Below are 56626 nucleotides of genomic sequence, written 5' to 3'. Positions count from 1 at the left end.
AGCAGTACTCCGGGCGGCTGGCCACCCAGGCCGTGCACGCCATGGAGGAGCGGCTGCCGTTCTTCGGTGAGCTCGAGGCCTCGCAGCGCGCCAGCGTCCAGCTGGTGGTGCAGGCCGCGGTGGTGAACTTCGTCGAGTGGATGCGCGATCCGGCCAGCCAGGTCGGCTACACCGCGCAGGCCTTCGAGCTGGTCCCGCAGGACCTCACCCGCCGCATCGCGCTGGCCCAGACCGTCGACATGGTTCGGGTCACCATGGAATTCTTCGAAGAGGTGGTGCCGCTGCTGGCCCGCTCCGACGAGCAGCTCACCGCCCTGACCATCGGCATCCTGCGCTACAGCCGGGACCTCGCGTTCGCGGCCGCGGCCTCCTATGCCGACGCCGCGGAGGCGCGCGGCTCGTGGGACAGCCGGATGGAGGCCAGCGTGGTCGACGCCATCGTGCGCGGGGACGCCGGGCCGGAACTGTTATCCCGGTCGGCGGCACTGAACTGGGATACCAACGCCCCCGCGACGGTGGTCGTCGGCACCCCGCCGCCGGGGCGGGAGGACCTGGCCAGCGAGGACATCCGCGAGATCGCGGCCCGCTTCGATCGCGGAGCGCTGGCCGACGTGCACGGCACCTGGCTGATCGCGATCATCTCGGGGCCGTTGTCCCCGACCGACAAGTTCTTCAACCAGCTGCTGACGGCGTTCTCGAGCGGACCCGTGGTCATCGGCCCGACGGCGGCGATGCTGACGGCCGCCCATTACAGCGCCACCGAGGCGATCTCGGGGATGAACGCCGTCGCCGGCTGGAGCGGGGCGCCGCGGCCGGTGCTGGCCCGCGAACTGCTGCCCGAGCGGGCGCTACTCGGTGACGCCTCGGCGATCGCCGCGCTGCACACCGAGATCATGCGGCCACTGGCCGACGCCGGCCCGGCCCTCACCGACACGCTCGACGCCTACCTCGACAGCGGCGGTGCGATTGAAGCTTGCGCGCGGAAACTGTTCGTTCATCCAAATACTGTCCGGTACCGCCTAAAGCGGGTGGCCGATTTCACCGGCCGGGATCCCACGCTGCCGCGCGATGCGTACGTGCTGCGGGTCGCCGCCACGGTCGCGCGGCTCGGCTACCCGCCGTCGCCTCAGACCATGGCAAACAGATCTGTAGCCCAGCTCACACCGGCGCTGGTGGGCATCAACGGCATGAAGTGAGCCAGGCCACAGATCGCGGGATGGTCTCATTGGAGTCGCATCACATGCACTTTTGTGGACAACCTACAAAAACCTAAGACAAGGTTCATAATCTCTTACACCGCGCAAAACCCGTTTCACAGTGTTCCCTTAAGAACGTGATTGCTTTGCTCGCCCCCGGACAGGGATCACAGACCCCCGGCATGCTCGCGCCATGGCTCGAGTTGCCCGGTTCTGCCGATCAGATTGCGACCTGGTCGCAGATCAGTGGTCTGGATCTGGCCCGGCTCGGCACCACGGCGTCGGCTGAGGAGATCACCGACACCGCGGTCACCCAGCCGTTGGTCGTGGCGGCGACCCTGCTGGCCAACGCCGAACTGGTGAAGCGCGGGACGCTGACCGGCGGGCAGGAGCGCAGCGACTCGGGGAATGGCAGCGGCGGGCAGACCGTCGTGGCCGGTCACTCGGTCGGTGAGATCGCCGCGTACGCGATCGCGGGCGTCATCTCCCCCGACGACGCCGTCAAGCTGGCGGCCGTCCGCGGCGCCGAGATGGCCAAGGCCTGTGCGGTGGAGCCCACCGGCATGTCGGCCGTCCTGGGCGGCGACGAGGCCGAGGTGCTGGCCCGCCTGGAGGCGCTGGACCTCATCCCGGCCAACCGCAATGCCGCCGGGCAGATCGTGGCCGCCGGTGCCGTCGCGGCGCTGGAGAAGCTGGCCGAGGATCCCCCCGCCAAGGCCCGGGTGCGCCAGCTGGCCACCGCAGGCGCCTTCCACACCCACTTCATGGCCTCCGCGCTGGACGGTTACGCCGCCGCGGCCGCCGACGTGGTCACCTCCGAGCCCACCACCACGCTGCTGTCCAACGCCGACGGCCAGCCGGTCGCATCGGCGGCCGACGCCATGGACAAGCTCGTCGCACAGCTGACCCGCCCCGTGCGCTGGGACCTGTGCACCGAAACACTGCGCCAGCTCGCAGTGCAGGCGATCGTCGAGTTCCCGCCCGCGGGCGCCTTGACCGGTATCGCCAAACGAGAACTTCGGGGAGTTGCGACGCGCGCCGTCAAGACACCCGCAGACCTGGACGAATTGACCGAGCTCTAGACGCGGGCCGGATCCAGGACAACCACATCAACACCCACTGATTTACCAAGTAGAACAACCGATTACGAAGGGAGCCACACTGTGGCCGCCAGCCAGGAAGAAATCATTGCCGGTCTCGCCGAGATCATCGAAGAGGTCACCGGTATCGAGCCGTCCGAGGTGACCCCCGAGAAGTCCTTCGTCGACGACCTGGACATCGACTCGCTGTCGATGGTCGAAATCGCCGTTCAGACCGAGGACAAGTACGGCGTGAAGATCCCCGACGAGGATCTGGCCGGCCTTCGCACCGTCGGTGACGTCGTGAACTACATCCAGAAGCTCGAGGAAGAGAACCCCGAGGCTGCCGCTGCTCTGCGCGAGAAGTTCGCACAGTGACCAAGCCTTCCACTGCTAACGGCGGTTTCCCCAATGTTGTGGTGACCGCCGTTACGGCGACAACCTCAGTCGCGGGCGACATTGAGAGCACGTGGAAGGGTCTGTTGGCCGGCGAGAGCGGCATCCGCGTTCTCGAGGACGACTTCGTCACCAAATGGGATCTGCCGGTCAAGATCGGTGGGCACCTCAAGGATCCGGTCGACGACCACATGGGTCGGCTCGACTTCCGCCGCATGTCCTACGTGCAGCGGATGTCGAAGTTCCTCAGCGCTCAGCTGTGGGAGACCGCCGGCAAGCCGGAGGTCGATCCCGACCGCTTCGCCGTCGTCGTCGGTACGGGCCTGGGTGGTGGCGAGAAGATCGTCGAAACCTACGACGCGATGAACGAGGGCGGGCCCCGCAAGGTGTCCCCGCTCGCCGTTCAGATGATCATGCCCAACGGTGCGGCGGCGGTCGTCGGCCTCGAGCTCGGGGCCCGCGCCGGCGTCATCACGCCGGTGTCGGCCTGCTCGTCGGGGTCGGAGGCCATCGCTCACGCATGGCGTCAAATCGTCATGGGTGACGCCGATTTCGCGGTCTGCGGTGGCGTCGAAGGCGGCATCGAGGCGTTGCCCATCGCAACGTTCTCGATGATGCGCGCGATGTCGACCCGCAACGACGAGCCCGAGCGGGCATCCCGTCCGTTCGACAAGGATCGCGACGGATTCGTCTTCGGCGAAGCCGGTGCGCTCATGATCATCGAGACCGAGGAGCATGCCCTAGCCCGCGGCGCGAAGCCGCTGGCCCGGCTGTTGGGTGCGGGCATCACGTCGGACGCCTACCACATGGTGGCGCCGGCTCCGGACGGCCTGCGGGCCGGCCGGGCGATGACCCGGGCGATGGAGTTGGCGGGCTTGTCCCCCAAGGACATCGACCACGTCAACGCGCACGCCACGTCAACGTCGATCGGTGACATCGCCGAGGCCAACGCCATCCGGGTCGCCGGTGTGGACCACGCCGCGGTGTACGCACCGAAGTCGGCCCTCGGCCACTCGATCGGTGCGGTTGGTGCCCTGGAGTCGATCCTCACGGTGCTGGCTCTGCGCGACGGTGTCATCCCGCCGACGCTGAACTACGAAACACCGGATCCGGAAATCAACCTGGACGTGGTTGCGGGTGAACCCCGTTACGGCGACTACCAGTACGCGATCAACAACTCGTTCGGATTCGGAGGACACAACGTGGCGCTCGCCTTCGGGCGCTACTGATCCTGGGGGAAAGGACGAACGACAGAGAATGGCAGGGTTGACACAACTGTCAACGGGGAAGAGTTTCCCCAATGTGGTCGTCACTGGCGTGGCCATGACGACCGCCCTGGCATCTGACGCCGACAGCACCTGGAAGGCGCTGCTGGACGGGCAAAGTGGGATCCGGCTTCTCGAGGACGAGTTCGTCGAGAAGTACGACTTGCCCGTCCGGATCGGCGGACACCTCGTCGAAGAGTTCGACGGTGAGCTGACGCGGGTGGAACTACGTCGGTTGTCGTACCTGCAGAAGATGTCCACCGTCCTGGGTCGGCGGGTGTGGCAGAACGCCGGATCACCGGAGGTCGACACCCGTCGGCTGATGGTCTCGATCGGAACCGGTATGGGATCGACCGAGGAGCTGGTGTTCGCTTACGACGGCATGCGCGCGAAGGGTCTGCGCGCAGTGTCGCCGTTGGCGGTTCAGATGTACATGCCCAACGCCGCAGCCGCGGCGGTGGGCCTGGAGCTCGGAGCCAAAGCCGGTGTCATCACTCCGGTTTCAGCGTGTGCTTCGGGTTCGGAGGGGATCGCCCAGGCGTGGCGGCAGATCGTTCTCGGCGAAGCCGATATCGCGGTCTGCGGCGGCGTCGAGACCAAGATCGAGGCGGTGCCGATTGCCGGATTCGCGCAGATGCGCATCGTCTTGTCGACCACGAACGACGATCCCGCCGGTGCCTGCCGGCCGTTCGACCGGGATCGCAACGGTTTCGTGTTCGGCGAGGGTGGCGCGCTGATGGTGATCGAGACCGAGGAACATGCCAAGGCCCGCGGCGCCAACATCCTGGCCCGCATCATGGGGGCGGGGATCACCTCGGACGGCTACCACATCGTGGCTCCCGACCCCACCGGCGATCAGGCAGGACAGGCGATCACCCGGGCCATCCAGGTCGCGGGGCTGCAACCCACCGACATCGATCACATCAACGCACACGCGACGGGCACTCAGGTTGGTGACGTGGCGGAAGGTAAGGCGATCAACAACGCGATGGGCAAGCACCGCCCTGCGGTCTACGCACCCAAGTCGGCGCTGGGCCACTCGGTCGGTGCCGTCGGAGCGGTGGAGTCGATCCTGACCATCATGGCGCTGCGGGACGGCGTCGTCCCGCCCACGCTCAACCTGCGCAACCTCGATCCGGAGATCGATCTGGATGTGGTGGCCGGAGAACCCCGGCCAGGCAACTACCAATACGCGGTAAACAACTCATTCGGATTCGGTGGCCACAACGTCGCGATCGCTTTCGGAAAGTACTGAAAACCGAAGGCGCTGGCGGCAACCGGCGCGCACAAAGGAGATTTGGATGACGATCATGGCACCTGAGACGGTCGGCGAATCGCTCGACCCGCGCGATCCGCTGCTGCGCCTGCGCACCTTCTTCGACGACGACACCGTCGAGCTGCTGCACGAGCGTGACCGCTCAGGTGTGCTGGCCGCATCCGGCACCGTCAACGGTGTGCGGACCATCGCGTTCTGCACCGACGGCACGGTCATGGGCGGCGCCATGGGCGTGGAGGGCTGCCAGCACATCGTCAACGCCTACGACAGGGCCATCGAGGAGCAGAGCCCCATTGTGGGCATCTGGCACTCCGGTGGGGCCCGGCTGGCCGAGGGCGTACGCGCGCTGCACGCGGTGGGCCTGGTGTTCGAGGCGATGATCCGCGCCTCGGGCTACATCCCGCAGATCTCGGTCGTCGTCGGCTTCGCCGCCGGCGGCGCCGCCTACGGACCCGCGCTGACCGACGTCGTCATCATGGCCAGCGAGGGCCGGGTGTTCGTCACCGGACCGGACGTGGTGCGCAGCGTCACCGGCGAAGACGTGGACATGGCCTCGCTCGGCGGCCCGGACACCCACCACAAGAAGTCCGGTGTGTGCCACATCGTCGCCGACAGCGAGCTCGACGCCTATGCTCGTGGTCGCCGGCTGGTCGGATTGTTCAGCCAGCAGGGGCATTTCGACCGCAGCAAGGCCGAGGCCGGCGACGTCGACCTGCACGCGCTGCTGCCGGAGTCGCCCCGCCGCGCCTACGACGTGCATCCGTTGGTGGAGGCGCTGCTAGACTCCGACGACGAGGGCAACTCGTCGTTCGAGGAGTTCCAGGGCAAGTGGGCTCCCTCCATCGTGGTCGGCATCGGCCGTCTTGCCGGTCGCACCGTCGGCGTGCTGGCCAACAACCCGCTGCGCCTGGGCGGCTGCCTGAACTCCGAAAGTGCCGAGAAGGCAGCACGTCTGGTGCGGTTGTGCGACGCGTTCGGCATCCCGCTGGTCGTCATCGTCGACGTGCCGGGCTACCTGCCCGGTGTCGACCAGGAGTGGGGCGGTGTCGTGCGACGCGGCGCCAAGCTGCTGCACGCCTTCGGTGAGGCCAGCGTCCCCCGCGTGACGCTGGTGACCCGAAAGATCTACGGCGGGGCCTACATCGCGATGAACTCGCGGTCGCTCGGCGCCACCAAGGTCTTCGCCTGGCCGGACGCCGAGGTCGCCGTTATGGGCGCCAAGGCCGCCGTCGGGATCCTGCACAAGAAGAAGCTGGCCGCCGCGGAAGACCACGAGCGCGATGCGCTGCACGAGGAGCTGGCCGCCGAGCACGAGCGGATCGCCGGTGGCGTGGATTCGGCCATCGAGATCGGCGTGGTTGACGAGAAGATCGACCCCTCACACACCCGCAGCAAGGTCACTCAGGCGCTGGCCGAGGCCCCCGGCCGCCGCGGTCGCCACAAGAACATCCCGCTGTAGCCCTCAGCTGGTTGCGGCCAGGAATTCCTGCGCCGCGGGCAGCGCCCGCTCCCGGTCGGCGGCGACCAGTCCGATCCGGGTGCGCCGATCGAGGATGTCGTCGGCGCTCAGCGCGCCTTCGTGGGTCACGGCGAACTCGAACTCGGCCCGGGTCACGTCGATGCCATCGGTGACGAGCTCGGTCGGTCTGTCACACCGCGCCGAGGCGATGACGTTGGGCGACTCCGCCCCGTAGCGGGCGACCAGCGAGCCGGGGATCTCACTCGAGGTGCGCAGGGCGGCAACGGGATTGGCAGGTGCCCCGACCAACGGCAGATTACGGGTGCGGCACCGGCCCGCGACGATCGACCTGGCCGTCAGCGCGCGGTCCAATGTGTCTTCGGCCATGTGCCGGTACTCGGTCAGCTTGCCGCCCACCACACTGAACAGCCCGGACCCCGATTCGAGGACGGCGTGGTCACGGGACAGATCGGATGTCCGGCCTTCGCCGGTGTCGATGAGTGGCCGCAGACCCGCGTAGGCACCGATGATGTCGGCGGCGCCCAGCGCGGTGCCCAGGGCGGTGTTGACGGTGTCCAACAGGAAGGTGACCTCGGCGTCGGTCGGCTGCGGCTCGTCGGGAATCGGCCCTGGCGCGTCCTCGTCGGTCAGGCCCAGGTAGACCCGGCCGAGTTGTTCGGGCATGGCGAACACGAAGCGGTTGATCTCGCCGGGGATTGGAATGGTCAGGGCTGCAACGGGATTGCCGAACGAGGCGGCGTCGAACACCAGATGCGTGCCACGGCTGGGGCGCAGTTTGATCGACGAGTCCACCTCGCCGGCCCACACCCCGGTGGCGTTGATGACCGTGCGGGCCGTCAGGCTCAGGGTCTCCCCCGTGATCTCGTCGACCAGACGCACCGAGTCGCCGGTGGCGGATTCCGCCGACACCCGGGTGAGGATCCGTGCGCCGTGCTGGGCGGCGGTACGGGCGACGGCGGTGACCAGTCGGGCGTCGTCGATGAGCTGGCCGTCGTAGGCCAGCAGCGCGCCGTCGAGCCCGTCGCGGCGTACCGTCGGCGCCATCGCCACGGCCTGCTGGACGCCGATCCGGCGCGAGCGCGGCAGCGTCGAGGACTTCGTACCGGCGAGCACACGCAGTGCGTCCCCGGCGACGAATCCCGTTCGCACCAGCGCCCGTTGGGCGTGGCTCATGGACGGCAGCAACGGTACGAGCTGGGGCATGGCGTGGACCAGATGGGGCGCGTTGCGGGTCATCAGGATTCCGCGTTCGACGGCGCTGCGCCGTGCGATGCCGACGTTTCCGGTGGCCAGGTAGCGCAGCCCGCCGTGCACCAGCTTGGAGCTCCACCGGCTGGTCCCGAAGGCCAGGTCGTGCTTTTCCACCAGGACGACCGAGAGGCCACGGCTGGCGGCATCCAACGCGATGCCGGTACCGGTGATGCCGCCGCCGATGACGACCACGTCGACGAGTCCGGTGTCACCGAGCGCAGCAAGATCGGCGCTGCGGCGAGCGGCGTTGAGGGCGGTGAGATCACTCATGCGAGATATCCGTTCAGGACGCGGGCGAGCTCGACGGCCAGGGCCGGCGCGTCGAGGATGGTCTCGACGATCGCGCCCGACTGAATGGACGACTGGGCGATCAGCAGGACCATCGCCGACATCTGGCGGACATCGCCGGCCCGGACGCTGCCGTCGGCCTGGCCGGCTCGCAGTTCGTCTTCTACGAGGTCGATGAGGATCTGCTGGCTGGTGCCGAGCCGGCCTGCGATGTAGACCATCGCCAGGTCGGGCGCCGAGCGCAGTACCGAGACGATCAGCTCGTCGTCGCGCAGCCGCTGGGCCACCTCGACGATGCGGGCCACGAGGCCTTCGCGACCCGGCCGGCGCGCGGGAACCGACTTCCAGGTGCCGGTGATCCGGTCGGTGAGAAGTGACGCCACGATGGCGCGGGTATCGGGCCAGCGCCGGTAGATCGTCGGGCGGCTCACGCCGGCCCGGCGGGCGATCTCGGCCAGGGTGACCCGTTCCACGCCGTAATCCCGCAGGCAGCTGGCCGCCGCGGTAAGGATTCGGTCGTCGATGTCCACCGACTCTGCGTTACTGATTGACAGCATGTGTAATACTGTAACGCATGCGCAACGATGCCGCCCACACCACCCTCATTCCGCCGATGGCGTGGAACGCCTGGGGCGACCCCCAGGCAGCCAAGCCGCTGTCCGACGGGATTCGCAGCCTGCTCGAACAGGCCCTCGGCGTAACGACCACCACCATCGCCGCACCCGGCATCGACGAGGTGCAGATCCGGCAGTCGTCGCTGCCTGACACCGACCGCGACGGACTCGCCGCGATCGTCGGTGCCGACTACATCCGGACGGGCCGCGAGCGCCTGCTGTACGCGGGCGGCAAGTCGACCCTGGACCTGTTGCGCCGCAAGCAAATTCATCAGGACGCGCCGGATGCCGTGCTGCTGCCTGCCGGCGAGGACGAGATCGCGGCGGTGCTGGCCTACTGCACCGAGCACGGCATCGCGGTGGTGCCGTTCGGTGGTGGCACCAGCGTGGTCGGTGGTCTGGATCCGATTCGCGGGCAGTTCGGTTCGGTCGTGTCGCTGGATCTGCGCCGCCTCGACGAGCTGCACTCGCTCGACGAGACCTCACAAGAGGCCGAACTCGGCGCCGGCGTCACCGGGCCGGACGCGGAGCGACTGCTGGGCGAGCGGGGCTTCTCACTCGGACATTTCCCGCAGAGCTTCCGCTTCGCGACGATCGGCGGGTACGCGGCCACCCGCTCCTCGGGACAGGACTCGGCTGGGTACGGCCGGTTCAACGACATGATCCGCGGCCTTCGTGTGGTGACCCCCGTCGGCGTGCTGGACTTGGGCCGGGCACCGGAGACGGCGGCCGGGCCGGACCTGCGCGAGCTGTTCTCCGGATCGGAGGGTGTCTTCGGCGTCATCACCCGGGTGCGGCTGCGCGTGCACCCTATTCCGGAGGCCGTGCGCTACGAGGCATGGTCATTCCCCGACTTCACCACCGGCGCGGCGGCGCTGCGCGCCGTCACCCAGATCGGCACCGGCCCGACCGTGCTGCGGTTGTCCGACGAGGCCGAGACGGGCGTCAACCTGGCCACCACCGGCAACATCGGTGAGCAGACCATCACCGGTGGATGCCTGGGCATCACGGTGTTCGAGGGCAGCGCCGCGCATGCCGAGAGCCGGCACGCCGAGACCCGGGCCGTGCTGGAGGCCAACGGCGGGACATCGCTGGGCGAAGGCCCGGCCCGCGCCTGGGAGCACGGCCGCTTCGACGCGCCTTATCTGCGCGACTCGCTGCTGGCCGCAGGCGCACTCTGCGAGACCCTTGAAACGGCGACCACCTGGGCCAACGTGCCCAACCTGAAGGCGGCCGTGACCGAGGCACTGACCAATTCGCTCGCCGAAAGCGGGACACCGGCGCTGGTGATGTGCCACATTTCGCATGTGTACCCCACCGGAGCGTCGCTGTACTTCACGGTCGTGGCCGGGCAGCGCGGGGATGTCGCCGAGCAGTGGCGGACCGCGAAAGTCGCTGCCTGCGAAGCGATCACCCGTGTCGGTGCGACGATCACCCATCACCATGCCGTGGGGGCCGACCATCGGCCGTGGATGACCGCCGAGGTTGGCGAGCTCGGCGTGAAGGTGCTGCGCGCGGTGAAGCAGGCGGTGGATCCGGCCGGAATCCTCAACCCGGGCAAGCTCATTCCATGACCGGTACCGTCACGCTGCTGACGAACCCGATGTCGGGGCACGGCAATGCGCCGCACGCCTCGGAACGGGCGGTGGCCCGGTTCCAGGAGCTCGGGATCGACGTGGTGGCGATCGTCGGCCGCGATGCCGCGCATGCCCGGCAACTGGTCGACGAGGCGTTGAGCAGGGGCACGGATGCACTGGTCGTCGTCGGCGGCGACGGGGTGATCCGGCTGGCGCTGCAGGCGCTGGCGCGCACCGACGTTCCGCTGGGAATCGTGCCCGCGGGCACCGGCAACGACCATGCCCGGGAGTACCGGTTGCCGACCGCAGATCCCGAACGCGCCGTCGACATCATCGCGGCAGGGCACACCGAGACAGTCGACCTTGGTCTCATCAAGGGCACCGACGGCAGCAGCACGTGGTTCGGCACTGTTGCCGCAACAGGTTTCGACTCGCTCGTCAGCGATCGGGTGAACCGGATGAGTTGGCCGCACGGGCGGATGCGCTACAACGTCGCGATGGTGGCCGAGTTGTCGAAGCTGCGACTGTTGCCGTTCCGGATAGTCCTCGACGGGCAGCGCGAGATCAACACGAGGCTGACGCTGGCGGCGTTCGGAAACACCCGGAGTTACGGCGGCGGAATGCAGATCTGCCCGGGCGCCAACCACTCTGACGGGATGCTCGACATCACGATGGTGCATTCGGCGTCACGTACCAGGCTCATCCGGTTGTTCCCGACGGTGTTCAAGGGTACGCACGTCAACCTCGACGAGGTCACCGTCGACCGGGCCAGGACCATCACCGTCGAATCCCCCGGCATCAACGCCTACGCCGACGGCGACTACGTCTGCCCGCTTCCCGCCGAGATCTCCGCGGTGCCCGGCGCGTTGAAGATCTTCGTTCCGGCCTAGCGTTCCAGTGCCGTTGCGCAGGCCTGCAGAATTGCGCCGAAGTTCCACGGGAGCAGCCGAGAAGTCAGCGCCTCCATGACCTTTCCACCGGCACGCACCGGATGCGCATAGCGCGACTCCCACCGGACGCGGGTTCCGCCGGGCGCCGGTGTGAATGTCAGGGTGCCGCCCTCGTGGTCGAAGGCCGGGACCGAGCTGATGATCAGGTACGAGTAGCTGTGCGGCGGGTCGTAGGCGGTGATCTCCTCGCGGAACCACATACCGGTAGCGACCGCCTTCCGCACCGCGCCCACACCCGGCTCAGAGACGCCTTTGACCCAGCCGGCCTGCAACAGCAGGGGTGCGGTCGTGAGGTTCGCCGGGTCGGCCAGCCACTCGAAGACCGCTTCGGGCGGCGCGGCGATGGTGCGTTCGACGTCAATCTGGACCATAGGCCCAGGCTAGGCGCGACCCGCCGATTCTTGTCGGGGCCGCCGGTATACTCGAACTTATGTTCGATAGTGGTCTTCGATCCGCCAGCGACGCAGCCGTCGTCTCCGCGATCCAGGACCTCGCCCGCCAGGAGTCGCAGACCGCGGCCCGGCGCATCGCGGCGATCAGCGAACTGGTGCGCCGCCGATGCGGTGACGACGAGCGGGCCTACTGGGCCTGCGATCCGTGGGATGCGGCCGCTGCCGAGATCGGCGCGGCCCTGGGCATCAGCCGGGGCCGGGCGTCCGGGGAGATGCACCTGGGCCTCTCGCTGCGCTACCGCCTGCCACAGGTTGCCCAGTTGTTCATGGACGGCCTGATCAGCCACCGGGTGTGCTCGGTGATCGCCGATCGCACCGACCTCATCCAAGACCCAACCGCGCTGGAGCGCATCGACGCTGCCCTCGCCGAGCACGCCCGGTCCTGGGGCGTGCTATCGGTCTACAAGCTGGAGACGGCGATCGACGCATGGGTCGATCAGATCGACCCCGGCGCCCTTCACCAGACCCGGTCTCGCGCTCGGGAACGTGACGTCCAGTTCGGCGCCCAACACGACACCCCGGGCTCGACGTCACTGCGCGGCCGTCTGTACGCCACCGGATGCCGCCCTGCTCGACCGTCGCCTCATGCAGATGGCGCGCGGCGTGTGCGACGACGACCCGCGGACCACCGGGCAACGGCGGGCCGACGCACTCGGCGCGCTGGCCTCCGGTGCGGATCACCTCGCCTGCCAATGCGGATCGCCGGCTTGCCCGGCCGCCGACGATGACGGCCGCACCGCCGCTGTCGTCATCCATGTCGTGACCGACGCCGACGTCGACACGATCGAACCGGACCCGAACATGTCGGGCGACGGTGTCGACACCGTCGACTCCCCTGCCGATCCACCGGACCGGAAGCCGACGGCGACGCTGACCGGTCGCGGCGGGATAGTTCCGACTCCGTTGCTGGCCGAACTGGTCCGCGGGGGCGCCACAGTGCGCCACATCCGCCAGCCGTCCGACCAACCCGAGCCCGGGTACCGGCCGTCGGCGGCGCTGGCGGAGTTCGTCCGATTCCGTGATCTCACATGCCGTTTCCCGAACTGCGACGTGCCCGCCGAATTCTGCGACATCGACCACACCATCCCCTGGCCGATCGGCCCGACTCATCCGTCGAACCTGAAATGCACATGCCGAAAAGAGCACCTGCTCAAGACATTCTGGAACGGATGGTCAGACGTCCAGTTCCCCGACGGAACGGTCGAGTGGACCTCGCCGACGGGCCAGACCTATGTGACCCATCCGGGCAGCCGCATGTTGTTCCCCCGATGGGACGTGACGACCAGTCCACTGCCACCGCCGCAAGCGGTGGACCCGGCGCACGCGCGCACACTGATGATGCCGACGCGACGGCGAACCCGTGCCCAGAATCGGGCCCGCTACATCAAACGGGAACGCGCACTCAACGACGCTCGTGTCGCTGAACGCAGCAAGCCGCCGCCGTTCTGATCGCGGCTCAGCCGACTCCCCGGCTCAGCCAGCTCACTTCACCGCTGTCGCCGCCGTCGCGGTAGGGCTCGAGCGCGTCGTCCCATGCGGTGCCCAACACCGAATCCAGCTCCGAGGCCAACGTGTCGGCGCCGGCGGCCATGAGTGCACGCAGGCGCATCTCACCGACCATCGTGTCCCCGTTGGCGCTCATCGATCCGCTCCACAGGCCCAGCTGCGGCGTGTGGCAGTACCGCTGGCCGTCCACGCCGGCGCTGGGATCCTCGGTCACCTCGAAGCGCAGCACCGACCAGGAGCGCAGCGCATTGGCCAACCGCGCACCCGTGCCCACCGGACCAACCCAGTTGGTCACGGCGCGCAACTGGCCAGGCATGGCCGGCTGCGGGGTCCACTTCAAATTCGCCCTGGCATTCAGGGTCGACGACAAAGCCCACTCGACATGTGGGCACACCGCCGCGGGCGAGGCGTGCACATACACCACGCCAGTCGTCGCGTCGGCGAACTGGTTCGACGCACGCATACCTTGCTCCTTCGGCTCCACGAGGGACGTCTTCCCCAACGACCTGGTGTTTCCGAAGATGCAGTTGTTTCGTGCGTGTTTATTGTGCCTTGTGAGGCCCCTGTTGCGCTAGTCGGCGCTGTACTCTCTCAGAACTTCATCAGACAAAGCCGGCCACAACGGTTTGGCCCACTCGTCGAAGTCGCGCGCGGTCAGAACCACCAGCGCCAGGCTGCGGTCCGGATCCACCCAGATGAACGTGCCCGTCTGGCCGAAATGCCCGAACGTGCGCGGCGAGTTCGCCGACCCTGTCCAGTGCGGCGATTTGCCGTCCCGGATCTCGAAGCCGAGCCCCCAGTCGTTGGGCCGCTGCACGCCGAACCCCGGCAGCACACCCGTGAGCCCCGGGAACTGCACACTGGTCGCGGCTGCGTGCATCTCGGCCGAGACGGTACGCGGCACCAGCAGGTCAGCGGCGAATACCGCCAGGTCAGCCACCGTCGACACCCCGCCGTAGCCGGCTGCGACCGCACCCTCGGCCAACCGTGACGAACCCATCCCCAACGGCGCGAAGATCGCCTCGTCCAGATAGCGCCCGAACTCGATCCCGGAGTTCTGCTCGATCGCTTCGGCCAGCACGGTGAAGCCGTAGTTCGAGTACACCCGCCGTTTGCCCGGCTCGGTCATGACCTCCGCGGAATGCATCGACAACCCCGAGGCGTGGGCCAGCAGATGGCGGACAGTGCTGCCCGGCGGTCCCGCCGGGCTGTCGAGCTCGACGACCCCCTCTTCGACGGCGACCTGGGCAGCCCGGGCGACGAGGGGTTTGGTCACCGACGCCAGTCGGTATTCGGCGGCCAGATCGCCATAGGTCGCGAGCACGCCCGCCGGTCCCACCACCGCCGCCGACGCTGCAGGTACCGGCCAGTCAGCGATCAGGTCGAGGGGCTCAGCCACAGCGGTGAGCCTAGTGCCCGGGGCCTGCGGTATCGCTCAGCGATACTCGCATAAGGCATTCCGGCACCCCCACGCTAAGGTTTGACTCATGAGTCAAACAGTGCGCGGTGTGATTTCTCGCAAGAAGGGCGAACCCGTCGAGCTCGTCGACATCGTCATCCCCGATCCCGGTCCGGGCGAGGTCGTGGTCAACGTGACGGCGTGCGGTGTCTGCCACACGGACCTGACCTACCGCGAGGGCGGCATCAACGACGAGTATCCCTTCCTGCTCGGCCACGAGGCCGCCGGCACCGTCGAATCCGTCGGCGACGGCGTCACCAACGTCGCGCCCGGCGACTTCGTCATCCTCAACTGGCGCGCAGTCTGCGGCCAGTGCCGCGCCTGCAAGCGCGGCCGCCCCTGGTACTGCTTCGACACGTTCAACGCCACCCAGAAGATGACTCTGACCGACGGCACCGAACTCACCCCGGCGCTGGGAATCGGCGCCTTCGCCGACAAGACCCTGGTCCACGAAGGCCAGTGCACCAAGGTCGACCCCGAAGCCGACCCGGCGGTGGCCGGGCTGCTCGGCTGCGGCGTGATGGCCGGCCTCGGCGCAGCGGTCAACACCGGCCACGTCGGCCGTGACGACACCGTCGCCGTGATCGGCTGCGGCGGCGTCGGAGATGCCGCGATCGCCGGTGCGGCCCTGGTGGGCGCCCGCACGATCATCGCTGTCGACACCGACAACACCAAGCTGGCCTGGGCCCGCGAGTTCGGCGCCACCCACACCGTCAACGCAAAAGAGTTCGATGTGGTCGAGACCATCCAGGACCTCACCGACGGGTTCGGCGCCGACGTGGTGATCGACGCCGTCGGCCGCCCGGAGACCTGGAAGCAGGCGTTCTACGCCCGCGACCTCGCCGGAACCGTTGTGCTGGTTGGTGTTCCGACTCCGGACATGAAACTGGAAATGCCGCTGGTGGACTTCTTCTCCCGCGGCGGCGCACTGAAGTCGTCCTGGTACGGCGACTGCCTGCCCGAACGCGACTTCCCCACCCTGATCAGCCTCTACCGCCAGGGCCGGCTGCCGTTAGAGAAGTTCGTCTCCGAGCGCATCGGCCTCGATGGCATCGAGGACGCCTTCCACAAGATGCACGCCGGTGAAGTGTTGCGCTCGGTGGTCGTCCTGTGAGCGGCATCGAGCGCGTCGTCACCCACGGCACCTTTGAACTCGACGGCGGCAGTTGGGAAGTCGACAACAACATCTGGATCGTCGGTGACGACAAAGAGGTCATCGTCATCGACGCCGCCCACGACGCGAAGGCCATCGAAGACGCCGTCGGCAACCGGCACGTCGTCGCGGTGGTGTGCACGCACGGCCACAACGACCACATCACCGTCGCCCCGCAGCTCAGCAAGGACCTCGACGCCCCGGTGCTGCTGAACCCCGCCGACGACATGCTGTGGCGAATGACGCACGGCGACAAGCAGTTCGGCACCATCGAGGACGGCCAGATTCTCAAGGCCGACGGTATCGAGCTACACGCCATCGCCACCCCGGGCCACTCCCCCGGTTCCACCTGCCTGTATGCCCCGGCGCTGGGGGCGGTGTTCTCCGGCGACACCCTGTTCCAGGGCGGCCCGGGCGCGACGGGCCGGTCGTTCTCCGACTTCCCGACGATCCTCGGGTCGATCAAGGACAAGCTGGGCAAGCTGCCCGCCGACACCGTCGTCTACACCGGTCACGGTGACACCACCCGGATCGGCGACGAGCTGGTGAACTACGACGACTGGGTGGCCAAAGGCAGCTAGGGCGCAGTAGCCGCGCTGCGGGGATCGATCAGGATCTTCGCGTGGGTCTCCGGGTCGCCCAGCGCCTCGAAGGCTGCGGCGACACCGCCGAGTCCCACCTTGCCGGTCACCAGTGGAGTGGCGTTCAGTTTGCCATCGGCCAGCATGTGCAGGGTGTCGCGGAATTCCAGTGGCGTGTAACCGAATACGAACCGCAGGTCGATCTCTTTGCCGATGGCCATCGCGGGTCGGATCTTGTCGTCGCTCATGCACACGCCGACGACGACCACCCGGGCGTTGAGCGGGGCGGCACCGATGACACCGTCGATCATCCCCGGCACGCCGACGCATTCGAAGATCACCTGCCGCTTGGGGCCGGCCGCGCCGAGCGCGTCGGCGACGCGGTACAGATGCTGCCAGCCGGGCAGCTTGCGCAGCTTCTCCATCGACCCGACGGCAAGGTCGGCCAGACCGGAGAAGTCGGTGACCACACCCTTGCCCTCGGCCCTGTCGTAGGGCGAGTCGACCTTCGGGTCCACCACGATGTCGGCGCCGCAGCGGTTGGCCAGGGCACGCCGGCCCGCCGAGAAGTCGCTGGCGACGACGGTCTCGACGCCGACGGCCTTGAGCTGGCAGATCACCGCCAGCCCCACCGGCCCGCAGCCGATGACGATCGCGGTGTCGCTCTTCTTGATCTCGCTGCGCCGCACCGCGTGCAGGGCCACCGCCATCGGCTCGGTCAGCGCCGCGATGTCCATCGACAGCCCGTTGGGCACCGGAAACGTCATCGCCGCCTCGACCAGCACCTGTTCGGCGTACCCGCCCGGCGCCAGCGGGGACAGCCCGGTCAGGTGCACGCCGCCGTGGCCCCGCACCATCGGGAACGACACCACCCGGGTGCCTTCCTTGAGCGACTTCGGGGTCTTGGCGCCACGCTCGGCCACTTCCCCGGAGAACTCGTGGCCCATCACCGTGGGCGTGGTGCTGCGGATGCAGTCGTGGTAGCCGACCTCGTCGAGCACATCGGCCAGCTCGTCGCCGTGGTCCTTGGCGTGCAGGTCGGACCCGCAGATGCCGCAGCTGTGCACGTCGAGCACCAGCTGCCCCTCGGCGGGCCGCGGCGCGGCCATCTCGACTACCGACAGGGTCCCGTGCACACAGCTGACAGCCTTCACGTGGCCGAGTGTAGACGCCTACCCCTTGAGTATTCGGCGCTTCTCCGCCTCGAATTCAGCGTCGGTCAGCGCACCCGAATCGCGCAACGCAGCAATGGTTTTCAGCTGCTCGAGCCGGACACCCTGATCGGTCGGGGTAAACGGGTCGGCGGCCGCAAGCGTGGCGGGCACCTCCTGGAGCCCCACACCGGGTGGTCGGCTGCCGCTGTGTATGCGCTTGAACACCCGCGACAGGATCACGTCGAGCAACCCCACCCCGAAGATCGCGGCGAAGACCCAGTGCAGATAGCCGTAGTCACTCGCGTGCCCGAACGCCAGCCGCGGGTCGATATAGCCGTTGACGTTGCCGCCGGTGGTGATCCGGTAGACGCCCGCGGTGGGGACCTTTGCGGTCCAGATCCGCAAATGAGTGTCGCTGTTGACGGTCGTTGTCACACCGCGACTTTCGGTGAGCACCGGATCGGCGGCACCCTCGGGCGGGATGATGCTCAGGCGCAGCGCCGGCACCGGGAAACTTCCCGAGGCCGACCCGGTCACCGAGGTGTGGAAGCTGATCTGCACCTCACCGGCAGGCAGCTCGATCTGGGCCGAGCCCGGGATCGGCACCTCGCCGTAGGCGTCGAACTCGTCGAGGACGAACGCGTTGAGTGCCATCACGATGGCGAACCCGATCCCGCCGACGAGCATGGTGACGATTCCGAAGACGGCCATGATGCGGGAGACCGACCAGGTGCCCTTCATGGGCGGAAGTGTGTCACGCCGGGCTCTGCGCCGCCGCACCAATCAGCCAGGTTCTCAACCCGGCGTGCAGGCCCTCGGCGAAGCGGCACCCCGGATCGGGAAGGCCGAGCTCCTGGACCGCCTGACGCACGGACTCGGTGGGCACCGAGAACGGATACGTGCCCGCTACCAGCGACAGAATGCCCTCACCGATGAAGCCCAGGAAATCCTCGGCCAGCCACGGCAGCTGCCTGCCGACGACACCGGAAAGCTCGGCGATCGTCTGCACAGCCCGAACCTTGAAGTCCCTGGCGAACTCGACGGAGATGTTGCGCTCCAGAACCCCGGCCATCGCGCCCAGCAGCTCGCACAGCATGGCCCGCTCCACCAGCGAGTCGGCGATGACGTCTGCCACGCGAATCTCGCTGGCGTAAGCGGGCTTCCGAGTGCGCGGCCGACCCAGGCGCGCCTCGAGATCCACCAGCCAGGACCGGCACTCCTCGTCGAGCACCTCCAGGAAGATGGCTTCGCGGCTCTCGAAGTAGCGCAGCACGTTCGACTTGGCTAGGCCGACCCGCTCGCTGATATCGCGCAGGGTGACCTCGTCGATCCCACCGCCGGCCAGCGCCTCGCGCGCCGCGGCCAGGATGGCCGAGCGCCGGGCGGCCATCTGCTCGGGCCTGCGGGCCCGCTGGAAGGTCGGCGTCACGGCCATAATTTAGCAGACCTCCGTTCTATTGTTATCAGACCGGTGTTCTGTTAATGTCGCCGGCATGGCTGACCTCTCCCTCACCGTTCCCGATCTGTCCGGAAAACTCGCCGTCGTCACCGGCTCCAACAGCGGCCTGGGCCTCGGCGTGGCCAAGCGCTTCGCCGCCGCCGGCGCGGACGTGATCATGGCGATCCGCAACCGCGCCAAGGGCGAAGCGGCGGCCGCCGAGATCCGCGCCGCCGTCCCCGCCGCGAAGCTGACCCTGAAGAGCATCGACCTGTCCTCGCTGGCCAGCGTCGCCGCCCTCGGCGAGGAGCTCAACGCCGAAGGCCGCCCGATCGACATCCTCGTCAACAACGCCGGCGTCATGCAGCCGCCGGAGCGTGACACCACCTCCGACGGCTTCGAGCTCCAGTTCGGGGCCAACCATCTGGGCCATTTCGCCCTCACCGCCCACGTCCTGCCGCTGCTGCGGGCTGCCCAGAATCCGCGCGTCGTGTCGCTGAGCAGCCTGGCCGCCCGGCTCGGCGGCATCAACTTCGACGATCCCAATTTCGAGCGCAGCTACTCGGCCAACGCGGCCTACTCCCAGTCCAAGAGTGCGACGCTGATGTTCGCCATCGAGCTCGACCGGCTCAGCCGCCAGCACGGCTGGGGGTTGATGTCCAACGCCGCCCATCCCGGCCTGTGCAAGACCAATCTGCAGATCAGCGGGCCGTCACACGGGCGCGACAAGCCGACCGCGATCGCGCGGTTCTACCAGTTCAGCTGGCGCTACATGCCGTTCATGTGGCAGGAGGTCGACGAGGGCATCATCCCTACCCTGTACGCCGCGGTCGACCCGAACGCCCAGGGCGGCAAGTTCTACGGGCCCACCGGGTTCATGGAGATGGTCGGCGGCGGGGTCAAGGAGGGCAAGATCCTGCCCCGCGCCACCGACGCCGAGGGCTGCCGGCGGCTCTGGCAGATCTCCGAGAAGCTCACCGGGGTGAGTTATCCGAACAATTGACCGTCGGACGACTACCGTCACCTGCTGAGAAGCAAGTACGGGAGGTCGCCATGTCACCTGACGAAACCAAACCCTCGGGCGGCGCGGTGCAGCGTTTCGCGCTGCGTTACTGGCTGGCCATCCTGTTGGTGGCGCTCGCGGCGGTCTTCATCGGCCAGAACCGCGATCGCCAGCAGGTACACGTTCTGTGGATCACCGTGGAGTCACCGATGTGGCTGCTGCTGACCGCGATGCTCGTCGTGGGCATCGTGGTCGGGCTGCTGTTGCACCGCCGTCGCCGAGCCTGACGTGCCCGAGTCCAGCATCGTGGTGCGTCCACAGCCGATGGACAGCGCCACCTACACCGCATCCTCACGGCTGCAGGCCGCCGGATTACGCTCTGCCATCGAGCTTTTCGAGGAGGTGGCCCGGACGGTCCCGCTGCCCAGAGCGCCACAGCCGATCGCGATCGCCGACTACGGCGCGGCCAACGGGTTCAACTCGCTGCTGCCCATCTGCGCGGCGATCGGGATCGTGCGCCGGCGCACCCGCCCCGACCATGCCATCCTGGTGGCCCACACCGACGTCCCCGACAACGACTTCACCGCCTTGTTCGCCACGTTGGCCGACGACCAGGACAGCTACCTGAAGAAGGATTCCGCGACCTTCGCCTCCGCCGTCGGACGATCGTTCTACACCCAGATCCTGCCCTCGGACAGCATCGCGTTGGGCTGGAGTTCGTGGGCCGTGCACTGGCTGAGCCGGATGCCCACGCCGATCCCCGACCACGTGCAGATCTCCTACAGCCATGACGAGCAGGCTCGCCGGGCCTACGCCCGCCAGGCTGCCGAGGACTGGCACGAGTTCGTGGCGTTCCGCGGCCGCGAACTGGCCCCCGGCGGACGCCTGGTGGTGTTGACCGTAGGCCTCGAGCCCGACGGCGGCTCGGGGTTCCGGGCGGCATTCGACGCGATCGTGACGGTGCTGCACGAATTGGTGGATGAGGGCCTGGTCACCGTTGCCGAGGCCGCGCGGATGTCGATCCCGTCGATGGGCCGCGACGAGAAGGACTTTCGCGCGCCGTTCGCTCCATCGGGGCGTTTCGAGGGCCTCTCGATCGAGCACCTGGAGCTGTTCAACGCCGAGGACCGGTTCTGGGCGCAGTACCGGACCGACAAGGACGCAACGGCATTCGGCGCGAATTGGGCTGGGTTCCTTCGTGCCTCGATCTTCCCCACCCTGGCCGCGGCGCTGGACGGCGGCGTCACCGATTCGCGGACAACCGAATTCGTCGAGCGTCTGGAAGCCGGGGTCGCGGCTCACCTGGCCGCCAAGCCCGAACAGATGTCGATCCCGCTGGCCAATCTCGTCCTGGCCAAACGGGGGACCTAGCCCGACGTCTTGGGCTGCGGGAAGAACTGCGGCAGACCGGGAATCGTCGGGATCGGCGGGATGGTCGGGATCAGCGGCGGCGGCTGAGTCTGTGCCGGCGGTGCGGTGACGGTCGCCGTCTCGGTGACCGGCGGCGGCGTCGACACCGTGGTGGTGACCACGGTCGTGGTCGACGTCTCGGTCACCGGCGGCGGTGGCGGCGCCTCGGTGGTGACCGGGGGCGCCTGAACCACCTGGGTCACCGGAGCCGGCACCTGTACGACGGTCCGCGGCGCGGGCTGCTCGACGGGTGCCTGCAGCGGCACCGGTGCCGCAGACGTCGGGGGCGGCGCCACGGCCTGGACGGTGGGAATGGCCTCAGGTGTGGTGGTGACACTCGGCGTCGGCTGCGCCGGTGCGGCAGCGCTGCTGTCGTTGCGCAGCGCCACCCCTGCGGCCGTCCCGGCCATCACGATCACCAGCAGGGCAGCTGCCACCACCGGCAATGGCCGCCGGTACCACGGCTGCGGGACCTCGACCGCGTCGGCGGGATCGTGGTCGAAATCGATCTGCGGACGGACGACGGGAGCCGGCTCGGCCGTCGGCAACTCGAGGTCGGGCACATCAGGGGCCTGCGACCAGGCCAGCCCCGCCCCAGTCCGCGGGGCCAGGTCGACGGCCGGCGCCACCGGTAGCACCGGCGCGGCGGCCAACGCGGTGGGACTGTCGTCGGCCGGACCGCGGGCGGCCCGCAGCGCCGCGCCGATCGCCGGGATGAGCGCCGGGCGGGGCGCGGTGACGACGGGTACCCGCAGGTGCTCGGACAACGTCGTGGTGATCACCGGGGTGGCCGCGCAGCCGCCGACCGACGCGACGGCCACCAGATCGGCAGGCCGCAACCCGGCGCGGTCGAGCAGATCACGCACCGCGGACACCACGTCGGCCAGCGGGCGGCGCACCACGTCGTCGAGTTCGGTGCGGGTCAGCCGCACGTCGCCGGTGAATCCCGGCAGGTCGGCGGGCACCGCCGTCACCGAAAGCGTCGAGAGGCGTTCTTTTGCGGCCCGGCAGTCGGCGCGCAGGCGGGTCAGCGACCCGATGGCCGACGTGCCGGTGACGTCGAGCGTCCCGCCGGCGGACAGTTCGGCGACCACATGGGCCAGCACACCCTGGTCGATCAGGTCACCGGAGAAGTCCAGATGCCGAAGTGGCGCCTCAATCGGGCGGTAGCCGGCAGCGGCGTCGAGCAGGCTGATCGAGCTTCCGCTGCCGCCGAAGTCGCACAACGCGACGATGCCGCGCGTCGGCAGCCCGGGATCGGCCTGTAGCGCGGTCGCGGCCGCCGCCGCATCGGGCATCAGCAGGGGTTGGCCGGCTGACCATTCCGGAAGGCGGCCGAGCGCGCGGCGCAGGGCCTCGACGGCTCGGGGGCGCCAATGCGCGGGGTAGGTGACGGCGGCGGCCCCCGGCAGTGGCCGACCGGCGGTCGCCTCGTAGGCCAGTGCCCGCAGAGCGTCCGCCAGCAACGCTTCTGCCGCGTGCACCGACCCGTCGGGCGCGACGATCCCCACCGGGTCGCCGACGCGGTCGACGAAGTCGGTGACCGTCAGACCGGGAAGTGTGAGAACCGGTTTGCGCGTGACACTTCGGTCCGACGTCACCGCAACCAGGGTGGTTGCACCGACCGACAGGCCGATGGCCGGTTTCGTATGGTCAGTCATCACCAAAACTGTCGGTGTGACCGCCCCGGACGTTACTCAGCGAATGGTGCCGCGGCCCGGGATCAGGGGCAGATCCAGGGGTGTGACCCATCCCGGGGACAGATCGTTCACCGCCGGGACGGCGTTGAGCGCCCGCAGCCCGGTGGCCAGGCAGCCCGCCGTGGCGGCGTCGCGCCCGGATCCGTCGGTGAAGCGGAACGCGGTCTCCTGGAAGATGCTCGGCGTGCCCTCGATATCGACGCGGTAGACGTCGTCCTGCTCGCCGGAGGGCCAGTCGGGTGCCGCGTCGTGCCCGATCCGATTGACGTGCTCGAGCTGGATGCGGGTCTCGCCCTTGTATACGCCGTTGATGGTGAACCGCACGGCCGCCACGTGCCCTGCCTCGATGACGCCCTTGACCGTCTTGCGCTCGGTCGGGGTCACCCACTTGTCCCAGGTCGTGGTGATCTCGTCGAGTTCGATCCCGGCGGCATAGGCGATCATCGGGACCGTCGCACCCCACGCGAACACCAGCACATCGGAGTTCTGCAGCAGCGGCTTGAATTCGGGCTCCCGCCCGATGCCCATCTCGAACTCGTAGTCACCCTCGTAGTTGGTGTAGTCCAGCAACTCCGAGGCGCGGACCCGGCGCACCTGCGAGCACAGCCCCATCAGCGTCATCGGGAACAAGTCGTTGGCGAAACCGGGATCGATGCCGGTGGTGAAGCACGACGATCGGCCCTCTTCGCAGGCCCGGGTGATCGGGTCGATCCAGTTGGGCGGGTTGAGGTGCATCTTGGGCCACACCCACGGTGTCATCGCCGTCGAGCACACGTCGACCCCGGCACTCAGGAACCGGCTGATGACGTCGATGTTGACGTCGGCGTGCGCGGCGGTCGGGCCGTAGTGCACGAGCGCGTCGGGTTTCAGCGCGATCAGTGCGTCGATGTCGTCGGTCGCAGCCACCCCGACCGGTTCATGCAATCCGCAGATCTCGCCGACGTCGACACCGACCTTGGCCGGGTTGCTGACACCGACCCCGACCAGCTCGAACTCCGGATGCGCGAGCACCTCCGGGATGACCATCTTGCCGACGAAACCGGTACCCCAGATCACTATTCGCTTAGCCACGCTAGGAGCCTAGCTGGATGAATTGTCCCGCAAGGCAAATCGGCGTTCTGCGTAGGCGAGATCGTCGCGCCACAGACGGGCCGCCGCCACCCGCATCAGCGGGGTGATCAACGGCGCGACCCGAAGCGAGTACTTGAAGCCGGTGCGGTCGGACTGGGCGATCACGGCTTCGATCACCGCGGTGCGAGGCCGGCCGTCGGGACCCGGCCCCAGCGGAGTCGCATGCGTCTCCACCACACTGCCGGCACCTTCCCCGTCGACGATCCGCATGACGATGGTGCGCGGCTCCGGTGTGGTGAACTCCGCGATCACCGGGACACCGAGACGCCCCATCCGGAATGTCACGGCGACCAGGAAACGGTCGGCGGCCTCGTCGGCGTCGTCGGGCGGGGCGCTGAGCACCTCGAGCTGGGTGAACGAATACGGATGGAACCATGCGCCGTGCCAGGGGTCCAGCCGGTTGGCGATGATGTCCGAGGGTTCGCAGACGCCTTCGAGTCTGGTCACCGCAGCCAGGCTGACCTGCCCCGGGCGCACCGGAATCACCGGGGCATCGAGGGCTTCCTCACCACCGATCCGGTCGAGCCGGATCCACACGAGCACACCATCGTCGAACGCGGGCAACGGTTTCCAGCCGAATTCGCGTTTACCTTCCAGCTTCAGCCCGTGCCACGGGCAGATCAGCGCACCGCAGTTCACGCTTCCGGTGGCCAAGTCGGCCCCCAGGTGCGGGCAGGCCGCGGGACCGACGTGCAGCCCTCCCTGCTCGTCACGCCAGGCCACGATCTCGACGCCGCCGACCCGGGTGCCGAACGGCTTGTCGGCGCGCACGTCGGAACTCGCGGCGAACACGAACCAGTTTCCGCTGGGCCGCTGTTCGGCACGCCGTAGCGCCGCGTCGATCACCGCGGGCTGGGCGTCCTGATACGTCGGCTTCTGGTTGGCCCAGTCCAGCTTCGGAACAACCTGCAGCGGAATACCTTTGGGGAACCGTGCGGCCAGCCGCGACGTGATACTCATGACGCCCGGGCCTTTCTCGGAGTTGCCAGGCGGCGCAGGACCGGTGACCGTCCCTGCACCGGAACGGTATGCAGAGTGTGCCCGCTGACCCCCCACCCGGCCAGCAGCCGGTTCGCCGCCGTCCATCCGGTAGTGGCGGCTCGCTCCATCAAGGCTACCGGCAGGTCGATGCGGATCCCGTCACCGGCGAGCATCAGGTTGGGAACCGGTGTCTGCACAGTGGGCCGGTTGGCGAAGGCACCGGGCGCGAACAGCGGGCAGTCGTCGCGCAGCAGCATCGTCTCCTTGACGATTCCGGCGGTCGCCGTCTCGGGGTAGAGCTGATGCAGCCGGGCCAGCATCTTGTCCCGGAGACCGTCGAAGGGCGGCGGGTCCACCACCGAGTACGAGTGCACCTCGACCACCGAACCGCCATGGGCGCGAGCCCATTCCGCGGCTTGGCGTTCGTAGTTGCTGACGACGCTGATGTTGTCGACGGGTTCCAGTCCCCCGGTACCCAGAAACGGCGGGCGCCCGGGTTCGAGCGGACGGTCCAGCCACAGCCGCTGCACCACGAACGGCGGCGCGATCTGCAGACCGGCAATCTGCTCCCGCCACCGCTCGTCACCCAGACCCGGCGAGCCGGCCACGATCTGCCTCAGACCGCCCGGATCGGTCGCCAGCACCACACCGTCGGCGTCGATGCTCTTCCCGCCGGACATCGTCACCTGCAGGGTCTTGGGCCCGCCCAGGCTGACCGACTCGACCGTCACGCCGGTGTGGAACTGGACGCCCTGCTCGATCAGGTACTCCCCCAACGGCTCCCACAGCGCGGTGTTGAAGTTCGACTCGGCGACGTCGAACACCAGCCCTTCACTGGAACCCAGGAAGTAGATGTGGAACATCGCCGCCAGTTCCGCGGCCGACAGCTTGTCGGGGCGGGCGAAAAAACTGCGGGCGAACACCTCAAAGGCCAGGTGCCGGGCCGCCACCGGGAAGTTGATGTTCGTCAGGAAGGTTTCGGCGTCGAGGTCGTCGAGCTGGTCGTAGATGTCGGGCACCGAGACCGCGGCCAGCGGCGCGGCCGCGGGAGCGTTGAGCCGCACCAGATCTCGCATCCGGAACGTCGGACTGCGCAGCGCGAAGACCAGTGCGTTCCACGGCGGCGTCTTGGGCAGGCCGCGGAAGGTGTCGCGACGACCGTGCCCGTCGACCAGCGGATAGTCCTCGACGGGCCGGAGCCGGTCGAGCCCGGGATCGCTGCGCCGCAACAGCGAGCGCAGGTTGTAGTACTGCCTGAAGAAGGCGTGGAATCCGCGGTTGTTGGCCACCTCGGTGCCGTCGTCGAACTTCTCGGTCCAGCCGCCGACGCGGCCGCCCAGATAGTCCTGGCGTTCCAGGACCTCGACGGACACCCCCCGTTCGGCCAGACCGGCGGCGGCGGCAAGACCGGCGATACCGGCGCCGACCACCACGACATGCGGGGTGTTGGGCAGGGCGTTGGCGTGCGGCAACCCGGACTGCGCCGGGTGGGCGACTCGGCGTGGATCGATCATTGCGGGGCGTCCGCCAGGAACGTATGCACGATGTCGCGCTGCCAGCCGGGCATGGTCTCGCTGTGCACGCCGGTGAACCCCGCCGCGACGAGCCTGCGCTGGAAGTCCCGGGCGCCGTCGAAGGTGTTCACACTGCGCCACAGGTGACGGTACAGCGTGCTGTCACCGGTCTGCCGCCAGCCGGCCGGGATGATGATGCCCCAGCACACGGCATTCCAAATCGCTTTCGCCGCACGGGAATCGCTCACCGAGTACTCGTGGACCGCCAAGGTCGCCCCGGGCCGCAGCAGTGCTTTGAAGGCCCGCAGCACCGAATCGGGGTCGGCCAGATTCCGCAACAGGTAGGCGGCCAGGATCCCGTCGAACGGCCCTTCCACGCCAGCCTCGGCGATCCCCTCGATGGGGCTGTGCACGAACCGCACGGTGTCCGGCCACGACTTGGCTTTCGCCTCGGCGAGCATGCCTGCCGACGCGTCGACCGCGACGATCTCGGCGTAAGGCGCCGCTTCGAGCAGGGCTGCCGTCGAGGCACCGGTGCCACAGCCGGCGTCGAGCAGGCGCAGCCCGCGGCCGCCGTCGCCGATACGCATCCGCCGCGCCGAGATCCGCAGGTGGTCGTGATAGCCCGGATTCGCGCCGACCAGCTTGTCGTAAGCCTGGGCACCGACGTCGAAGGCACCGGGAACCTGTTCCCGGCGCAGTCCGCGCTGGCCGACACTTACCACTGAGGGTCCTTTCGATCGCTCACCTTCGAGGTCCAGTATTCGACGGCGCGCGACACCGTAGCGCGCAAACCCGCGAATTCCATCAAGCGGCGCCGTAGCTTCTGGCCCGGCGGGCGCGGATCAGGCCGCCCGCGAACACCTGCACCCGACGGGGGGTTCCCACCGTGGCGCGCTGGCTGAACACCTCGAAGTCGATCGCCTCGATGCGGTCGAGGATCTCCGAGTACAACGTGAACGCGGTGGTCACGCACGGCCGCGACTGCGGGGCCAGCAGCGCGATGCCCTTACGGGCCTCCCGGTAGATCTCCCGGGTGATCTCGTGCTGGGCGGCCAACGCGTGGCGGACCCGCGCATCGGTGCGGTTGCTGCGGTGGCACCAGTTCAGCAGGTCCCGGTCCACCCCGAAGGCCGCGAGTTCGTCGGCAGGCAGGTAGACCCGGTTGCGATCCAGGTCTTCGTCGACATCACGCAGGAAGTTGGTGAGCTGGAAGGCCCGGCCCAGCGCCTCGGCGAACGGCTCGGCTTCGGCGGTCGGCACGACCGTCCCGAGAATCGGCAGCATCTGCAGCCCGATGACCTCGGCCGATCCCCGCATGTAGTGGTTCAGCGCGGCCCGGTCGGCGTACTCGGTGACGGTCAGGTCCATCCGCATCGACGTCAGGAAGTCGTCGAACAGGTCCAGCGGGATGCGGTAGGTGCGGGCGGTGTGCAGCACCGCGGGCAGCACCGGCTCGCTGGGATCGGCTGTGCCGCTGAAGAACTTGGCCGACAACTCGTCGAGGCGGGCTTCCCGCTCGGCGGTGGTGGCCGTCGACTCGAGGTCGTCGAGGATGTCGTCGGCGTAGCGGGCGAAGCCGTACAGCGCGTGCACGGCCGGGCGCTGTGACGGTGCCAGCAGGCGGGTGGCCAGGAAGTAGGTCCGGCCGTGCTGGGCGTTGAGCTTGCGGCAGTACCGGTAGGACTCGCGGAGCCGCTCGTCGTCGATCCCCGCGGCGTGTAACTCGGTGTGGATCATCGCTACCTGCTTCCCGACCTGGTGATGGTGCGCTTGCGTGTGAATTCGTCGGCCGGTCCGGCGACCCGATCGGCGGCCAAGCGGCCGGAGAGCAGTGCGGTGGGCACACCGACGCCGGGGACGGTGGAACCACCGGCCAGCACCGCGTTGTCGACACCGCGCACGAGGTTGGCGGGCCGGAACGGCCCGGTCTGGGAGAAGGTGTGGGCCAGCGCGAACGGCGAACCGGCAGCCATCCCCTGCCGTGCCCAATCCGCGGGCGTGACGACGTCGAGGATGTCGGCGTCATCGTCCAAGCCCGGAAGCAGGCGCTCGGCCGCCTTCGCGACGACCTGGTTGGCGTAGGCGTCGCCGGCCGATGCCCAGTCCACGACGCCCGCCTCGAGGTTCGGCGCCGGGGCCAGGATGTAGAGCAGGTCCCGTCCGGCCGGGGCCAGACTGGGGTCGCTCGCCGTGGGCCTGGTCACCAGCAGGGACGGGTCACTCATCAGCGTGCCGTCGCGGATGATCTCGTCGAAGGTCTTCGCCCACTGGCGGCCGAAGCTGATGTTATGGTGCACCAGCTTGTCGCCCACCGACGGCACACCCGCGTGGATGACGACGGCCGACGGAGCGGGCAGTATCTTGATCGGACGGCGCGGGGTACGGCCGAGAAGCTGATAGGTCAGCGGCAGTTCGGTGGTGAGAACCACTGCGTCACAAGCGATTCGGTCGCCATTATCGGTGCGCACCGCGGTGACCCGAGATCCCGACTTCTCCAACGAGGTCACCGAGGACTGGTAGCGGAACTCCACGCCCGCCTCGGCCGCCGCGGCCGCGAGCGCTTCGGGCACGGCGCGCATACCGCCGCGCGGGAAGTACACCCCTGCGACGGTGTCCATGTAGGCGATCACCGCGTAGGCGGCCAGCGCATGCTGCGGCGGCACACCGGCGTAGAGCGCCTGGAAGGTGAAAACCCGTTGGAGCCGTTCGTCTTTGATGTACTTGCTGACCATCCTCTCCCAGCCACGGAAACCTCCGATAGCGGCCAGCCGGGCCAGCTGGGGGGTCAGCAGCGACAACGGGGAGTCGAAGTTGGAGGCGATGAACCCGTTCATCTCCACCCGGTACAGCTCGGTGAGCCAGTCGCGCAGCCGGTGGTAGCCGGCTGCCTCGACCGGGCCGGCGAAGTCCTCGATCGCCGCCGTCATCGCGGCGGCGTCGGTGTGGACGTCCAGCGACGAGCCGTCGGCGAACGACGCCCGGTAGGCCGGGTCGACCAGATCCAGCTGCAGGTGGTCGTCCATCGAGGCGCCGACAGCGGCGAACGCCTCTTCGATGATGTCGGGCATCGTCAGCACGGTGGGGCCGGTGTCGATGGAATATCCGCGAATGTCGGCCTGGCCCATCCGCCCGCCGGGGAACGAGTAGCGCTCCAGCACCGTCACCGATCGGCCGCGCCCGGCCAGCTGCATCGCAGCGGACAGGCCCGACAGTCCGGCTCCAACCACCACGACGTGATCGGTCGCCCCTGGGACGGTACGCATTATCGACTCCTTCTCATCAGGTCTCTCGCAAGGTGCAGGCCGCGGCCATGTTGGCCAGCGTCGACTGCACCCACGGGTCAATTCGGTTGTCGCACACGTGATCCTGTGCTGTCGCGACGAGCTCGTCGATCAGGTCCTCGACCCATTCGACGGCGCCGGTTGCCACGATCAGGTTGCGCCATCGGGCGATGTCGGCGGTGTCGAGTTCCTCGGCATTCGTCAGTTCGACGAACTGGCGGCGGATCGTCGCGTCGGCCATCTGGTGGGCGGCCACGACGACGCTGGTCGCTTTACGCTCGGCGAGGTCGCCGCCGATGGGCTTTCCCGTCACCGACGGTGAGCCGAACACACCCAGGATGTCGTCGCGGAGCTGGAAGGCCTCACCGACGGCGCTGCCGTACTCACCCAGCGCGTCGATCAACTCCTCACGGCCGGACATCGCGGCGCCGATCTCCAACGGCCGGCGCACCGTGTAGTTGCCCGACTTACGGCGGGCCACGTCGAGCACCTGGTCCAGGGTGGGCAGGGCGCCGTAGTCGTTGGCGACGTCGGCGAACTGGCCGACTGCGAGCTCGATGCGCATCAGGTCGTAGCGGCGCCAGGCCCGCGCCAGCGCATCGGCGGACACGCCGCTGTCCCGCATCATCTGCTCGGCCCACACCAGGCACAGGTCGGAGAGCAGGATCGCGGCCGAAGCGCCGAACCGGTACTGCGACCCGGACAGGCCGTGCCGGCGGTGCCACTGACCGAACTGGACGTGCGCGGCTGGCTGGCCCCGGCGCATGTCCGAGTCGTCCATGACGTCGTCTTGCAGCAGGGCGAACGCGTGCAGCAGTTCCAGACCCGCCGAGGCCCGCAGCGCGGCGTCGTCGGCCGGTGCCCCACACAGCCAGCCCAGATACATGAATGTCGATCGCAGGCACTTCCCGCCGCCGACGAACTGAACGAGGACGTCCGCGGCGACGTCGATGCCGGTGCCGGCCAGTTGCGGGACGCAGTGGTTGTCGACGAAGTCGGCGACGTGGGCCAGGGCGCCGTGCCGCACGCCATTACGCCAGATCTCGAACTGCGCGTCGTGTTCGACAGCCACACCACTGGCTGCAGGCACACGCGCGCCGTTCAGCGATACTGCGTCAGATGCGCGCAATGGCTGCTCCTTCCCCGTGGCGGGCCACCTCGACCCGGGCCGAGCACCGTGCATGCGATACCCCCCTGGATGCCGATGCAACCAGACGGCGGTGCTCTTGGGTTCAATTCAAGGCGAGTGGTGACCTGGATGCCTTGTCAGAACGCACATGGTCACGTACGCGTAATTTTTCCCAGTCACCCCCGGCGCACCCCGGAAAGCTGCTCTAGCTGCTGGAATACTGGCGGCATGCGGACCGCCACAGATGACGCCGGGACCACTGCCGGATCGATCGCGACCACGACCAGTACGGCGGTGGCCGGGTCCATCACCACCGTGGGCAGCGCCGCAGTGGGTGGATCGGTGGCAACGGCGGGCAGTGCCGCCATTGCCGGGTCGCTGGCGACCGCGGGCAGCGCCGTGGTCGCCGGGTCGGTCGCGACGGCAGGCAGTGCGGTGATCGCGGGCTGCCTGATCACCGTGTTGTGCATTCTGATGCGGGAATGCGTCGGATGCGCGGCGTGCTTCGCATGCCGCCGATGCCTGGCGTGTCTCGCCTGTGCCCGGTGCACCGACTGCGTGGGGTGCATCGGGTGCTACAACTGCTCGGGATTGCGCAACGCGGTAGGCGTCCGCAACGTACACATGTAGCCGGCCTCGAGACCCGGCGGAAGGGTCGGGCCGTGACACAGCTGAGCGGAAAAGTTGCCCTCGTGACCGGAGCTTCGTCGGGCCTCGGCGCCGCGGTGGCACAGGTCTTCGCCGAACGGGGCGCCACGGTCTACGGGATCGCCCGCGACACCGAACGAATGGCAGGAGTGTTCGAGACCGTCCCGGGCGGCGCCTATGCATCGGTCGACATCACGAGTGCACAGGCCTGCCGGGATGCCGTCGCGGGGTGTGTTGAACGCTTCGGCAGGCTCGACGTTCTGGTCAACGCCGCGGGTTTCCATCAGATGCGCCACACCGCGTCGGTCGCCGACCAGGATTGGGACTACGACCTGGCGGTCAACCTCAACGGACCGTTCTACCTGAGCCGCGCGGCACTGCCACATCTGCTGGAGGCCGGCGGCAACATCGTCAACGTGGCCTCGATCGCCGGGGTCGAGGGTGAGGTCTACTCGGCCGGCTACTGCGCCGCCAAACACGGACTGGTCGGGCTGACCCGGGCACTGGCCGTGGAGTTCACCAAGGAGCAGCTGCGGGTCAACGTGGTGTGTCCCGGCGGGATGCTCACCCCGCAGGTGACGGAGTTCGCCACCCCCGACGACGCCGACTGGAACCTGATCATGCGGATCGCCGCACCCCGCGGAATGATGGACCCCCGCGACGTCGCCAAGGTGATCGCCTTTCTGGCCAGCGATGACGCGTCGACGATCCACGGCGCCGTCTACAACGTCGACAACGGTAAAACCGCCGGCTGACTAGCCCCGCGCTTCGAACCGTCGGCGGATTCCGGCCAGCATCTCCCGGTGCGCAGCGACGGCTTGCCTGGCCGTCATTCCCAGCAGCGGCCAGGGCGCACTGATGCGGATGCGCTCGGTCAGCCGGGTGCCCGTCGGGATGGGCTCGAAGGAGACCACGCCGTCGAGGCGCACGCGCGGGAACTGACGGGCTTCGGTGACGACCGGGCCGGTGCGGGGCACCCGCACAGTGGCCGTGTAGCTGATGGGAAGGGTCGCGAAGCCTAGCGGGATCCGGTCGGACACCCGATAGGTGTGGGTGTACCCGTCGTCGGAGTCACTGCGGTGCAGAGTGCGCACCGCTACCACCAGCGGGTGGACATCCTTGATGTTGTCGAGATCGACATAGTGGGCGCGGACGGCCTCGGGTGTACCCGGCACATCCTCGGTGATGGTCCGGTCGACCGGCCCGGCCATGAGCAGTCCTTACTGGACAGCGGCCCGTTGCAGTACGCCGATCTGCTCCGGGCAGTAGGTATTGATCGCCGCGCCCAAGAACTGCACGGCCTGCGCCTGGGTGGACCCGTTGGGCAGGTTGGTCAGGATGAACTTGGCCGACTGGTACGCGTCGCGGTCCAGGCCGTTGTTGAGGCGCTTGCAGGTGATCTTGCCGATCCAGGCGTTGTAGTCACGCGGGCCGTAGATCCCGAAACCATGCAGCTGGTTGGCGAAATCGATATCGGGATCGGCGTGCGCCGGACCGGCCAGGACCATCGGCGCCGCGAGGGCAGCAGCAGCGACCATGGCAAGCCTCGTGACGTTCATGAAGACGAATTGTAGGCCAGCTAACCAGCTACGCGGAAGCCCACCTGCGGATGGCGTATGCGGCAGACGAAACCCGGTGCGCCACAACGCCGGTGCGTGATGCGACCCATCACACCCGGAGGACCGGTGTGACCTCGGGCACGAATGAGGAAGGGAAATCCCACGGAGAAGCTACCGCGGGGTATCGTCCGATCAGTTAAGTGAGCTAATCTCTCAGTTAAATCGACTAATCTGTCGCGGCGCGAGAAAATCGGGGTTGAGATGAGACTGACGGACACCCTCACGATCGGCGTCGCAGAATTGTGCGCGTTGCCCGTGTCGGCGTCCTGACGTCGGGGAAATCTATGGTCAAGGCACTTAGACGCGCGTGGATCCCGGTGGTCATCTTCATCGTGGTGGCCATCGCGGCGTTCTCGGTGTTCCGGCTGCACGGAGTGTTCGGCAAAACCGAACTCACCCGGGCGGGCAGCGGCCTGGCCAACGACACCAAGCCGTTCAATCCCAAGCAGGTGACCTACGAGATTTTCGGCCCGCAGGGCTCGGTAGCGACCGTCAACTACCTCGACCTCGATGCCCAGCCCCAGATCGCGCGTGATGTCACGCTGCCGTGGACGGTCACCCTGACCACCACCGCCCCCGCGGCCAGCGCCAACATCGTCGCGCAAGGTGATACCGACACCATCGGCTGCCGCATCCTGGTCGACGGCGTCCTCAAGGACGAGAAGACCTCGTCGGGGGTCAACGCACAGACCTTCTGTCTGGTGAAGTCCGCATGAGCAACCCACACGGAACGCACCCGCTGATTCCCCGGTTCGTCCGGAGTTTCGCCATCCCGATCGTGCTCTTCTGGGTCGGGCTCGTCGTCGTGCTCAGCGTCGCGGTCCCCCCGCTCGAGCAGGTGAGCCAGGAACACACCGTGTCGCTGGCGCCCGACGACGCACCGTCGATGCAAGCGATGAAGCGGGTCGGCAAGGACTTCCAGGAGTTCGACTCCAACAGCAGCGCGATGATCCTGCTGGAAGGCGATCAGCCGCTGGGCGCCGAAGCCCACCAGTACTACGACGGCCTGATCAAAAAGCTGCGCGACGATCCCAAGCACGTCGAGCACATCCAGGATTTCTGGGGCGATCCGCTGACCGCCGCCGGCTCCCAGAGCGCCGACGGCAAAGCCGCCTACGTCCAGGTTTATCTGGCTGGTAACCAGGGCGAGAGCCTGGCCAACGAGTCGGTTGACGCGGTGCAGAAGATCGTTACGGCCAACCCGCCCCCGGCCGGCATCAAGGTCTACGTCACCGGCCCGACCGCACTGAGCCACGACCAGCACAACGTCGGCGACTCGGCGGTCAAGGTCGTCGAGATGGTGACCATCGGCGTCATCTTCGTGATGTTGATGCTGGTCTACCGCTCGATCGTCACCACCGTCCTGGTGCTGGTGATGGTGTTCCTCGAACTCACCGCGGCCCGGGGGGTCATCGCGTTCCTGGGCAACGCCGAGATCATCGGCCTGTCGACATTCGCGGTCAACCTGCTGGCGACCCTGTCCATCGCCGCGGCCACCGACTACGCGATATTCCTGATCGGGCGCTACCACGAGGCCCGACTCGACGGCGAAGATCGCGAAACCGCGTTCTACACCATGTACCACGGCACCGCCCACGTGATCCTGGGCTCGGGCCTGACCATCGCCGGCGCGACGTTCTGCCTGCATTTCACCCGGCTGCCCTACTTCAGGTCACTGGGCTTCCCGCTGGCCATCGGCATGCTCGTGGTGGTGTTCGCGGCACTGACCTTCGGTCCCGCGGTCATCGCGATCGGCAGCAGATTCCGAAAGATCTTCGAGCCCAAGCGGAAGATGAACACCCACATGTGGCGCCGGGTCGGCACCGCAGTGGTCCGCTGGCCCGCCCCCATCCTGGTCGCCTCGATCGCGCTCGCCCTGGTCGGCCTGCTCGCCCTGCCGTCGTATACGACCAACTACAACGACCGTAACTACCTGCCCAAGGACATCCCGGCCAACATCGGCTACGCCGCCGCGGACCGGCATTTCCCGCAGGCGCGGATGAACCCGGAACTGCTGCTGATCGAAGCCGACCACGACGTGCGCAACCCGTCGGACATGCTGGTGATCGACCGCGTTGCCAAGAGTGTCTTCCACATCCCGGGTATCGGACGGGTGCAGACCATCACCCGTCCGCTGGGCACGCCGATCGAGCACACATCGATCCCCTTCATCATCAGCATGTCGGGCACCAACCAGACGATGAACATGTCCTACCTGCAGGACCGCATGAAGGACATGCTCAAGATGGGTGACGAGCTGCAGGTCAGCATCGACACCATGGAACGCATGCTGGCGCTGACCAAGCAGATGGTGGGCGTCACCCACGACATGGTGGCCAAGACCAAGCAGATGGTCGCCGACACCAACGAAATCCGGGACCACCTGGCCGATTTCGACGACTTCTTCCGGCCGATCCGCAACTACCTGTACTGGGAGCCGCACTGCTTCGACATCCCGATCTGCTGGTCGTTGCGGTCGATCTTCGACAGCCTCGACGGTATCGACACGCTCAGTGACGATCTGGCGTCACTGGTCGTCGACATGGACAGGCTCGATGTCCTGATGCCGAAGATGGTTCAGGTCATGCCGCCGATGATCGCGACCATGAAGAGCATGAAGGCATCGATGATGACGATGCAGTCGACGATGAGCGGCTTCCAGGACCAGATGCAGGCGATGCAGGACAACGCGACCGCGATGGGTCAGGCCTTCGACGCCTCGAAGAACGACGACTCGTTCTACCTGCCGCCGGAAGTGTTCGACAATCCCGATTTCAAGCGCGGCCTCAAAATGTTCGTCTCTCCGGACGGAAAAGCGGTGCGGTTCATCATCTCTCACGAAGGTGACCCCGCGACGCCGGAAGGCATCTCGCACATCGACAAGGTCAAGAACGCCGCGTTCGAGGCCATCAAGGGCACTCCGCTGGAGGGTTCCAAGGTCTTCATGGGCGGCACCGCGTCGGTCTACAAGGACATGCAGAACGGCGCCAACTACGACCTGCTGATCGCCGGCATCGCCGCGCTGTGCCTGATCTTCGTGATCATGCTGGTGATCACCCGAAGCATCGTTGCCGCGGCGGTGATCGTAGGCACCGTGGTCTTGTCGCTGGGCGCGTCGTTCGGGCTGTCGGTGCTGCTGTGGCAGCACATCCTCGGCCAGCCACTGCACTGGCTCGTACTCGCGATGGCCGTGATCATCCTGCTTGCGGTCGGATCGGACTACAACCTGCTGCTGGTCGCACGGTTCAAAGAAGAGATCCATGCCGGACTCAACACCGGTATCATCCGGGCAATGGCTGGCAGTGGTTCGGTGGTGACATCGGCCGGCCTGGTGTTCGCGTTCACCATGGGCTCGATGTTGATCAGCCCGCTGCGGGTGGGCGGCCAGGTCGGGACCACGATCGCTCTCGGCCTGCTGTTCGACACGCTGATCGTCCGGTCGTTCATGACGCCGTCGATCGCCGCGCTGCTGGGCAAGTGGTTCTGGTGGCCGCAACGGGTGCGTCAACGCCCGCTGCCGCAACAGTGGCCGTCGCCGCGACGCGACGACGCAGACGATACGGATCGGCTGTCCGTGGGCGCGAGCCCTGAAGGAGGTACAACATGACAACGATGAGCACGGCTCTGCGCATGGGCGCGGCGGCGGCTGCCCTGGCTGCGGCGGCGGTGGCACTGCCCGCGACGGCTGCCGCGGACGCTTCCGACGACTACCCGATTCCGCACCGCATGATCATCACGACGTGCACCGCCGAACAGATCATGGCGGCCGCGCGCGACGTGACACCGGTCTACTACGAGCGCTACATGATCGACTACAACAACAAGTCGCCCGAGGTTCAGCAGGCCGCCCAGGACTACGTCCACTGGTTCTACTCGATGGACGCAGCGGCCCGCCGTGGCTGGTCTGAGGAGATGGCAACCAACATCTACTCCGATCCGCTGGTGTTCCAGTGGCCCAACCACGCCAAGCTGTTCTTCAACAACAAGGGTGTGGCCGCCAAGACCACCGACGTCTGCATGAACTACGCGCCCAACGACATGTCTGTGTGGAACTGGTGATGACCCGACACCTGGTGTTTGACGCCCGTTCAACCAGCGTTCCCCGCGCCGCAAGGCGCAACCGCGACAGTCCTGGCATGTCGCTTGGAATGCGCTGTGCTGCTGCCTTACTGACCGGTCTCGGCGCGTCGATTGCCTTGGCCCCCGCCGCTTTGGCTGATCCGCCGAACATCCCCGAGCCCGGCTCGGAGTCGGCGGCCGCCACCATCGGCGACCTCGACAACCTCGGCTACGACGTCACACTTCAGTACGAGAACGGTGTGCCCAACGCGGGGTTGTCGCAGTGCACAGTCACCGACATCAACACCGTCGGCTCGGCGGGCAGCCAGCCGATCGCCTACGTGACGATCAACTGCGCCAAGTAGTTTCAGCGCGCAGCCTGCAGCGCGGCGACGGTCTCCAACTCGCCGAGGGCAGTCACTGCCCGCGCTAGCCCTTCCAGGGCAATGTCGTCGTCCTGCAGTCCGCCCAGGCCCGCCGTGGTCAACGCGGACAGGTAAGGGTGGACCATCGCTTGCCGGTACCGCCTCCACAGGTCGTCAGCGTCGAGGTCGGGACCACCGTCGGCCGCCAGCGCGCGGCGATAGGTCTCCAGCAGGTCGCGCTCCACCAGGTGGCGGTCCTGGGCCGGCGTGCCCAGCACGATCGCGTAGGCCAGGTCGCGCGCCGGATGACCGCGTCGGACGACCTGCCAGTCCAGCAGGCCCGCTGTGCCGTCCCGGAAGAACGTATTGCCCGGGTGGCTGTCACCGTGCAGCACGGTGTGCGGGCCGCTGTCGACGATCGCCGTGACGGCGGCGAAGTGCTCCCATAGGTAGCGGCCGGATTGCACCGGGATCGAGGTTGACTGCCCGAGCTTGCGTGCCGACAACTTCATGACCGAGGGTGTCAGCAGGTTGGCCGGATCCGACGACGGCGCCTGCAACCACCCGAATCGCCCACTGCCGCCGGGCTTTTCCGGCAGGCGGCCCCAGAAGGTGGCGTGCAGATGCGCGAGCACCTCGACGACCTGGGCGAGCTGGCCGGGGTCGAGCGGGCGAAGAGTGTCCGGGAACAGGCATTCCGAGACGGCCATGTCCTCGAGCACCACGACGAAACGCCCGGTCAGCGGGTCGAAGACCGACCCGTAGGACCGCGGGACGCCCCGGCTCAGCTCGGGGGCGAGTTCGCGGTAGAAGCGCGCCTCGGTCTCGCCGAGTCCGGCCAGTTCCCCCAGCATCCGGATTCCCGCGGTGTCGGCCGACATCTTGACGAAGACCGACTCCGGTACGTCGGCACCGCGCAGCGCCAGCCGAGCCCGGCTCGACGTGCCGAACGTGCCGTCCAGCCTGCTGACCGACGACACCGGCCGGCCGATGATCGCCGATAAAGCGGCGGGGTCGAGGTCGTCGATCCGGCGCGGGACGTGGCGCCGGCCGCCCAGTGCCGCGTCGGCGGCCAACCGCCGAACTCCCCGGGCGACGTGAGATCCGAAACGGGTGACCGAGGGCATCGTCGAACCCTACCGGCCGAGCACGCATATAGTTACAAATTCGGAAGAATGTGTAAACTACGCACGCAGTGCCGACCGGAAAGGACAACCCAATTGGGCATCGTGACAACGAGTTCGGAGACGGTGTTCAACCACTCCCCTGAGGCGATCTACGACTTCGTCACCAATCCGGCCAATTGGACGAAGACCTACCCGGGCAGCAACTACGTCGGCAAGCTCGACACGTTGCCCCTCGAGGTCGGCGACACCTGGGAGGAAGGCGGCCCCGACGGCGAGCGCATCTTCACCTGGCATCTGGCCATCGCGATGCGGCCGTCACTATGGGTGTTCACCTCGGTCGGCCGGCTCGGTCACGACCGGCAGGGCGACGGCGGGATGGCGGGCAGGATCACCGTGCAGTATCACTTCACCCAGCCTGGCGAGGGGCTCACCCTGTTCCGCCGGACGATGACCATCGAAGCCCCGCGCGATGAGCCGATGCCTGACGGGTTCTTCCGAATCGTCAACCCTGCCAACATCGATCGCTATCACGCCGCGATCGCCAGGGAACTGCACACCGGATCGGTCTAGCGGAGTTCAGCCAATTCCGTTCAGACCGTGGTGGTGATTGCCTGCACCCTCGGTCGGTGCGGGCGGGGCGACCACCGGCGGGGTGAACTTGTTGCCGCCGTTGGGGTCCAACGACTTCTCCGTCGGGGACGCCGGTGCGCTCGATGAGGGCGTGCCACTGGGCGAAGTTGTGCTGGACGGGGCCTCCTTGCCATCGTTGCCACAACCGGCAACAAGCGAACTGAAGGCGATGAACATGGATGCGCCGGCAATGATTGCCAGGCTGGTGTAGGAACGACCTGCATTCATAGGTGTTTCCCCTCGGTAGAATGCGGCGATTTAGTTCGCCGCGCAAGTTGACGCCGACGGAATTCGACTTCGCCGGCTACGACGATGGTGTCACATATCAGCAGATCTGGCAATCATATGTGCTCGTCAGTTTATTTGCTGGAGTACTTCCTGGCCGGGTCGGTGAGGTTTCATTTTTGCGTCGACATGCCGCACCCCGACCATCGGGCCGGGCGGCTGTGGGACGCTGGAAGTCCGTTACGCGAAAGGACCCCGGACGTGACCGCTCCCGTCATCGAACGCTGGCTCGAGGTCATCGAGAACGGGCAGACCGACGACCTCGACGACCTCCTCGCCGAGGATGCGGTGTTCTACTCGCCCGCCGTCTTCACCCCACAGCACGGCCGGGAGAAGACCGCGATGTACCTACGGGCAGCCGAGAAGCTGTTCTCGCACAGCAACTTCCGCTATACCAGCAAGTGGATCGACAGCCGTTCGGCCGTCCTGGAATTCGCGGCCGAGCTAGACGGCCTCACCGTCGAAGGAGTCGACATCATCGGGTGGAACGACGACGGCAAGATCGTGTCGTTCAAGGTGATGATCCGGCCGCTGAAGGCGTTGCAGGCAATCGTTCCCCGGATGGGCGAACTACTACTCACGTCGTGACCGGGAAACAACCAGCAGGCCGCCGGCGATGGATGATGTGACAGAAGTGAATCGAGGGGTGGAATTGATGGGTCGTTCCAGGACAGCTGCCATATACGTAGGCCGGATGGGCGCACTCGCAGTGGCCTTGGGCATCGGCACGGCGATAGCGAACGGCAGCGCCGTGGCGTGGGCCGACGACAGCCCGGGCGCCGGTGGAACCGGTTCAACGGCGAGTTCGTCGGGCAACGACGCGTCCTCTGCCGGGGCAGCCAACCCGGGTCCAAAGTCGACGGCGACATCGGCGCGCACCAAGCGCGCCCCGGGCTCGGACTCGGCAGGGTCGTCATCGAAGGGCACGAGCGCCGCCGCACGCAGCGTCGTGACCAGTTCCGGTGGCGCCCTCACCAGTAGCACCACGACAGCCCCCGCCGAACCCGCACCGGCAGCGCCGGCCGCGGCGACCGGTTCACCGGCAGCCCCGACGCCGGCACCGGCTCCCGCGCTGTGGGCGCTGGCCGCCTCCGCGCGACGGGAATTCGAACCCGCGACAGCCCAGGCCGCCCAGGCCGGCACGCTGGCCGCGGCGGCGGTGACCACGACCGGTCAGCTCAACACCCGCAACGTCGGCTTCGTCACCGGCCCCAACATCACCAACGGATTCGGTATCTACGGCACCGACCTCGGCATCATGTGGGAGAACGGACTGACCGGCAAGATCCAGCTGGCGTTCGGCGATACCTTCAGCGGGCCCAACATGACCGGCAACTGGCGCTCGAACGTGCTGCTGCTGAGCACCGACACGAACTTGACCAACGGCCTGAGTCTGCTGCAGACCGGCTACGCCTACCAGTTCATCCCGAGTGCGCCGGGCGCGCTGTTCCCTATCCTCAACTCCGAGGTGACGATCATCCCGACGTCGGCGATCTCGGTGAACCAGCAGCAGTACGTCAACTACATGTCGGTCAAGTCCTGGGACACCCCCGGTCGCTGGACCACCAACTACTCGGCGATCTCGATGTATGACCAAGCCACCGACAAGTGGGTGCTGGTGCCCTCGACGATCCGCTCGGCGGGCTGGTTCCGCTCCTCGACGCCGTATGTGGCGGGCAGCCAGAACTTCCAGCAGGCGGCATATGTCCTCGAGCCCGCCGACCAGGTGGCCGCCGGCGATCCGCAGTATGTCTACGCGTTCGGCACCCCCTCCGGGCGGGCCGGTTCGGCCTATCTGTCGCGGGTGGCCAAGGACGACATCACCGACCTGGCCAAGTACCAGTACTGGGACGGCAGCAGCTGGGTTCAGGGCAAGCCGGCCGTGGCCGCACCCATCCTGGGTGACTCCACAAGTTCCCCAGGGATTTTCGGGGGCATCATCGATCTGGCGAACAATCCGAACTTCTTCGGCGGCTGGTTCGCGGGACTGACCGGCGCCAAGACCGGCGGCAACGTCAGCGAGATGTCGGTGCAGTACAACGACTACCTGAACAAGTACGTGGTGCTCTACGCAAACGGCCAGAACAACGTGGTGCTGCGGACAGCTGATCGCCCGGAGGGACCGTGGTCGGATCCGATCACCATCGCCACCTCCCTGCAGTACCCGGGCCTGTACGCGCCGATGATCCACCCGTGGTCGGGTACCGGAAAACTGACGGACGCCAGCGGCAACGCCGATGTCAGCAATCTGTACTGGAACATGTCGCTGTGGGGCCCCTACAACGTGACGCTGATGCAGACCGATCTGACGCCGCTGCACACCACGGCGGTGTGAGCCGGTGAGCCTGGTCGCGGGACGAGGTCCCCTCGGCCCGGATCCGGCGGGCCGGTTCTCCACCCCACTCCCCCGGGACCTGGCCTACGTCGAGCCGCATCCCCGGCGCATCGAGGCAATTCGCAACGGCCACAAGGTCATCGACACCGAGCGGGCTCTCATGGTGCACCGGGCGGGTCGCCCCTTGAGCTACCTCTTCCCGGAGGACGAGGTCGGCGATCTGCCCCGCGAACCGGAACCGCTGGCGCCCGGTTATGTCCTGGTGCCATGGGATTCGGTGGACACCTGGCTGGAAGAAGGTCGGCGGCTGGTCCACTACCCGCCCAACCCGTACCACCGGGTCGACTGTCGCCCGACTTCGCGGCGGTTACGTGTCGAGGTGGCGGGCACCATGCTGGTCGACACCGACGACACGGTGATTCTCTTCGAGACGGCACTGCAGCCGCGGCTCTACGTCGCGCCCCAGCACGTCCGCACGGACCTGCTGACCACAAGCGACACCAGCAGCTACTGCAACTACAAGGGCGTGGCGACCTACTGGTCGGTGCGGATCGGCGAAGTCGTCGTCGAGGACGTCGCGTGGAGCTATGACGATCCGCTCCCGGAAAGCATGCCCATCATGGGTCTTCTGAGTTTTGATGCGGCACAGGTGCAGATGCAGGCGGAACTGCCGGCCACGTAGGTTGGTGCCATGAAGTATCTCGAAGTAGACGGTGTAGGGCGGGTCAGCCGCATCGGTCTGGGAACCTGGCAGTTCGGCTCCAGCGAGTGGGGCTATGGCGACGAGTACGCCCAGGGCGCGGCACGCGATATCGTGCAGCGCGCGCTGGCGTTGGGGGTCACCTTCTTCGACACCGCGGAGATCTACGGCTTCGGTCGCAGCGAGCGCATCCTCGGCGAGGCGCTCGGGGATGAGCGGGCCAATGTCGCCGTCGCCAGCAAGGTGTTTCCGGTGGCGCCGTTTCCGCCGGTGATCCGCCAGCGCGAGCAGGCCAGCGCCCAGCGGCTCGGACTGAACAAGATCCCGCTCTACCAGATCCACCAGCCCAACCCAGTGGTCCCCGATTCGGTGATCATGCCCGGTATGCGCGACCTCCTCGACAGCGGAGCGATCGGCGCGGCCGGCGTGTCCAACTATTCACTGGAGCGCTGGCGCAAAGCCGATGCGGCACTGGGCCGCCCGGTGATCAGCAACCAGGTGCACTTCTCGCTGGCGCACGCCGGCCCGCTGAAGGATCTCGTCCCGTTCGCCGAACGGGAGAACCGGATCATCATCGCTTGGAGCCCGCTGGAACAGGGCCTGCTCGGCGGCAAGTACGGCCTGGACAACCGCCCGGGTGGTATCCGCGCGGCCAACCGATTGTTCGGAACCGAGAACCTGCGCCGGGCCGAACCGCTGCTGCAGACGCTGCGCGACGTCGCCGCCGAGGTCGGCGCCAAGCCGGCTCAGGTGGCGCTGGCATGGCTGATCAGCCTGCCCGGCGTGGTGGCGATCCCGGGTGCCTCCAGCGTCGAACAGCTCGAATTCAACTGTGCGGCAGCCGACATCGAGCTGTCGACCGAGGCCAGGGATGTGCTGACGGCAGCCGCGAAGGCGTTCCGCCCCGCATCGGCAGCCCGGTTCCTGACCGACACCGTCCGGGAACGGTTAGGACGCGGCTGATTCGGGCTGGAGGGCCCGGCTCCAGCCGAGTGGATTGAGGTTGCGGAAGGGGTCGCTCTCGCGCAGCTTCTGCAGATCGGCCAGGACGCCTTCGAGCGCGGACTGGGTGCGTTCCTTGACGGTCGCTTCCCACGCTTGCGCGTTGGTGCGGGCAGGTTTCGTGGTGTCGATGGGTGCAGCGAAACGCAGGTACATCCGCTTGGGATCGGGCAAGAGGGTGGGTCCCAGGCCACGGGTCGGCGGAATGGCCATGTCCGGCCGGCCGCCGATGCGTCGCCCGATGAACTGGCTCACCCGTCCTACGGCGCTGTCTCGTTCGACCAGACCGTGGTAGACGTCGTCGCCGCCGACGAGTCCGACGGGCACGATCGGATAGTTGTGGGCGATGGCCAGCCGGGCGAATCCGCTGCGGCCCTCCCAGCGCAACCGGTACTTCTCACCTTTGAACTTGGGCATCTCGCGCCCGCCGCCGGGGAACACCAGGATCGTTTCGTCGTTGGCCATCAGCGCTGCGCCGTTCTCCGGGGTGCCGACCACCGCGCCGGCAGCTGCCAGCACGTCTGCGGCGATACCGCGCATGTCCCCGAATGACTTCTCGGCAAGGCCGCGAACGCGAACCCCGAGGTCGCGGTGCACGAAGTACGGGATCATCACGACCTCCGCCATCCCGAAGGTGGTGTGGTTGCCGACGAGTAGGAACCGGCCGTCGCGTGGCAGGTTCTCCAAACCGTCGACGTAGGGCTTGCCGAAGTCGACCACCGGCGCCATCCGATCCGCGACAGCGAAGATGGCCTTGGCGACGGACTGCACGCGGTCCGGCTGATTAACCAGGTGCTCGAGGTCAGCGGACACGCGGGAGTCGTTGTTCGGCAATGCATTCGACATTGTCATCTCCTGAGGTAGGGCGCGGGCGTTGGCCAAACTGACCAAACGACCATTTTGGTCAGTATGACATACTGGCTGGCATGTCGACAGAAGCCGATTCGGGTGCGTTCAACTCGCCCGCCGATATAGTCACGACGGTGAGCACTTCCCTCGATGACCTGCCCGAGCAGCATTCGGCGAAGGCGGCCAGGCTGTTGGCGGCGGCCAGCGATCTGCTCGTGGCGCGGGGCGTCAAAGGATTCACCGTCGCCGACGTCGCGCAGCGGGCGCACGTCGGCAAGGGAACGGTCTACCTGTACTGGCCCACCAAAGAGGACCTGCTGGTCGGGCTGATCGGGCGCAACTTCATGAGCATCATGGACGGCCTGATCCAGCAGATCACCGACGAACCCGACCTCGTCCGCCCGTCGCGCTTCTGCCCGATGATGCTGCAGACGGTGACCACCAATCCGCTCATCTCCGCGATGCAGGACCACAACGAAGACCTGCTCGGAGTCCTCGCCAACCACCCGCGCTCGGTCTCCCTGCACAGCACCCTCGGGCCCAGCGCCATGCTGCACGGCATCCTGCCGATCTGGCGCCGCCACAGCCTGGCCCGGGAAGACTGGGATGTCACCGACCAGGCGATCGCACTTCATCTGCTGATCACCGGTGCCGTGCTGTCACAGCTGCGACCCGTGCCGGACTGGGTCGACGCCGATCCCCTGCGAGTACTGGGCCCCGCCATCACCGCCCTACTGGGTCCGGAGCGGGCAAACCGCAAGCAGGTGCAGACCACCGCGACGGAGATCGTCGAGTTTCTGCACGGAGGTCAGGCCGCCGCGCTGCACATCCTCAATGCCTGACGACGGCAGGGACCGTCCGCCGGTTCGGCGCTGGCCGCACATTCTGCGACTGGCGCTGTTCGTCGCGGTGTTGCTCACGGTCTTCTACCTCGTCGCCGTCTCCCGCGTCATCGACGTCGAGCAGGTCCGCGACGCCGTCGCCGCCACCGGGCCGGCCGCCCCACTGGCCTACCTGCTGGTCTCGGCGGTGCTGGCCGCGATCTTCGTTCCCGGGCCGCTGTTGGCGGCGGGCAGCGGGTTTCTGTTCGGTCCGCTGCTCGGCACGTTCGTGACGCTGGGTTCGACGGCGACGACGGCGACGATCACCGCTTTCCTCGGACGGCGCGCCGGCCGCGACAGCGCTCGGGCACTCATCGGAGCGGACTGGACGCAGCGGATCGACAACCAGATCAAACGCCGCGGACTGTGGGCTGTCGTCGGCCAGCGCTTCATCCCCGGCATCTCCGATGCACTGGCCTCTTACGCATTCGGCGCTCTCGGAATGCCGTTGTGGCAGATGACAATCGGGGCGTTGATCGGGTCGGCACCGCGCGCTTTCGTCTATACGGCGCTAGGCGCCTCCATCTCGGATCTGAACTCACCGCTGGCCTACGCGGCCATCGCGGTCTGGTGTGTCACCGCGATCATCGGGGCCTTCGCCGCGCACCGGGGATACCGCAGTTGGCGGGCCCGGGGCCAATAATGGTGGGGTGCCCGATCGCAATGTGCTTGGTGATGAACTGCAACCCTGCGGAACCGACCCGCTGACCGGCTTCTACCGCGACGGGTGCTGTTCTACCGGCCCCGAGGACATCGGATTGCACACCATCTGTGCGGTGGTCACCGCGGAGTTCTTGGACCACCAGCGCTCGATCGGCAACGATCTGTCGACGCCGATGCCCCAGTTCCGTTTCCCAGGCCTGGCCCCCGGCGACCGCTGGTGCGTCACGGCGCGCAACTGGCTACGCGCGCATCAGGACGGCTGTGCCGCTCCGGTGGTGCTGGCCTGCACCCACGAACGCACGCTGGATCTCGTTCCGCTGGAGACGCTGCAAAGCTACGCCGTCGACGTGCCCGACGACCTAGGCGGACTCTGAGGCGCTCAGGCGGTCTGCGCCGTCAGGCCCAACTGGCCACCGCCTGCGGAGTTCCCGAGGTCGTAGACGACGTCGTAGTGGTAGAAGAGCTGGATCCCTGAGTTGAGGTAGTACTTCGACTTGTCGGAGTCGACGCCGTCGGCGGCCTTCTCATTCTGGAACTTGATCACCTGCGTCGTCAGGCTTTCCTGCTGGTGATCGGTCGTCGTCGTGACGGTGAAGAACGTCTCGTCCTGACCGCCGACGGTGGTGCCCTTCAGGGAGAACGTCAGGTCGCCGGCCAGCACACCCTTCTTCGGATCGTCGTTCGACGGCACCAGGATCTTGTCGTATTCAGCCGCCTCGGAACTCTTGTCGGTGTTGTGCAAGGTTGTCACGGCGCCGGTGTCCAGGACCACCTTCACCTTGGAATCGGTGACGACCGGCTTGCTGCCGTCGCTGATGTTGATCTTCGCCTTGATGAGCTGCTGCTTGTAGAACTGCACACCGCTGTTGGGCACGGTGTTGCCGTTGGCGGACTCGTCGGGATCCATGGCGAAGAACGACGTCGACGGGTTGTGGAGGTCGGCCGCTGTCAGGCCGATCTGAACCCACGCCTGCTGAGTCTGGTCGTCGACGTGGACGATGAAACCCGGCGATATCCCGTTGCCGAAAGTGAACTGGGACAACAGGCTGGTGATCCCGTCGGCCTCGTAGTTGGTGCCCACTCCGAAGTCGCCGTAGAAAGCCTTCTCGATAGGCGGCGGATCGATACCGCCCGAGATCGTCGTGCCGCTGGGTGTCCAGAGATTGGTGCTGCCACTGTTGATCAGGTTGGCCTGACCGACCTGGACGGAGCCGGTGGAGGCCAGCGGCAGCGAATTGCCTTGCGTGAACAGCGAGACCGTCGTGTTGGCCGCGACACCGCTATAGGTGATACCGCTGTCGTCGCCACGCGAGACCAGGGTGGTCGACCCCTTGACGCCATTGCCCCACCAGTCCGAGGTGTGCGGGTCGTTGGAGGCGTATGCCGCGAAGAAACCCGAAGCGCCGGTGTCGAATTCGAAGAGTTTGGGCTTGGCGCCGTTGCCGAGGGTGGCGTAGATGCCAAGCTTCTTGGTGTCGGCTATGCCGTCGCCGTCGCTGTCGATGGGTGTGAAGTACAGCGGCACCGTGATCGGTGCGGTGATCACGCCGACGCTGGCCGGGAACAGCGTCCGCCGGACCAGAAACAGGGCGCTCTCAGCGACATAGGTGATGGGGCCTTGCGGCAACACAGAGAGCAGGTTCGCCACCGAGTACAGCAGGCCGTTCACCGCGTCCGGCAACGTCGGCGACGACGTGGTCGTCAGCGGGGCCGACACGGCCGAGGACTGTTGCGGTTTGGCCGAGCCGACCGTACTGGCGACTGGGCGCGCCGTCACCCGTGCTGCGGAGACGGTCGAGACGGAGCCTGAGCGGGTCGCCGCGGCGGGGCGCGCCGATGACGGTTTGTCCGCCGCGGACCTCGGTTTGTGGTGACCGGCCGACGGAGCGCTATGCGCGTCCGTGCCGTCGTCAGCGAGCGCGGTACCCGGTGCCGCGGCCAGCGCAATGCCCACACCGGTTGCCGCCGCCCCGAGTTGAAGCCACCTGACCACCGTCAGCGATCTCTTCGCCGAACCACGCATCCCGACCCCCGTGGGCTATGGACCAGTACTGGCGAAGGCATATCACGTGGCGGTCGTATGTGCAGGGGTTCAGCGCTATCCATTAGCAGCGTGCGCGATACGGCATTAGGTCACTTCAATCGCGCAATCTTGCCGCCGAGGTCGCTTCCGTTAGTCATCAGAACCTTCCATCGAAGGGGAAAAGGTCCCATCCTTTGCTGAATCCCCATCGGGCAGCGGCACAGCGTGCTTCTGTCGAGGTCCGAGTTCTATTCACACGGGGGGGACTTTGATGACTACTGGCATGCCCACATTCTGTCGGGTCGGCGGTCTACTTCTGGTGGCGCCATTGGTGACGATCGGTGCCGTCACCGGCAGCGGGGCGGTGGCGAATCTCGCCTCGGCCCGCGCCGTCCACGTAAGCACCGCCAACGTCGAGCTGACCGGTTCTTCGGGTGGTCTCCTGGGTTCGGTCGTCGGTTTCCTCATCGGCGACGGAACGCAGACCAACCCGAATGCGGGCCTACTGATCGGCAACGGATACAGCTACAGCGCGGCCGATGACGCCTATTGCGCGGGGCATGTCTGCAACGGCGGCAACGCCGGCCTGTTGTTCGGTAATGGCGGCAACGGCTGGAGTGCCACAGCGGGCTCGGGCTTGGCCGCCGGCAACGGTGGAAACGCCGGCCTTCTCGGGATCGGCAACGCCGGCAACGGCGGCAACGGAGCCGCCGCCGGGTATGTCGCCAATGTGCGGACTCAGGTCGCCACCGCCGGCGGTCGGGGTGGCCGCGCCGGGTTGCTCGGCAATGGCGGCGCAGGCGGCACCGGCGGCGCTGATGGTGGTGGCAGCGCGCAGATCTTCTCCTCGCTGGGCGCCAACGGCGGCGCAGGTGGCCGCGGTGGCCTGATCTGGGGCGACGGCGGAGCAGGCGGCGGCGGTGGTGTGGCCGTGGGATCGGGGCAGAGTGTCGTCATCGGCGCCACCGGAGGTGACGGCGGCACGGGCGGAAGCGCCGGCCTGTTCGGCACCGGGGGTGCCGGCGGTGCGGGTGCGAAGGCCAACGCGAATTATGGCCTCGCCACCGGCGGTGCCGGCCGCAACGGCGGTCGGGGTGGACTCCTGCTGGGCAACGGCGGCGCCGGCGGCAACGGCGGCGGATGGACCGCCAACACCACCAATCCCGATCAGTGGTACAACTCCGGGACGATCTCCGGCGACGGCAGCGCGATCGGTGGCCCCGGCGGAAACGGCGGCACCGCGACCATCGGCTCCGGCGGTCAGGCCGGCAACGGCGGCTCGGCCGCGTCAAATGCAGGCAACGCCACCGGCGGCGCCGGAGGCAACGGCGGTGGTGCCATCGCCGGCTCGGGCCAATCCGGCGGTTACGGCGGCGGTGCTGTCGCCTTGATCGGTATCACTGAAGGTGGAGCAGGTGGCGACGGTGGTGGGAGCGTTCTCAGTCTCACGCGGGCGGCATCCGGCGGCGCGGGCGGTAGCTCCGTGACTGCCAACCCTGGCGCCGGCACCACCCATGGCGGTAAGGGCGGCACCGGCGCAAGGGGTGGGCTGTTCGCCGTCGGCGGCACCGGCGGCGCCGGCGGTTCGCTGATCAACGGTCCAGTGTGGAAGAACCAGGCACTGGGTGAGGCCGGTAACGGCGGCACCGGCGGCAGAGGCGGGTTGTTCCGCAACGGTGGCACCGGCGGGGCCGGCGGCGACGCCACGTCGCCTGGCTCCGGGGTTACGCCCGGCACGGGCGGCTTCGGCGGACCCGGCGGCCTCGGCGGCCAACCGGGCAACAGCGGGGCCAACGGCACCACGTAATCCAGTCAGGCCCAACACAGCGGCGACACTGACGTCAGCGGTGTCGCCGTTGTGTTTGGCTGACTCGAGGAGGAGCCATGGACCCAACGTCAGGACTTGGTGAGGTGTCGTCACGATTCGTCGGCGCCGACGGGCCGAGACATCCGTGGACGACCGGAGACGTCACCGTCGACCTGCCCGTGATCGTCGACTGGGTACAGACCGATCCCGCCACCGGTGACGCGGCGGTACGGGTCAACGCGCGAGTCGATCTCGTCGATGGCGAGCCGAAGGTCGTGGAGATGTCTCTGGTCGCTGCGGCCGGCCTCGACCTCGCGGTGCTTCAGCGCGAGTTTCGCTGGGCCTCACCGTTGAATGCGGTGATGGGGATCCTGCCTGGCCTCATCGCGGCCGGATCCGACCCGTTCACCGTCGAGCTTCCGCTGACCGGGTTCCCCGCCGTCGCCGTCCAGCCCACGACGCACCGCCGGGTTCTCACCGACGAGTTCTTGACCACGATCGCCCACGAGTACCTGCGGCGTGGCCGTGGCTATGCCGCGAGCCTTGCCCAGGAGTACTTCGTGACCCCTCGCACGGTGGTCAGCTGGATCGAAAAGGCACGCACCCGAGGGATTCTCAGCGCACCGCCGACCCGCGGGGCCACCGGTGGACGTCTCCTGGCAGGCTCTGCAACGGAGTGAGGGCGATCTGTCGCACACACGCCGTGCCGACACACCGGGGGTCAGCGCCACGGCTCGAATACCCGCGTCAGCGCTCGATCATCTCCATTTGTGCCTCGTTGTGGTGTCCGCCCGAAGGCGGAGTGAGTTCGTCCAGTCGTCTCATGTGCTCGGCGCTGAGGACGACATCGTCAGCGGCCACGTTCTCCTCCAGTCGGGAGACGCGCCTGGTCCCCGGAATCGGCGCGATGTCATCGCCTTTCGCCAGCAGCCAGGCGATGGCGACCTGAGCCGGGGTGGCCCCGGCGTCGGCGGCGACGGCCTGCACTTCATCGGCGATGGCCAGGTTGCGCTGGAAGTTCTCGCCGGTAAACCGGGGATTGGTGGCCCGGAAGTCATTCGGGTCGAACTGATCTGTCGATCGGATGGTGCCGGTCAGGAATCCCTTGCCGAGCGGTGAGTACGGGACGAAGCCGATGCCGAGCTCACGCAGCAGCGGCAATACCTCGGGCTCCTGATCGCGCGTCCACAGCGAGTATTCCGACTGCAGCGCGGTGATCGGATGCACGGCATGCGCGCGGCGGATGGTGTCTATCCATGCCTCGGACAGGCCGATATGACGGACTTTGCCTTCGGACACGAGTTCCGCCACGGCGCCGATGGTGTCCTCGATCGGGGTATCGGGGTCGACGCGATGCTGGTAGTACAGATCGATGTGGTCGGTGCCCAGCCGCTTGAGCGAACCCTCCACGGCGGTGCGGATGTTGGCCGGGCTGCTGTCGAGGTTCCACGGGCCCTTGCCGGCATGGGAGACGAGACCGAACTTGGTGGCCAGCACCACCTGGTCGCGGCGGCCCTTCACCGCCTTACCGACAAGTTCCTCGTTGACGTAGGGGCCGTAGATCTCGGCGGTGTCGATGAAGTTCACCCCGAGGTCCAGTGCGCGGTGGATAGTGCGGACGGACTCGTCATCGTCGGTGCCCGCGCCGGTGTATCCGTGCGACATACCCATCGCGCCCAGGCCGATTCGCGCCACCGTCAGGTCGCCAAGTTTCGCAGTCTTCATTGAGAATCCTTTCGTGGCAATGCCGGACTACTCGCCCGGCGGGAAGTCGGTGGAAGCGGCGAGTGCCTTCTGGGTGCGGAAGTCCGCGAGCCGCGCCTCGAGTGTCGAGATGGTGCTTTCGAGAGCCTGCGAGCCGAGTACCCTCCGCAAGGGCGCCGGGTCGACATCGACGCTCTCGATGATCGCGGCCGCCATCCGGGCCGGGTCTCCGACAGCCAGACCGTTGGCCGGGTCCAACATCTTCTCGAAAGCACGTGCCGGGCCCCCCACATACGCAGGCAGCGGGTCTGCGACTTGAGCACTGCCGTAACGGAATTGGGTCCGTGCTCCACCCGGCTCGATAATCGTCACTCCGATACCGAACGGAGCGACCTCTTGTGCGACCGATTCACAGAACCCCTCGATACCCCACTTAGTGGCGTGATACATCGAGTTCCCCGGGAAAGCGACCTGGCCACCATAGCTCGACAACTGAATGATGCGTCCGCCGCCGGCGGTGCGCATGTGCGGAAGTACTGCGCGGATGAGCTGAATGCCGGCCGTCAGATTCGTGGCGAGGATGGACTCGATCTGGTGGTCGCTGACTTCCTCGGCAGCGCCGAACACACCGTAGCCTGCGTTGTTGATCAGAACGTCAATTCGCCCCAGGTCCGCGATGGTGCGCTCGACGGCGGCCCGCAGCGCCGCCGTGTCCCGAACGTCGAGCACTTCAACCCGAAGGAGTTCGGGGAACTTCCCGCGAAGGTCGGCGACCGATTCCGTCTTTCGCACGGTGCCGACGACGTAGTCGCCCCGCTCGAGCAGTTGCTCGGCAAGGTGTCGCCCGAAGCCACTACCGATACCGGTGATGAGCCAGACCCGTTGTGTCACTGTTTGATTCCTTGTTTCGGTGCGATCGCGTTGACGGCAGCCAACCCGTTGAGTGTTCGGGGGTAACCGATGAACGGCAGTAGTTGGGTCAGTACCGCCAGGAGAGTGCCGCGGAGGTTCCCGACGTTGAGGTTTCCCGCGACGTGACCCTTCACCTGCGCGTCGGCACCGCCTAGTGCGACCAGCATCGAGAACGTCAACAACTCACGTGTCCGCAGGTCGATCCCGGAACGGGCGACGTAGTCGCCGAAGCAGTTCGACGACAGGTATTTCTGAAAGTGCAGCTCGTCATCGGCCGCCGCGGCGTACATGCCCGCCACCTTGTCCGCACCGACGATCTGGTTCTGCACACTCAGTCCAACGTCGCCGCGGGTCCGGGTTGTCGACGCCGACTGAGTCGGCAGCGGCAGCTCGACGCCACGGGCGGTGAGCACCTCGTTTGTGGTGTGCAGGAAGTCGAACACCTTGGCCAGTCCGACGTAGGGCACAGCCTGGTAGACGATCTCCTTGACCTCGACGGGCGTCACACCGACCGTCAACGCCGCACCCAGCATCACCCGGTACTCGCCGAGCGCCTGCGAGGCAATCATCGCGGCGAGTTGCACCATCAACCGGGTACGGGTGTCGAGGTTCCCGTACTGCAGGACCTCGTCGAACGCGAAGTTGTCGAACACCTCGATCAAGTCTGGGTCGGTAACCTTCAGCGTCGACACATGGCCCGGGAACAGTTCGTCGTGGTTGCGCTGTGCGACTGTGCTAATCACAATTGCACACCCTCGGGAAGGCGGTACTCGTCGTCGGTGACGTGCTCACCCCACTCGGTCTCGACCTGACCCGACTCCGGATCCGGTGCCTCCCACATCGCCAAGTGCGTCATGAAGTGCGTGGGAGCCGCACCGTGCCAATGCCATTCACCCGGTGGGGTGAACACCGTGTCACCGGGCCGCAAGACGATCACCTCGCCTCCCCGAGACTGGACGAGCCCGATCCCGTCGGTGACGTGGAGCGTCTGCCCACATGCATGGGTGTGCCAGGCGGTGCGGGCGCAGGGGGCGAAGCGCACGGTGTTGACCCGTATCCGCGACGGTTCCTCACCCTTGGCGATGACGTCGAAGTACACGTCGCCGGTGAAGAACTCCGCCGGCCCCTTGGTTGATTTCCCCTGGGGGATGCTTTGCATGATCATTCCTCATCGTCTTGGTGGGGAACCAGTTTCAGCGTTGTCGAGCGTGCCGTCGGGCTGGTGATCGACTTGACCGGCCCTGGGTAGCGGCCGTACTTGCGCGCGTACTCGAGGTCGAGTTCGTCGTCGACGTCGCCATCGACGACGAAGTCGACGTCAGCCACCACGCGCCCAGCGGAGAGCTCACCCCGATTGCGTACCTGCACACCCCGGAACCAGGCAGCGTCCGGACCGTTCACCGATCGCGTGTAGAGATCGGCGCCGAGGCGGACCACCCACACGGTCACCGGCGAACGTAGTGAGCCGTCGCTACGCATGCCGGCAATCCGCACCTCCTGCGCGTCGCCGAAATGGCGGAGGTCGTCATCGGTCCAGGTCGTCGACATCGTGTCTCTCCTCGGTGCAGGTCAGCTTCAGGGGCGGATCATGACTTTGAGTGATTCCCGCTCGGCCATGGCCTTGTACCCGTCGGGCACCTCGGCCAGACCGATGGTGCGGTCGAAGACCCGGCCCGGTTCAACAGTGCCGTCGAGGATGTCGGGCATCAGTTCCTCGATGTAGGCCCGGGCGGGCGCGGCACCGCCAGTGAATCTGACGTTGCGGAACACCGTGTCGAATCCCAGTGGGCCTTCGATGTACTGCGGGACACCGATGCGGCTGATGGCACCACCGGATCGCGCAATCTTCACGGCGGTCTGGATCGACGGCAAAGTACCGACGCACTCGAGCACGGCGTGTGTTCCGTCGCCCCCGGTCAGCTCGAGGACCCGTTCGGCGCCCTCATCGCCTCTGGCGGCGACGATGTCGGTCGCACCGAACTCACGGCCCAGATTGGTGCGCTCAGGGTGCCTGCCCATCAGGATGATCTGCTCGGCTCCGAGCCGCTTGGCTGCGAGCACGCCGCACAACCCGACCGCGCCGTCACCGATCACAGTGACGGATTGGCCGGGGCTGACCCCGGCGGTGACGGCACCGTGGTGGCCGGTACAGAACACGTCGGACAGTGTCAGCAGTGACGGCATCAACGCCGAGTCCGGCGCGACCGGCAGCTTCACCAATGTGCCCTGGGCCAGCGGGACCCGCACCGCCTCGCCCTGACCGGCATCCACGCCGGTGGAACCCCACCCGCCGCCGTGACGGCAGGCGATCTGCAGGCCCTCGGTGCAGAAATCGCAGGTATTGTCCGACCACACGAACGGCGCCACCACCAGGTCCCCGGCACTGAAGTCGCTGACGTCAGAGCCGACTTCCTCGACGATGCCGATGAACTCGTGGCCCATGCGACGACCCTGCTCGCTGGCGGGCATCGACTGGTAAGGCCACAGGTCGCTGCCGCAGATGCAGGCGGAGGTGACGCGCACGATGGCGTCGGTGGGCTCGTGCAGGACCGGGTCGGGCACGTTCTCGACGCGCACGTCGCCGGCTCCATACATAACGGTTGCTTTCATGGACACCAGTCAACGTCCATTTTCGGCAGCGTGGCAGTGCCTGTCGTTCCAGGTAATGGCAGTACCCCTCACCGACGGCCGTGGACTTCTAACCTGGAGGACGTGGACCATCGCAAGGACATCCGCGACTTCCTGACCACCCGGCGCGCCCGGATCACCCCAGAGCGCGCCGGACTGCCCGCATACGGCGGGAAGCGCCGAGTCTCCGGCCTGCGCCGCGAGGAGGTCGCACTGCTGGCCGGCGTCAGCGTCGACTACTACACACGCCTCGAGCGAGGCAACCTGACGGGCGTGTCCGACAGCGTGCTGCACGCCGTGGCTCGGGCGCTGCAGTTCGACGATGCCGAGCGCGAGCACCTCTTCGACCTGGCCCGTGCCGCCAACCCGACGCCGCGGTCCCGGCGGCGCAGCAGCGCGGCCGGGGTGCGGCCCAGCGTCCAGCGGGTGCTCGACGCCATGTCCGCCGCGCCGGCCTGGGTGCACAACGACCGGCTGGACTTCCTCGCCGCGAACCGGCTCGGGTACGCCTTGTACTCGGAGTTCTTCACCGATCCCGTCCGTCCGGCCAATAGTGCCAGGTTCATGTTCCTCAACCCGCGCTCGCGTGATTTCTATCCTGACTGGGAGCAGATAGCGGACAACACCGTCGCGATCCTGCGCGGAGCCGCCGGACGCGATCCCTTCGACGAGAAACTCACCAAGCTGATCGGCGAATTATCCACCCGCAGTGAGGATTTCCGCACCAGATGGGCTGCGCACAACGTGCGTCTGCATCGCACCGGGGTGAAGCGTCTGCGCCACCCTGTGGTCGGCGACCTCGAGCTCAGCTACGAGGGCATGGAGCTACCGGCCGATCCGGGACTGATGTTGTTCGCCTACACCGCCGAACCCGGGACACGGTCCGAGGACGGGCTCAAGCTACTCGCCAGTTGGGCCGCCACCCAAGAACTCCAGGATTCGGCGCCGGGCGATCGCGAAGCGAAGGTTCGTCCCGGCGGCGCCGGCGAGTGACGCTCGGGGGTCAACCGTCTCGGGCCAGGTCACGCAGGAGTGCCCGAGTTCGTTCAATGGACGAACTGCGTTCGCCGCGCGTGCCTCCAGCGGCCCGGCGAAGTCAGACAGTACAGCTGCTGAGTAGGG

58 protein-coding genes and 1 pseudogene (1 of these 59 running past the window's edge) are annotated in these 56626 nt (G+C 67.4%); 32 read left to right on the top strand and 27 right to left on the bottom strand.

The features are described 5' to 3' along the window. From HBE64_RS08995 to HBE64_RS08970, 6 genes are all read left to right on the top strand, one after another. Positions 1 to 1196, top strand: partial view of a CdaR family transcriptional regulator gene (locus HBE64_RS08995; protein ID WP_167100558.1) — the 3' portion only. 88 nt of this gene lie to the left of the window's left edge; the window shows 1196 of its 1284 coding nt (coding positions 89–1284); its start codon lies beyond the left edge, outside the window; the stop codon is at positions 1194 to 1196. A gap of 137 nt (positions 1197 to 1333) precedes the next feature. After that, positions 1334 to 2278 (top strand): ACP S-malonyltransferase, encoded by a 945-nt coding sequence (locus HBE64_RS08990; RefSeq protein ID WP_167100554.1) that lies wholly within the window; start codon positions 1334 to 1336, stop codon positions 2276 to 2278. 81 nt (positions 2279 to 2359) lie between these two features. Then, positions 2360 to 2653, top strand: coding sequence for a meromycolate extension acyl carrier protein AcpM (acpM, locus tag HBE64_RS08985; protein ID WP_163804014.1), 294 nt, complete (start codon positions 2360 to 2362; stop codon positions 2651 to 2653). Next, on the top strand, positions 2650 to 3900 hold the full coding sequence (gene kasA, locus HBE64_RS08980) for a 3-oxoacyl-ACP synthase KasA (protein WP_167100551.1): 1251 nt from the start codon (positions 2650 to 2652) through the stop codon (positions 3898 to 3900). Before acpM ends, kasA begins: the two co-directional genes overlap by 4 nt. A gap of 28 nt (positions 3901 to 3928) precedes the next feature. Beyond that, the gene (gene kasB / locus HBE64_RS08975; RefSeq protein ID WP_167100548.1) at positions 3929 to 5191 is read left to right on the top strand and encodes a 3-oxoacyl-ACP synthase KasB; all 1263 of its coding nucleotides are present in this window, start codon (positions 3929 to 3931) and stop codon (positions 5189 to 5191) included. Positions 5192 to 5237: 46 nt separating this feature from the next. Next, positions 5238 to 6671, top strand: a complete 1434-nt coding sequence (locus HBE64_RS08970) for an acyl-CoA carboxylase subunit beta (RefSeq protein ID WP_167100546.1) — start codon at positions 5238 to 5240, stop codon at positions 6669 to 6671. 3 nt (positions 6672 to 6674) lie between these two features. Here HBE64_RS08970 and HBE64_RS08965 read toward each other — a convergent pair whose 3' ends face one another. Together HBE64_RS08965 and HBE64_RS08960 are read right to left on the bottom strand one after the other, a co-directional pair. Then, positions 6675 to 8213 carry a glycerol-3-phosphate dehydrogenase/oxidase gene (locus HBE64_RS08965; RefSeq protein WP_167100543.1) on the bottom strand — a complete coding sequence of 513 codons (1539 nt, stop codon included), beginning with the start codon at positions 8211 to 8213 and terminating at the stop codon, positions 6675 to 6677. Next, positions 8210 to 8788, bottom strand: coding sequence for a TetR/AcrR family transcriptional regulator (locus HBE64_RS08960; protein ID WP_208300596.1), 579 nt, complete (start codon positions 8786 to 8788; stop codon positions 8210 to 8212). The genes HBE64_RS08965 and HBE64_RS08960 overlap by 4 nt, the downstream gene beginning before the upstream one ends. A 56-nt stretch (positions 8789 to 8844) precedes the next feature. On the opposite strand from HBE64_RS08960, the gene HBE64_RS08955 reads away from it, so the two are divergent. Then, positions 8845 to 10419, top strand: a complete 1575-nt coding sequence (locus tag HBE64_RS08955; protein WP_167108955.1) for an FAD-binding oxidoreductase — start codon at positions 8845 to 8847, stop codon at positions 10417 to 10419. Next, a complete protein-coding gene (locus HBE64_RS08950; RefSeq protein WP_167100540.1) occupies positions 10416 to 11312 on the top strand; it encodes a diacylglycerol kinase in 897 nt (298 codons plus the stop codon). Before HBE64_RS08955 ends, HBE64_RS08950 begins: the two co-directional genes overlap by 4 nt. Here the strand turns inward: HBE64_RS08950 and HBE64_RS08945 are convergent. Beyond that, positions 11309 to 11743, bottom strand: a complete 435-nt coding sequence (locus HBE64_RS08945) for an SRPBCC family protein (RefSeq protein WP_167100537.1) — start codon at positions 11741 to 11743, stop codon at positions 11309 to 11311. The two genes, HBE64_RS08950 and HBE64_RS08945, sit on opposite strands and share 4 nt — an antisense overlap. Positions 11744 to 11802: 59 nt before the next feature. Here HBE64_RS08945 and HBE64_RS24990 point away from each other — a divergent pair. Beyond that, a pseudogene (locus HBE64_RS24990) lies at positions 11803 to 13273 on the top strand (DUF222 domain-containing protein). 7 nt (positions 13274 to 13280) lie between these two features. On the opposite strand, the gene HBE64_RS08935 reads toward HBE64_RS24990, so the two are convergent. Beyond that, on the bottom strand, positions 13281 to 13793 hold the full coding sequence (locus HBE64_RS08935) for a DUF3145 domain-containing protein (RefSeq protein ID WP_167100535.1): 513 nt from the start codon (positions 13791 to 13793) through the stop codon (positions 13281 to 13283). Between the two features lie 108 nt (positions 13794 to 13901). After that, positions 13902 to 14711 (bottom strand): serine hydrolase domain-containing protein, encoded by an 810-nt coding sequence (locus tag HBE64_RS08930; RefSeq protein ID WP_167108952.1) that lies wholly within the window; start codon positions 14709 to 14711, stop codon positions 13902 to 13904. A 106-nt stretch (positions 14712 to 14817) separates the two neighbouring features. Here HBE64_RS08930 and HBE64_RS08925 point away from each other — a divergent pair, with 106 nt between their 5' ends. Together HBE64_RS08925 and HBE64_RS08920 are read left to right on the top strand one after the other, a co-directional pair. After that, positions 14818 to 15903, top strand: coding sequence for an S-(hydroxymethyl)mycothiol dehydrogenase (locus HBE64_RS08925; RefSeq protein WP_167100532.1), 1086 nt, complete (start codon positions 14818 to 14820; stop codon positions 15901 to 15903). After that, a complete protein-coding gene (locus tag HBE64_RS08920) occupies positions 15900 to 16523 on the top strand; it encodes an MBL fold metallo-hydrolase (RefSeq protein WP_167100530.1) in 624 nt (207 codons plus the stop codon). Before HBE64_RS08925 ends, HBE64_RS08920 begins: the two co-directional genes overlap by 4 nt. Here HBE64_RS08920 and HBE64_RS08915 read toward each other — a convergent pair. The 3 genes from HBE64_RS08915 to HBE64_RS08905 are packed head-to-tail and all read right to left on the bottom strand — an operon-like array spanning position 16520 to position 19112. Next, positions 16520 to 17677, bottom strand: a complete 1158-nt coding sequence (locus tag HBE64_RS08915; protein ID WP_167100527.1) for a zinc-binding dehydrogenase — start codon at positions 17675 to 17677, stop codon at positions 16520 to 16522. The genes HBE64_RS08920 and HBE64_RS08915 overlap by 4 nt on opposite strands. An 18-nt stretch (positions 17678 to 17695) precedes the next feature. After that, positions 17696 to 18418 (bottom strand): SHOCT domain-containing protein, encoded by a 723-nt coding sequence (locus HBE64_RS08910; RefSeq protein ID WP_167100525.1) that lies wholly within the window; start codon positions 18416 to 18418, stop codon positions 17696 to 17698. A 13-nt stretch (positions 18419 to 18431) separates the two neighbouring features. Continuing rightward, positions 18432 to 19112: a TetR/AcrR family transcriptional regulator gene (locus HBE64_RS08905; RefSeq protein WP_243841549.1), complete on the bottom strand. Its 681-nt coding sequence runs from the start codon at positions 19110 to 19112 to the stop codon at positions 18432 to 18434. A gap of 58 nt (positions 19113 to 19170) precedes the next feature. Here HBE64_RS08905 and HBE64_RS08900 point away from each other — a divergent pair, with 58 nt between their 5' ends. The 3 genes from HBE64_RS08900 to HBE64_RS08890 are packed head-to-tail and all read left to right on the top strand — an operon-like array spanning position 19171 to position 21489. After that, complete coding sequence (locus HBE64_RS08900) at positions 19171 to 20118, top strand: SDR family oxidoreductase (RefSeq protein ID WP_167100522.1); 948 nt, start codon at positions 19171 to 19173, stop codon at positions 20116 to 20118. Between the two features lie 50 nt (positions 20119 to 20168). Further along, positions 20169 to 20405, top strand: a complete 237-nt coding sequence (locus tag HBE64_RS08895; RefSeq protein WP_167100519.1) for a DUF1049 domain-containing protein — start codon at positions 20169 to 20171, stop codon at positions 20403 to 20405. Position 20406: 1 nt separating this feature from the next. Continuing rightward, on the top strand, positions 20407 to 21489 hold the full coding sequence (locus tag HBE64_RS08890) for a class I SAM-dependent methyltransferase (protein WP_167100516.1): 1083 nt from the start codon (positions 20407 to 20409) through the stop codon (positions 21487 to 21489). Here the strand turns inward: HBE64_RS08890 and HBE64_RS08885 are convergent. The 8 genes from HBE64_RS08885 to HBE64_RS08850 form a co-directional block, all read right to left on the bottom strand. Then, on the bottom strand, positions 21486 to 23189 hold the full coding sequence (locus HBE64_RS08885) for an Hsp70 family protein (protein ID WP_167100513.1): 1704 nt from the start codon (positions 23187 to 23189) through the stop codon (positions 21486 to 21488). The genes HBE64_RS08890 and HBE64_RS08885 overlap by 4 nt on opposite strands. A 36-nt stretch (positions 23190 to 23225) precedes the next feature. Beyond that, complete coding sequence (locus HBE64_RS08880; protein ID WP_243841625.1) at positions 23226 to 24254, bottom strand: dihydrodipicolinate reductase; 1029 nt, start codon at positions 24252 to 24254, stop codon at positions 23226 to 23228. A 54-nt stretch (positions 24255 to 24308) separates the two neighbouring features. Further along, on the bottom strand, positions 24309 to 25319 hold the full coding sequence (locus HBE64_RS08875) for a DUF5914 domain-containing protein (RefSeq protein ID WP_167100507.1): 1011 nt from the start codon (positions 25317 to 25319) through the stop codon (positions 24309 to 24311). Then, complete coding sequence (locus HBE64_RS08870) at positions 25316 to 26854, bottom strand: FAD-dependent oxidoreductase (RefSeq protein WP_167100504.1); 1539 nt, start codon at positions 26852 to 26854, stop codon at positions 25316 to 25318. Before HBE64_RS08870 ends, HBE64_RS08875 begins: the two co-directional genes overlap by 4 nt. Continuing rightward, positions 26851 to 27579: a class I SAM-dependent methyltransferase gene (locus HBE64_RS08865; RefSeq protein ID WP_243841548.1), complete on the bottom strand. Its 729-nt coding sequence runs from the start codon at positions 27577 to 27579 to the stop codon at positions 26851 to 26853. Before HBE64_RS08865 ends, HBE64_RS08870 begins: the two co-directional genes overlap by 4 nt. 82 nt (positions 27580 to 27661) lie before the next feature. Continuing rightward, a complete protein-coding gene (locus tag HBE64_RS08860) occupies positions 27662 to 28594 on the bottom strand; it encodes a phytoene/squalene synthase family protein (protein WP_167100500.1) in 933 nt (310 codons plus the stop codon). Between the two features lie 2 nt (positions 28595 to 28596). Next, positions 28597 to 30120, bottom strand: a complete 1524-nt coding sequence (crtI, locus tag HBE64_RS08855; RefSeq protein WP_167100497.1) for a phytoene desaturase family protein — start codon at positions 30118 to 30120, stop codon at positions 28597 to 28599. Between the two features lie 16 nt (positions 30121 to 30136). Continuing rightward, positions 30137 to 31228 carry a polyprenyl synthetase family protein gene (locus HBE64_RS08850; RefSeq protein WP_243841547.1) on the bottom strand — a complete coding sequence of 364 codons (1092 nt, stop codon included), beginning with the start codon at positions 31226 to 31228 and terminating at the stop codon, positions 30137 to 30139. Between the two features lie 267 nt (positions 31229 to 31495). Here HBE64_RS08850 and HBE64_RS24685 point away from each other — a divergent pair, with 267 nt between their 5' ends. Then, positions 31496 to 31897 carry a hypothetical protein gene (locus tag HBE64_RS24685; RefSeq protein WP_243841546.1) on the top strand — a complete coding sequence of 134 codons (402 nt, stop codon included), beginning with the start codon at positions 31496 to 31498 and terminating at the stop codon, positions 31895 to 31897. Positions 31898 to 31929: 32 nt separating this feature from the next. Then, a complete protein-coding gene (locus HBE64_RS08840) occupies positions 31930 to 32670 on the top strand; it encodes an SDR family NAD(P)-dependent oxidoreductase (RefSeq protein ID WP_167100488.1) in 741 nt (246 codons plus the stop codon). On the opposite strand, the gene HBE64_RS08835 is transcribed toward HBE64_RS08840, so the two are convergent. Next, on the bottom strand, positions 32671 to 33126 hold the full coding sequence (locus tag HBE64_RS08835; protein WP_167100486.1) for an SRPBCC family protein: 456 nt from the start codon (positions 33124 to 33126) through the stop codon (positions 32671 to 32673). 9 nt (positions 33127 to 33135) lie between these two features. After that, positions 33136 to 33474, bottom strand: a complete 339-nt coding sequence (locus HBE64_RS08830) for a DUF732 domain-containing protein (protein ID WP_167100483.1) — start codon at positions 33472 to 33474, stop codon at positions 33136 to 33138. A 344-nt stretch (positions 33475 to 33818) separates the two neighbouring features. Between HBE64_RS08830 and HBE64_RS08825 the strand changes: the two genes are divergently transcribed. The 4 genes from HBE64_RS08825 to HBE64_RS08810 all read left to right on the top strand — a co-directional run bounded on the left by HBE64_RS08825 (position 33819) and on the right by HBE64_RS08810 (position 37958). After that, positions 33819 to 34250, top strand: coding sequence for an MmpS family transport accessory protein (locus HBE64_RS08825; RefSeq protein WP_167100480.1), 432 nt, complete (start codon positions 33819 to 33821; stop codon positions 34248 to 34250). Beyond that, the gene (locus HBE64_RS08820; protein ID WP_167100477.1) at positions 34247 to 37141 is read left to right on the top strand and encodes an RND family transporter; all 2895 of its coding nucleotides are present in this window, start codon (positions 34247 to 34249) and stop codon (positions 37139 to 37141) included. The genes HBE64_RS08825 and HBE64_RS08820 overlap by 4 nt, the downstream gene beginning before the upstream one ends. A 5-nt stretch (positions 37142 to 37146) precedes the next feature. Then, positions 37147 to 37593, top strand: a complete 447-nt coding sequence (locus HBE64_RS08815; RefSeq protein ID WP_167108943.1) for a DUF5078 domain-containing protein — start codon at positions 37147 to 37149, stop codon at positions 37591 to 37593. 77 nt (positions 37594 to 37670) lie between these two features. After that, the gene (locus HBE64_RS08810) at positions 37671 to 37958 is read left to right on the top strand and encodes a hypothetical protein (RefSeq protein ID WP_167100474.1); all 288 of its coding nucleotides are present in this window, start codon (positions 37671 to 37673) and stop codon (positions 37956 to 37958) included. A 2-nt stretch (positions 37959 to 37960) separates the two neighbouring features. On the opposite strand, the gene HBE64_RS08805 is transcribed toward HBE64_RS08810, so the two are convergent. Further along, a complete protein-coding gene (locus HBE64_RS08805) occupies positions 37961 to 39085 on the bottom strand; it encodes a phosphotransferase (protein WP_167100471.1) in 1125 nt (374 codons plus the stop codon). 93 nt (positions 39086 to 39178) lie between these two features. On the opposite strand from HBE64_RS08805, the gene HBE64_RS08800 reads away from it, so the two are divergent. From HBE64_RS08800 to HBE64_RS08775, 6 genes are all read left to right on the top strand, one after another. Next, positions 39179 to 39655: an SRPBCC family protein gene (locus HBE64_RS08800; protein ID WP_167100468.1), complete on the top strand. Its 477-nt coding sequence runs from the start codon at positions 39179 to 39181 to the stop codon at positions 39653 to 39655. Positions 39656 to 39737: 82 nt separating this feature from the next. After that, on the top strand, positions 39738 to 39926 hold the full coding sequence (locus HBE64_RS24470; RefSeq protein WP_208300594.1) for a hypothetical protein: 189 nt from the start codon (positions 39738 to 39740) through the stop codon (positions 39924 to 39926). A 275-nt stretch (positions 39927 to 40201) separates the two neighbouring features. After that, a complete protein-coding gene (locus HBE64_RS08790) occupies positions 40202 to 40588 on the top strand; it encodes a nuclear transport factor 2 family protein (protein WP_243841545.1) in 387 nt (128 codons plus the stop codon). A 106-nt stretch (positions 40589 to 40694) separates the two neighbouring features. Next, on the top strand, positions 40695 to 42335 hold the full coding sequence (locus tag HBE64_RS08785) for a DUF4185 domain-containing protein (protein WP_243841544.1): 1641 nt from the start codon (positions 40695 to 40697) through the stop codon (positions 42333 to 42335). Positions 42336 to 42339: 4 nt separating this feature from the next. Next, on the top strand, positions 42340 to 43017 hold the full coding sequence (locus HBE64_RS08780) for a DUF427 domain-containing protein (protein WP_167100463.1): 678 nt from the start codon (positions 42340 to 42342) through the stop codon (positions 43015 to 43017). Positions 43018 to 43026: 9 nt separating this feature from the next. Beyond that, positions 43027 to 43998 (top strand): aldo/keto reductase, encoded by a 972-nt coding sequence (locus HBE64_RS08775; protein ID WP_167100460.1) that lies wholly within the window; start codon positions 43027 to 43029, stop codon positions 43996 to 43998. On the opposite strand, the gene HBE64_RS08770 is transcribed toward HBE64_RS08775, so the two are convergent. After that, a complete protein-coding gene (locus HBE64_RS08770; RefSeq protein WP_167100457.1) occupies positions 43984 to 44883 on the bottom strand; it encodes a lysophospholipid acyltransferase family protein in 900 nt (299 codons plus the stop codon). The two genes, HBE64_RS08775 and HBE64_RS08770, sit on opposite strands and share 15 nt — an antisense overlap. 80 nt (positions 44884 to 44963) lie before the next feature. Here HBE64_RS08770 and HBE64_RS08765 point away from each other — a divergent pair, with 80 nt between their 5' ends. The 3 genes from HBE64_RS08765 to HBE64_RS08755 are packed head-to-tail and all read left to right on the top strand — an operon-like array spanning position 44964 to position 46804. Further along, on the top strand, positions 44964 to 45728 hold the full coding sequence (locus tag HBE64_RS08765) for a TetR/AcrR family transcriptional regulator (protein WP_167100454.1): 765 nt from the start codon (positions 44964 to 44966) through the stop codon (positions 45726 to 45728). Then, positions 45721 to 46410 carry a TVP38/TMEM64 family protein gene (locus tag HBE64_RS08760; protein ID WP_167100451.1) on the top strand — a complete coding sequence of 230 codons (690 nt, stop codon included), beginning with the start codon at positions 45721 to 45723 and terminating at the stop codon, positions 46408 to 46410. Before HBE64_RS08765 ends, HBE64_RS08760 begins: the two co-directional genes overlap by 8 nt. Positions 46411 to 46417: 7 nt before the next feature. Continuing rightward, entirely contained in the window at positions 46418 to 46804 is a 387-nt protein-coding gene (locus tag HBE64_RS08755) for a DUF2237 family protein (protein WP_167100448.1), read from the top strand. A 5-nt stretch (positions 46805 to 46809) separates the two neighbouring features. Here the strand turns inward: HBE64_RS08755 and HBE64_RS08750 are convergent, their stop codons facing one another. Beyond that, positions 46810 to 48423: a hypothetical protein gene (locus HBE64_RS08750; protein ID WP_167100445.1), complete on the bottom strand. Its 1614-nt coding sequence runs from the start codon at positions 48421 to 48423 to the stop codon at positions 46810 to 46812. 313 nt (positions 48424 to 48736) lie between these two features. Between HBE64_RS08750 and HBE64_RS24905 the strand changes: the two genes are divergently transcribed. Next, entirely contained in the window at positions 48737 to 50260 is a 1524-nt protein-coding gene (locus tag HBE64_RS24905; RefSeq protein WP_167100442.1) for a hypothetical protein, read from the top strand. Positions 50261 to 50337: 77 nt separating this feature from the next. Continuing rightward, positions 50338 to 50940, top strand: a complete 603-nt coding sequence (locus HBE64_RS08740; RefSeq protein ID WP_167100439.1) for a hypothetical protein — start codon at positions 50338 to 50340, stop codon at positions 50938 to 50940. A 67-nt stretch (positions 50941 to 51007) separates the two neighbouring features. Here the strand turns inward: HBE64_RS08740 and HBE64_RS08735 are convergent, their stop codons facing one another. The 6 genes from HBE64_RS08735 to HBE64_RS08710 are packed head-to-tail and all read right to left on the bottom strand — an operon-like array spanning position 51008 to position 55486. Further along, complete coding sequence (locus HBE64_RS08735) at positions 51008 to 51985, bottom strand: aldo/keto reductase (protein WP_167100436.1); 978 nt, start codon at positions 51983 to 51985, stop codon at positions 51008 to 51010. Positions 51986 to 52012: 27 nt separating this feature from the next. Then, positions 52013 to 52855 (bottom strand): SDR family oxidoreductase, encoded by an 843-nt coding sequence (locus tag HBE64_RS08730; RefSeq protein ID WP_167100433.1) that lies wholly within the window; start codon positions 52853 to 52855, stop codon positions 52013 to 52015. Further along, the gene (locus HBE64_RS08725; protein ID WP_243841543.1) at positions 52852 to 53619 is read right to left on the bottom strand and encodes a carboxymuconolactone decarboxylase family protein; all 768 of its coding nucleotides are present in this window, start codon (positions 53617 to 53619) and stop codon (positions 52852 to 52854) included. Before HBE64_RS08725 ends, HBE64_RS08730 begins: the two co-directional genes overlap by 4 nt. Next, the gene (locus tag HBE64_RS08720; RefSeq protein ID WP_167100430.1) at positions 53616 to 54035 is read right to left on the bottom strand and encodes a cupin domain-containing protein; all 420 of its coding nucleotides are present in this window, start codon (positions 54033 to 54035) and stop codon (positions 53616 to 53618) included. The genes HBE64_RS08725 and HBE64_RS08720 overlap by 4 nt, the downstream gene beginning before the upstream one ends. A gap of 2 nt (positions 54036 to 54037) precedes the next feature. Next, positions 54038 to 54424, bottom strand: a complete 387-nt coding sequence (locus tag HBE64_RS08715) for a DUF2255 family protein (RefSeq protein WP_167100427.1) — start codon at positions 54422 to 54424, stop codon at positions 54038 to 54040. Between the two features lie 27 nt (positions 54425 to 54451). Next, on the bottom strand, positions 54452 to 55486 hold the full coding sequence (locus tag HBE64_RS08710) for a zinc-dependent alcohol dehydrogenase family protein (protein WP_167100424.1): 1035 nt from the start codon (positions 55484 to 55486) through the stop codon (positions 54452 to 54454). Positions 55487 to 55588: 102 nt separating this feature from the next. On the opposite strand from HBE64_RS08710, the gene HBE64_RS08705 reads away from it, so the two are divergent. Beyond that, entirely contained in the window at positions 55589 to 56497 is a 909-nt protein-coding gene (locus tag HBE64_RS08705; RefSeq protein ID WP_167100421.1) for a helix-turn-helix transcriptional regulator, read from the top strand. Positions 56498 to 56626 lie beyond the last annotated feature (129 nt).

This window comes from Mycobacterium sp. DL592 (assembly GCF_011694515.1).
GTDB lineage: Bacteria > Actinomycetota > Actinomycetes > Mycobacteriales > Mycobacteriaceae > Mycobacterium.
This window is presented reverse-complemented; position numbering and strand designations above follow the sequence as displayed.

Excerpts from the sequence above, each read along its gene's own strand:
- crtI (WP_167100497.1), bottom strand. The coding sequence starts at position 30,120 with ATGCGTACCGTCCCAGGGGCGACCGATCACGTCGTGGTGGTTGGAGCC.
- HBE64_RS08860 (WP_167100500.1), bottom strand. The coding sequence starts at position 28,594 with ATGATCCACACCGAGTTACACGCCGCGGGGATCGACGACGAGCGGCTC.
- HBE64_RS08820 (WP_167100477.1), top strand. The coding sequence starts at position 34,247 with ATGAGCAACCCACACGGAACGCACCCGCTGATTCCCCGGTTCGTCCGG.
- HBE64_RS08925 (WP_167100532.1), top strand. The coding sequence starts at position 14,818 with ATGAGTCAAACAGTGCGCGGTGTGATTTCTCGCAAGAAGGGCGAACCC.
- HBE64_RS08905 (WP_243841549.1), bottom strand. The coding sequence starts at position 19,112 with ATGGCCGTGACGCCGACCTTCCAGCGGGCCCGCAGGCCCGAGCAGATG.
- HBE64_RS08710 (WP_167100424.1), bottom strand. The coding sequence starts at position 55,486 with ATGAAAGCAACCGTTATGTATGGAGCCGGCGACGTGCGCGTCGAGAAC.
- HBE64_RS08950 (WP_167100540.1), top strand. The coding sequence starts at position 10,416 with ATGACCGGTACCGTCACGCTGCTGACGAACCCGATGTCGGGGCACGGC.
- HBE64_RS08765 (WP_167100454.1), top strand. The coding sequence starts at position 44,964 with ATGTCGACAGAAGCCGATTCGGGTGCGTTCAACTCGCCCGCCGATATA.
- HBE64_RS08965 (WP_167100543.1), bottom strand. The coding sequence starts at position 8,213 with ATGAGTGATCTCACCGCCCTCAACGCCGCTCGCCGCAGCGCCGATCTT.
- HBE64_RS08955 (WP_167108955.1), top strand. The coding sequence starts at position 8,845 with ATGGCGTGGAACGCCTGGGGCGACCCCCAGGCAGCCAAGCCGCTGTCC.
- HBE64_RS08900 (WP_167100522.1), top strand. The coding sequence starts at position 19,171 with ATGGCTGACCTCTCCCTCACCGTTCCCGATCTGTCCGGAAAACTCGCC.
- HBE64_RS08880 (WP_243841625.1), bottom strand. The coding sequence starts at position 24,254 with ATGGTCATCCCGGAGGTGCTCGCGCATCCGGAGTTCGAGCTGGTCGGG.
- HBE64_RS24905 (WP_167100442.1), top strand. The coding sequence starts at position 48,737 with ATGCCCACATTCTGTCGGGTCGGCGGTCTACTTCTGGTGGCGCCATTG.
- HBE64_RS08760 (WP_167100451.1), top strand. The coding sequence starts at position 45,721 with ATGCCTGACGACGGCAGGGACCGTCCGCCGGTTCGGCGCTGGCCGCAC.
- HBE64_RS08870 (WP_167100504.1), bottom strand. The coding sequence starts at position 26,854 with ATGATCGATCCACGCCGAGTCGCCCACCCGGCGCAGTCCGGGTTGCCG.
- HBE64_RS08960 (WP_208300596.1), bottom strand. The coding sequence starts at position 8,788 with ATGCTGTCAATCAGTAACGCAGAGTCGGTGGACATCGACGACCGAATC.
- HBE64_RS08945 (WP_167100537.1), bottom strand. The coding sequence starts at position 11,743 with ATGGTCCAGATTGACGTCGAACGCACCATCGCCGCGCCGCCCGAAGCG.
- HBE64_RS08835 (WP_167100486.1), bottom strand. The coding sequence starts at position 33,126 with ATGGCCGGGCCGGTCGACCGGACCATCACCGAGGATGTGCCGGGTACA.
- HBE64_RS08910 (WP_167100525.1), bottom strand. The coding sequence starts at position 18,418 with ATGAAGGGCACCTGGTCGGTCTCCCGCATCATGGCCGTCTTCGGAATC.
- kasB (WP_167100548.1), top strand. The coding sequence starts at position 3,929 with ATGGCAGGGTTGACACAACTGTCAACGGGGAAGAGTTTCCCCAATGTG.
- HBE64_RS08825 (WP_167100480.1), top strand. The coding sequence starts at position 33,819 with ATGGTCAAGGCACTTAGACGCGCGTGGATCCCGGTGGTCATCTTCATC.
- HBE64_RS08715 (WP_167100427.1), bottom strand. The coding sequence starts at position 54,424 with ATGTCGACGACCTGGACCGATGACGACCTCCGCCATTTCGGCGACGCG.
- HBE64_RS08775 (WP_167100460.1), top strand. The coding sequence starts at position 43,027 with ATGAAGTATCTCGAAGTAGACGGTGTAGGGCGGGTCAGCCGCATCGGT.
- HBE64_RS08885 (WP_167100513.1), bottom strand. The coding sequence starts at position 23,189 with ATGACTGACCATACGAAACCGGCCATCGGCCTGTCGGTCGGTGCAACC.
- HBE64_RS08895 (WP_167100519.1), top strand. The coding sequence starts at position 20,169 with ATGTCACCTGACGAAACCAAACCCTCGGGCGGCGCGGTGCAGCGTTTC.
- HBE64_RS08735 (WP_167100436.1), bottom strand. The coding sequence starts at position 51,985 with ATGAAGACTGCGAAACTTGGCGACCTGACGGTGGCGCGAATCGGCCTG.
- HBE64_RS24685 (WP_243841546.1), top strand. The coding sequence starts at position 31,496 with ATGCGGACCGCCACAGATGACGCCGGGACCACTGCCGGATCGATCGCG.
- HBE64_RS08720 (WP_167100430.1), bottom strand. The coding sequence starts at position 54,035 with ATGCAAAGCATCCCCCAGGGGAAATCAACCAAGGGGCCGGCGGAGTTC.
- HBE64_RS08740 (WP_167100439.1), top strand. The coding sequence starts at position 50,338 with ATGGACCCAACGTCAGGACTTGGTGAGGTGTCGTCACGATTCGTCGGC.
- HBE64_RS08970 (WP_167100546.1), top strand. The coding sequence starts at position 5,238 with ATGACGATCATGGCACCTGAGACGGTCGGCGAATCGCTCGACCCGCGC.
- HBE64_RS08805 (WP_167100471.1), bottom strand. The coding sequence starts at position 39,085 with ATGCCCTCGGTCACCCGTTTCGGATCTCACGTCGCCCGGGGAGTTCGG.
- HBE64_RS08875 (WP_167100507.1), bottom strand. The coding sequence starts at position 25,319 with ATGAGTATCACGTCGCGGCTGGCCGCACGGTTCCCCAAAGGTATTCCG.
- HBE64_RS08815 (WP_167108943.1), top strand. The coding sequence starts at position 37,147 with ATGAGCACGGCTCTGCGCATGGGCGCGGCGGCGGCTGCCCTGGCTGCG.
- HBE64_RS08935 (WP_167100535.1), bottom strand. The coding sequence starts at position 13,793 with ATGCGTGCGTCGAACCAGTTCGCCGACGCGACGACTGGCGTGGTGTAT.
- HBE64_RS08830 (WP_167100483.1), bottom strand. The coding sequence starts at position 33,474 with ATGAACGTCACGAGGCTTGCCATGGTCGCTGCTGCTGCCCTCGCGGCG.
- HBE64_RS08770 (WP_167100457.1), bottom strand. The coding sequence starts at position 44,883 with ATGTCGAATGCATTGCCGAACAACGACTCCCGCGTGTCCGCTGACCTC.
- HBE64_RS08810 (WP_167100474.1), top strand. The coding sequence starts at position 37,671 with ATGTCGCTTGGAATGCGCTGTGCTGCTGCCTTACTGACCGGTCTCGGC.
- HBE64_RS08785 (WP_243841544.1), top strand. The coding sequence starts at position 40,695 with ATGGGCGCACTCGCAGTGGCCTTGGGCATCGGCACGGCGATAGCGAAC.